This is a genomic window from Rhodococcoides kyotonense, from assembly GCF_001645385.1.
Lineage (GTDB): Bacteria > Actinomycetota > Actinomycetes > Mycobacteriales > Mycobacteriaceae > Rhodococcoides > Rhodococcoides kyotonensis_B.
Map to the genome: position 1 here is coordinate 543 of NZ_LVHI01000018.1, position 57671 is coordinate 58213.

Consider the following 57671-nt stretch of genomic DNA (forward strand, 5'->3'; position numbering starts at 1 on the left):
GACCCACACCCCGCGAAATCAAATATCTCGCAACACGATTCGCCCGAGCATCGAACTCCGCGTACGACAGCGACTCACCCTCGAACACCAACGCCACCGCATCCGGCGACGCCGCGACCTGCGCATCGAACAACGACACCAACGTCGCCGTCGAATCCACCACGCGTGCAGTGTCGTTCACCCCAGCCAACAACACCCGCTCGGCATCGTCGACAAGATCGATGTCACCGACCCGCACCGTCGCGTCGGATGCCACTGCAGCAAGTATCCGCACGAATCGGCGACCGATCAGTTCGACGGTCGACGCGTCGAAGATGTCGGTCGCGTACGTGATGCCGATCGACAGGCCGGTGCTCTGCTCGACCACGGTGCTGCGCTCGACAACGGAGAACTCGAGGTCGACTTTGGCTGTCGCGACGTCGGTTTCGAGCGCACGCGCGGTGAGACCGTCGAGCTGCAGGTCGATGTCACCGACGTCACCGAAGGTCAGCATCACCTGGTACAGCGGATGTCGTGACGTCTCCCGCGGCGGGTCCACCAGTTCCACGACGCGTTCGAACGGCACATCCGCGTGCGTGAACGCGGCGAGATCCACTTCGCGTGCATGCCCCACGAGTTCACCGAAGTGCGACACCCCGTCGACCTGGGTCCGTAGGACCAGTGTGTTGACGAACATCCCGATGACGTCGTCGAGAACGGCCTCGCCGCGACCGGCCACCGGCGTTCCGATCGCGATGTCGCCGGTGCCGGACAGCCGTGCCAGCAGGACTGCCAACGCCGCGTGCACCACCATGAACACGGTGACTCCGTGCTCGCGGGCGATCGACACGAGCCCGGCGTGAGTCGCCGCGTCGACCATCGTCGTGTGCCGCGCGCCGGCTCCGGAAGGAATCGGCGGATGACGCCGATCCGTCGGCAACTGCAGCTGGTCGGGTCGTTCGGCAAGCGTGTCGATCCAGTAGCGCTCCTGGACCGCAATCGGCGACGCGGGCTCCTCCGACAGCCCGAGTACCTCTCGTTGCCACAGCGTGTAGTCCGCGTACTGCACCGGCAGAGGCTGCCACCCGGGTGCGTGACCGGCGCTACGCGCGGCGTAGGCCTCCATGATGTCGCGTGTCAGCGGAATCATCGAGAACCCGTCCGCCGCAATGTGATGCACGGCCACGACGAGTACGTGCTCGCGTGCGTCGATCTGCAACAGTCGAACTCGCAACGGCGGGGCGGCGGTGATGTCGAAGGGTTCGGTCACCGCAGTCACGATGTGACGTCGGAGGTCGGCGACGTCGACCGACGATGCACGCCAATCGATGTCGATGTCCGAGGCCGCGTGGACAAGCTGGTATCCGATGCCGTCCTGCTCGGGATAGGTCGTCCGAAGTGACGCATGCCGTCTGATCACGTCACCGACCGCGTTCTCGAGTGCCCATTCGCGAAGGTCTCCGCTGAGCCGTAGAGCGACCGAGATGGTGTTCACGGACGACCCTGGATCGAGACGATTCAGAAACCACATGCGGTGCTGCGCCAACGACAGCGGTATCCGCTCCGGCCATGTGCGCGGAGAGAGAATCGAGTCGGGCGACCGACCTGCTGGTTCGGCGTCGTCGATCAGGCGAGCCCACTCGGCCACCGTCGACGCGTCGAAGAACTCTCGAACTCCGATCCGGACTCCGAACCGACTGTTCAGCCGCGCAACGACCCGCGTGGCACTGAGGGAATTGCCGCCGAGTGCGAAGTAGTCGTCGGTGCGTCCGACTCGACGCACGCCGAGAATCTCCGAGAACACCGCGGCGACAGCACTTTCGGTATCGCCGACGGGTTCTGCGAATTCTTCGCGTTGTTCCGACGGTTCCGGCAAGGCCGCGCGGTCGAGCTTTCCCGACGTCCCGACGGGCATCCGGTCCAGAACCACCAGCTGCGACGGCACCATGTACGCCGGCAGCGTGCGTCGCAGTTCCGCCCGTAGCGCGTCGACGTCGAAGTCCGATTCTGCTCGACGAGACGGCACCACGTACCCGACGAGTCGATCACCACGAACGACGGCAGCGCTGTCCGCGACGTAGTCGTGCGCCTGCAGGACGGCTTCGATCTCTCCGAGCTCGATACGGAGCCCTCGGAGCTTGACCTGAAAGTCGGTCCGACCGAGATAGATCAATTCGCCGCCCGCGGCTCGTCTGACGAGGTCGCCGGTGCGGTACATCCTCTCGCCCGGACGGAACGGATCGGCGACGAATCGCTCGGCGGTTCTCGCGGGCGCGGACAGATAGCCACGCGCGAGTTGCACTCCGGCGATGTACAACTCGCCGACGACGTCAGGCGGCACACGGCCGAGCCCGGCGTCGAGGACGTACAGTTCGGTGTCGTCGACTGCCGTGCCGATAGGCACGACCACGTCGTCGGCATCGGTCACCTCGTGGTGCGTGACGTCGACGGCTGCTTCCGTCGGGCCGTACAGATTGTGCAGTGCTGCAGCATGTTCGACGCGGAATCGAGCCGCAGTCGCGGCCGGTAGCTCCTCGCCCGACGCGAACACGTAGCGCAGCGTCGGCAATTCACTCGTCGTCGGCGCGTCGACGAAGGCCGCGAGCATGGACGGCACGAAATGCACGACCGTCACGCTCGATCGACGAACGATATCGGCGAGATGGTCCGGATCCCCGTGCGCCCCCGGGTCTGCGAGCACCAGACGGGCGCCCACCTGCAGCGGCCAGAAGAACTCCCACACCGACACGTCGAACGTGAACGGCGTCTTCTGCAGGACGACGTCGTCCTCGGTGAGTGCGTAGCGGCGTTGACGCCAGCCGATATTGGCCAGAATCGCCCGGTGTGACACGGCGACGCCCTTGGGGCGGCCGGTGGATCCGGACGTGAACAGCACGTAGGCCAAGTCGTCGGGACTAGCCTGCCCCGCCATGCCGTCGTCGTCTCGGTCGACGTCGATGTCGATGTCGATGTCGATGTCGATGTCGTCGATCGTCAGCGTCTCGGCCTGCAGTCCGGGGGCGATCCTGCTGTCGGTCAGCACGACGACCGGCGTGGCCACCGACAGCACGTACGCGAGTCGGTCGACCGGATGGTCGGGGTCGAGTGCAACGTAGGCCGCGCCGGTCTTCAGGATCGCGTACATGCCGACGACGAGATCGACGGATCGGTGGAGGGCCAGTCCGACGGTGGTGTCGGCCCGCGCACCGTGGGCACGGAGCGTCTGCGCGACAACGGTTGCCCGACGGTTCAGCTCGGCGTAGGTGAGTGCGTCTGCGCGATGCTCGACGGCAATACGGTCCGGAGTGAGTGCGACGCGCGCTTCGAATGCCTCGATCAGTGTCCGCGGCCTGTCGTTCGGTTGCGGCGCCGGATCGAGACCGAGAACGTCGGCCGCCGTCACGAGCAACGCATCCACTGCACGCTCGAGCGCGCCGCCATCGGTCGACGCACTGTCGGGAGCCAGCGCGGACAAGACCAGAGGTACGAGTGATTCGGGTCCGAGGACGCCGCCCATGGCCTCGTCGAGAGCACGCAACTCGGAGTCGACGCGGGCGAGCGTAGGACTGACGTCGCCCAATGTCACGGCCGTGCGATCGGGTGCGACCTGCGCCGCGCGCGCGATCAGTGACGGGACGTCGCTGATCGACAGCACACCGGCAGGTGGTCGATCGTCAGCCACGCGACAGTCCTCTCATCCCCATTCTCGACGGCAACGAACAGACGATGTGCCGAGACCGGTTCGGGCTGTACGTCGATGCTGAGCTATCGGATGGTGCGCCGTCGGGCGACGGCAAACTCCAGGCTACTGAAACAAATGCCTCCCTCCAGTTCGGAGGGAGGCATTTGTGAAAATTCTCGAGCGGTGTCCGTCAGATTCCGAGCGCGCGCGCGAGCACGGGCCACGAGTTCTTCAGGTCGTCATCCCAGTAACCCCACGAGTGCGTGCCACTGTCACGGAAGTTGTACGTGGCCGGGATACCGAGCTGGTTGAGCTTGTTCTGCAGATTGTGCGAGCAGTAGTTGGTCGCGGCCTCGATGACACCGCCGACGATGATCTGGTTGGCCAGGGTGGGCACTCGGCCGTTGATGTCCGGGCCGTTCAGGTTGTCGTACATGCCAGGCAAGCCGTTGCCGTTGGAGATGTACAGATCCAGCCCACGCAGCTTCTCTGCGTTGACGTACGGATCGTTCTCGGCCCACATCGGGTCGTTGTCCGGCCCGTACATGTTGAGGGTGCTGCCGCCGCCGTACAGCTCGACGACCTGCTTGACGAAGGTCTGGCCGATCGGGTCGGACGTCTGCGCGCAGCCACTGTACGCAGCGACGCCGCGGTAGAGGTCGGGCTTGGCGATCGCGAGCTGCAGGACGGAGGTGCCCGACGAGGACAGTCCGGCGATGGCATTGACGCCGTTGGTTCCGAGGGCCGCGTCGACCAACGGCGGGATCTCCTCGGTCAGGAACGTCTTCCACTTGTTGACACCGAGGACAGGGTCGGCCTGCTTCCAGTCGGTGTAGTAGCTCCACTTTCCACCGATCGGCGAGACGACGTTGATGTTCTTGTCGCCGAAGAACTCGTACGCGTCCGTGCGCGCTCGCCAGGTAGCGGAATCCTCGCCGCCACCAGCTCCGTTCAGCATGTAGAGCGTCGGCCGAGGAACGCTCGTGTCACCGGGACGCAGAACGTCGAGCGGGATCTCCTCGTCCATCGCGGCCGAGTAGACGTACATCGTCAGCTCTCGGTCGTTCTTGGTCTCGATGCGGGTGACCTTGGAACCGTCGGCAGACGTCGCGGCTGCCAGAGGCGCAGCGTTGTCGACGACGGGATCGGCGGACGCCGTCCCTGCAAGGCCCGCGAAGGGCACCACCAGTGCGACGGACACGACCGCCATCCGTGTGAACACGGAGGACAACGTGCGCGGCTTCGTTCGACGCATAAGTTCTACTTCCACCATTCTGTGAGGTTTCACTCGCTCGGCTTCGTGGCTTCCCACTCGCTCGAACGACTCGGGTGTCCATCCGGACGTACCGTACCTGCCGACCCCTAATCGACATACTTCCGTTATCCGTTACCGATCCGTGTTCGTGAGATGTACCGAACCCACAGCCTCTTCCATCGGCAAGTCTCCCACTGTCGACGTCGGATCGAATACCGCGGCCGTCAGTACCCGGCGAAGAGCATGACCGAGAGCGACGACGGTCGACTCGTCGAACAGTTCGGTCGCGTACGCGATCTCGATCGACATGCCGGCGCACGATCCATCGGGTTCGGTCGCCTCGACGAACACGAAGTACAGGTCCAGTTTTGCGGTGTCGACGTCCGTTCCCATCGCCTCCATCGTCACCCCGCCGAGTTCGGCCACCCGCTGCTCGTAGTTCTGGAACGCCATCATGACCTGGAAGAACGGCACCTGCGACACCGGCCGAGCTGGTAGCAGTTCGTTCAGCAGCCAGTCGAACGGAATGTCGGTGTTCTCGAACGCCGCTATGTCTCGGCTACGGACGTCGGAGAGCAGCTCCGCGAACGACATCGAGGTGTCGACGACGGTGCGAAGCACGACCGTGCTGACGAACATTCCGACCAACCCGTCGAGCAGTTCGTTACCGCGGCCTGCAGTGGGCGCTCCGACGGTGACGTCGGTGTTACCGGACCACCGAGCCAGTACCACAGCCATCGCCGCGTGCACGACCATGAAGCGTGTCGTTCCCGCCGCTCGCGCACACAGATCGATCGCGGCGTGTACATCCCGGTCCAGCGCAACACTCACCGAGCTTCCCGCCATCGTGCGTACCTCCGGACGAGGACGGTCCAGTTCGACGTTCAGCAGATCCGGCTGGTCTGCGAGGGTCTCACGCCAGAACTGCAACTGACGACTGGCGAGCGACGCCGGGTCGGACAGCTCGCCGAGTCTCTCCCGTTGCCACAGTGCGTAGTCCGCGTACTGAACCTTCAACGGTTCCCAACCGGGTACCTCCCCCGCAGCCCGAGCGGAATATGCCTGCGTGAGGTCGCGCGCGAACGGGCCGAAAGACGATCCGTCTGCCGCGATGTGGTGGAACACGACGACAACCACGTGCTCCGACGCCCCCAGCCGGAACAGCGTCATTCTGATCGGCGGCTCGCACCCGGTGTCGAATCCGACGGCGAGCAATCCGGCCATGCGGTCGGGCAGATCGTCCTCCGTCACGTCGATCGGTGACAGGTCGAGTGATACCGCCTCGGCGGGCAGAATGTCCTGCACGGGAACATCGTCGACTTTGGGATACACGGTCCGAAGTGATTCGTGACGCTCGACGACGTCGCGCGCGGCCACGGCCAACGCGTCCGCGTCGATCGCTCCGGTGATGCGAACCGCGACCGGAATATTGAAATACGGCGACTTCGGAATCCATTGCGCCAACGACCACGTCCTCTGCTGCTGCACCGACAGTGGGATCATGCCGGGCCTCGGCCTGCCGATCAACGGCAGTCGCCGACCGTCGCCCACGTATTCGTCCAAGGCCGAGGCCAGTTCGGCTACCGACGACGCATCGAACAGCAGTCGAAGAGGAACGGAGGCGTCGAGTGCGTCGCCGAGTCGAGACACCACTTTCGTCGCGAGCAGTGAATTGCCGCCGAGTTCGAAGAAGTCGTCGTCGAGTCCCACCTGCGGCAGGTTCATGACGTCCGCGAACACCGTCGCAACAGCCTCCTCGACACGCGTGGTCGGCGCACGGCGCTCCGCGACCGACGTGACCGGATCGGGCAAGGCCGCCCGGTCCAACTTGCCGGTCGCAGTCGTCGGAATGGCGTCGACCACGACCAGGACGGCGGGAACCATGTGCTTCGGCAGCGTCTCCTTCACCAGCGTTCGCACTGCGTCCCTGGCGACATCGGTCCCGGGTCCAGCTGGCGTCACGTATCCGACGAGCCGGTCGCCGCGGACATCGACCGCAGCGCCGCCCACAGAATCGTGCTGCAGCAGAACCGTTTCGATCTCCCCGAGTTCGACGCGCTGGCCGCGCAGCTTCACTTGGGAGTCGACACGCGCCACGTAGACCAGCTGTCCCGACCGAGTACGTCGAACGAGATCACCGGTCCGGTACAACCGTTCCCCTGTCGTACGGAACGGGTGCGCGACGAATCGTTCGGCCGTCAGGTCCGGTCGATTCTCGTAGCCGCGCGCCACTTGGACACCGGCCAGATACAACTCGCCGACGACACCGACGGGCGACGGCTGCAGACGTGAATTCAGCACGTAGGCACCGCAATTCCAGACAGGACTTCCGATCGGAACTCCCTCGCCTGGGCCCGTCGGAGACGACTCGCTCGGGTCGTAGCGGTACGCCGTCGCATGGACTGCACATTCGGTCGGACCGTACAGGTTGTGCAGCGTCGCCGACGGCAGAGACGCCGACGCCGTTCGCGCCGCGGCCCGTCCCAGCTCCTCACCGGCTGCCAGCACGTGTCGAAGAGAGTGCAGCCGGGCCGGATTCACCTGAGCTGCGAAGACGGACAGCATGGACGGAACGAAAGATACCGCCGTGACACCCTCCGACTCGATCGTCGACGCGAGATACTGCGGGTCACGGTGACCGTCGTGCGCGGCGATCACGAGACGGCCACCACCTGCGGTCGCCCCGAACAATTCCCACACCGACACGTCGAACGTGAACGGAGTTTTGTGCAGCACGACGTCGTCGGCATCGATTCCGTATTCGGCAGCGAGCCAGGACACTTGGTTGACCACTGCCGCATGCGATACCGCGACGCCCTTCGGTCGCCCCGTCGACCCGGATGTGAACATCACGTACGCGGTGTTGTCGGAACGCAGCGGTCGAATGCGATCGGAGTCGGTCACGGGGTCGGACGGGAAGGCAGCTGTAGTGTCGCCGTCGATTTCCGACAGCACCATGACCGGACGTGACGTCGCCACGACGTGTTCGGTTCTGAGCGATGGCTGATCGGGATCCATCGGCACGTAGGCACCGCCTGCGACGGTGATCGCATGCACGGCGACAACGAGATCCATGGACCTGTGCATCGCGACGGCCACCCGGTCCTCGGGTCCGACGCCGCACGAGATCAACCATCTCGCTGTGCGCGCCACCGTCGCGGCGAACTCACCGTAGGTCAGCAGTGCGTCCCCCTCGACCACCGCAACGGCGTCGGGAGCTCGGGTTGCCTGCCGATCCAACAACTCGGGCAGCGTGTGGACGAACGGAACCACGGTCGTCGTGTCGTTCCACTCGGAGATGGTGCGGCTGAGTTCCGTCGCGCTGACAAGACCGATGTCGCCCACCGCCACGGACGGATCCGACGTACCTTCCTCCAGTACCCGTATCCACTGTTCGCCGATCTCGCGCACGGTCGACTCGTCGAACAGGTCCGTTGCGTAGGTGATCGATCCGATCAGACCCGGCCGCCCCTCCGTGTCCGTCGCCTCCTGAACCACGAAATGCAAGTCGTACTTGGCCGATCCCGGGTCGAAGTCGACGGTGTCGACGCGCAACCCCGACAGCTCGAGCGTGCCCCATCCCAGGTTCTGGAAGCTCAACGCCACCGGCACTCGTGCACCGTTGATCCACCGACGCTCGGAGTCGATTTCCTCGAGAACGCGTTCGAACGGGACATCCGAGTGCGCAAATGCGTCGAGATCGATGTCACGGGTGTGCGCGAGCATCTCGGCGAACGTCGTCGACGACGTCGCTCGGGTCCGGAGAACCATCGAGTTGACGAACATTCCGATCAGGTCGTCCAACTCGGCGGCGCCTCGGCCTGCTGTAGGTGAACTGATCGCAACATCCTCGGTTGCGGCCAATCGTCCGAGCAGGACCGCGAGGGCAGCATGGAACACCATGAACAACGTTGCATTGTTCGCGCGTGCAAGAGCCTCGGCTCTCGCGCGGAGATTCGAGGACACGGCGAACGTCACGGTCGCTCCGGAATAGCTGGCAGGACCGGATTTCGGTCTGTCGAACGGGAGATCGATCCCCTCCGACAAACCGTCCAGCTGTTTCCGCCAGTAGTCCAGTTGTCGCGCCGCAAGCGACTGCGGATCTTCCGGAACGCCGAGGACGTCTCGCTGCCACAGTGTGTAGTCGGCGTACTGGACCGCGAGCGGTGGACGGTCGGGCGACCGACCTTCCGACCTCGCGGCGTACGACACCATGACATCTGCAGTGAGCGGGCGCATCGAGAATCCATCCGCCGCGATGTGATGCGCGACGAACACCAGCACGTGGTCGTCGTCGGCGATTCGGAGCAGTCCGGTCCGGAGCGGTACCTCGGACGAGACGTCGAAGCCGCGAGTTGCGATGTCCTCCACGGTAGCTCGAAGGTTCGCTTCGTCGACTACGGCCGGCGTGAGGTCGAGGACGACATCGTCCACGTCGCAAATCAACTGATACCCAACACCGTCCGCCTCGGGATACATGGTGCGCAAGGACTCGTGCCGCGCCAACAAGTCGCGAACGGACGCTCGGAGGGCGTCCTCGTTCAACGGTCCGGACAGCCGAACTGCCACCGGAATGTTACGGACTCCGGAGCCGGGATACAGACGGTTCAGGACCCACAGCCGCTGCTGGGCAAGGGACAACGGGATCCGATCCGGGCGACTCCGCGGAACTGGCGCCGATCGGCGGCAGGAATCCACCAACGTCTCGACCTTGGCCGCGAAACTGCCGACCGTCGACGCCTCGAACAGCAACCGAAGCGGGACCTGTCGGTCGAAGCGCTCCGACGCCCGGGCGACGACCTGCGTTGCGATCAGCGAGTTTCCGCCGAGCGCGAAGAAGTCGTCGTCCAGTCCGATCTTCTCCGAACCGATCACTGCGCCGAAGATGTCGGCCACGGCGAGTTCGGTGTCGGTGACCGGCGCCCTGTATTCGGTTGCAGCGAACTCCGGTTCGGGTAATGCCTTGCGGTCGATCTTCCCGGTCGCGCCCAGCGGCAGAACGTCCATCACGATGACCGCCGACGGCACCATGTACGACGGCACGGCCTCGGACACGAACGTCGTCACATCGGCCGGCGAGATGTCGGTGGACGACGCAACGTAGGCGACCAAACGGTCACCGAGTGTGGCGTCGCGATGCAGAACGACCGCGGCGGATTCGATGTCGGGGTGGCGCGTGAGCACCGCTTCGATCTCCCCCGGTTCTATCCGTTGGCCACGCAATTTGACCTGGAAGTCGGTGCGGCCCTTGTAGATCAGCTCGCCGTCGCGTGTCCACTGCACGAGGTCACCGGTACGATACATGCGCGATCCGGCACCGAACGGATCAGCGACGAATCGATCTGCCGTCAATCCGGGCCGACGTCGGTATCCGCGCGCCAACTGCATACCCGACACGTACAGCTCACCCGACACGCCGACGGGCACAGGCTGCAGACGAGCGTCGAGAACTCGCAGTTTCGTGTTCCACACCGGCGCACCGATGGACACGGGGCCATCTGTGTTGTCTGCTCGGGATGCCGTGACGACCTGAACCTCGGCGGGTCCGTACCAATTGTGCAGATCTGCATCGTTGTTCGCACGGAACAGCTCGATGGTCGACGGCGTCAGCGCCTCGCCCGCCACGAAAACACGTCGAATCGAAGACCCGAGCGCACCCGCGGCGTGGCTGTACGCGACCAGCATGGACGGAACGAAGTGGATCGTCGTGACGCCACACCGTTTAATCACCTCGCGTAGGTACTCGGGATCACGATGCCCACCAGGTTCGGCGACGACGATGCGTGCGCCGGTGTGCAACGTCCAGAACATCTCCCACACCGAGATGTCGAACGTCGTGGGTGTCTTGTGCAGCACCACATCGGTCTCGTCGAGGGGATAGTGCGCCTGAGCCCAGGACAACTGGTTCACCGTGGCGGCATGGGTGATTTCCATACCCTTCGGCAATCCGGTCGAACCTGACGTGAAGATCAAGTAGGCCGCGTCCGTCGCACGAAGAGGCCGAGCCCTGTCCATGTCCGTCACCGTCGAATTCGGCTGCGACGAGCAGTCCAAGTCTTCGAAGTAGGTCGCGCGAGGGCCGTCATCGGATGGAATGAAGTCGTCACACCGTCTGGTCAGGACGATCGCCGGGTCGGCAACGGAGATGATCCGCTCGTTGCGCTCCATCGGCTGTTCCGGATCCACCGGAACATACGCAGCGCCGGCCTTCATCACCGCGTACACGGCCACGAGCGCATCGAACGACCGCGCCATGGCCACGGCGACGGTCACCTCGGGCTGGGCGCCCATCGACATCAACTGCCGCGCAGTACTGTTGACGACAGCGTCGAATTCCGAGTAGGTCCAGGACCGGTCCCCCTCGACCACCGCAACTGCGTCCGGGGTGCGTCGAACCTGTCGGTCGAACAACTCGACCAGGTGGGTCGCAGGATCGATCCACTGGTCCGTCGCATTCCATCGGTCGACGATGTCGCAGCGTTCGACGGAATCCAGAACGTCGATGTCGCCGACCACCATGTTCGGAGTCGACACGGCCGCGGTCAGCATTCGTACGAACCGGCGTCCGACCGCGTCGATGGTGGTGTCGTCGAACAATGCAGTCGCGTACATGATCGATACGGCGACCCCGTCGACGGACCCCGCCGAGTCGAATTTTTCGACGAAGCTGAACTGAAGGTCGTATTTCGCTGTACGAGTGTCGGCGTCGACACCCGATACTGTCAGGCCGCCCAGTTCGAAGTGTTCCCGCGCGAAGTTCTGGAACACCAGAAGGACTTGGAACAGCGGCGAATGCGCCGTCGAACGCGCCGGCGACAGTTCGTCGACCAGCCACTCGAATGGCAGGTCTGCATGGCCGAAGGCCTCGATATCGGTGCGCCGCACCGATTCCACCAACTCGTCGAAGGAGCCCGCGGAGTCGACCTGTGTGCGCAGGACGAGCGTGTTGACGAACATACCGATCAGATCGTCGAGGGCCGCGTCCCCACGACCGGCAACGGGTGTGCCGATGCTGATGTCGGACGAACCTGCCCAACGCGCCAGCAGTGCAGCGAGGACAGCGTGCACAACCATGAAACGCGTTGCCCCACAACGCCGGGCAAGTGCATCGAGCGCCATATGTACCGAGCGGTCGATCTCGAATGTCTCGGACGCACCTGCCAAGGACTGAACGGCGGGACGCGGCCGGTCGGTCGGCAGATCGAGCACCTCGGGTAGATCGGCGAGTTGTCCGCGCCAATAGTCCAATTGCCGACGCGCGATCGAGGCGGGGTCATCGAGCTCGCCGAGAATGTCTCGCTGCCACAGGGCGTAATCCGCGTACTGAATCGGCAAGGGAACCCAGTCGGGTTCCTGGCCGATGCTGCGTGCGGCGTACGCCGTCATGACATCACGCGCCAACGGCGCGATCGACGATCCGTCTGCGGAAATGTGATGAACGACCACGACGAGAACCCGGTCGTTTCGCCCCACCTCGATCAGCGCCGCACGGAGTGGGACGGCCGACGCGACGTCGAATCCCCTACCGACTGTGTCCGAGACGACCTCGAGAAGACCCGTTTCGGACACCGCGATCGGATTCAGGTCCAACGCGACTTCGTCCACCGAGACGACGCGCTGGACAGGAGTTCCGTCGACCGTCGGATAGTACGTCCGCAGCGCCTCGTGCCGGCCCACGACATCGAGTACGGCACCCTTCAACGCATCGACGTTCATTTCACCGACGAGACGAACAGCCATGGGCACGTTGTAGACGGCCGATTGCGGATCGAGCCGGTTGAGGAACCACATGCGCTGCTGCGCGAGGGAGAGCAGCACGTGCTCTGGACGCTCACGTGCCACCAATTGCTGTCGCCCGCCGGCACCGACCGACGACTCGACCCGTGCAGCGAGGTCACCGACCGAGGAAGCGTCGAACAGCATTCGAACCGGAACCCTGGTGTCCAACGCCGCACCCAGGCGGGCAACGACCTGTGTCGCGATCAGCGAGTTGCCGCCGAGTTCGAAGAAGTCGTCGTCCACTCCGACGCGCGGGGCACCCAACAAGTCCGCGAAAACGTCAGCGACGATCTCCTCAACGGGCGTCTGCGGAGCTCGGAACTCACGCACCTCGAACACCGGCTCCGGCAACGCCCTCCGATCCAACTTGCCCGACGCACCCACCGGCAACTCGTCGAGCACCACGAACACCGACGGCACCATGTACGACGGCAACACCTCGGCCACAGACGCTTTCACCACATCGACGTCGATCGCCTCGCCGGCCGGGACGACGTACGCCACCAAACGATCCTGACGAACCTCCACCACCGCACGCGACACCGAACCACACTGCGCAACAGCCGCTTCGATCTCACCCAACTCGATCCGCTGACCGCGCAACTTCACCTGGAAGTCCGAGCGGCCCACGTACAGGAGCCGGCCTGACGCATCCCACCGCACGAGGTCTCCCGTGCGATACATACGCTCCCCAGCGCTGAACGGACTCGCCACGAACCGATCCGCCGTCAGATCCGCGCGACCGAAATAGCCCTGCGCCAACTGCATACCCGCGAGGTACAGCTCACCGACGACGCCGACCGGTGCGAGATGTAGTCGCGAATCCAAGACGTACGCAGCCGAATTCGACACAGCCGTACCGATCGGAACATCGGAAGCAGTGGCGTTTCCGTCGAGCGAGTAGGCGGTGGCGTGCACCGTGAACTCGGTAGGCCCGTACAAATTGTGCAGCTGCGCCGACGGCATCACCTGCCGAGCAGCGTTCGCGACCGACGATCCGAACGCCTCACCTGCCACCAACACGTGTCGCAGCGAGCGAACCGCCTCGGGCGACACCTGAGATGCGAACGCCGCGAGCATCGACGGAACGAACGACGTCGCCGACACGGGCCCTCTGCTGCGGACGNGCGTGCACCGTGAACTCGGTAGGCCCGTACAAATTGTGCAGCTGCGCCGACGGCATCACCTGCCGAGCAGCGTTCGCGACCGACGATCCGAACGCCTCACCTGCCACCAACACGTGTCGCAGCGAGCGAACCGCCTCGGGCGACACCTGAGATGCGAACGCCGCGAGCATCGACGGAACGAACGACGTCGCCGTTACACCCTCCGACTCGATCACCGACCCCAGATACTGCGGGTCCCGATGCCCGTCCGGCTCGGCGACGACCAACGTGCCGCCTGCAGCCAGTGTGCCGAACAACTCCCACACCGACACGTCGAACGTGAACGGGGTCTTCTGCAACACCACATCATCGACGCCGAGACCATACTCCGCGACCAACCACGACACCTGATTGACCACAGCCGCATGCGACACCGCCACACCCTTCGGCCGACCCGTCGACCCAGACGTGAACAGCACATACGCCGCATTCGACGCACGCAACGGCCGAACCCGATCCACATCCGTCACCGGCCCGGCCGAGAACCCGCCGAGCGGGAGTCGATCCACCGCAACATGTTCGAACGCCACCTCGTCCCGCGACGTCGACAACACCACCGACACACCGGCCGTATCGAGAATGTACTGGTTGCGCTCCGCAGGCTGGTCCGGATCCACCGGAACATACGCCGCACCCGACCGCAACACCGCATACAGCGCCACGAGCATCTCGATCGAGCGACGCATCGCCACCGCGACCGTCCGCTCCGGGCCCACTCCCTCCGAGATCAGGAAACGCGCAAGACTATTCACGCGCGCATCGAACTCGGCGAACGACAGAGCTGTCCCCTCGAACACCACCGCCGTCGCATCCGGACGTGCCGCCACCTGCGCATCGAACGCATCCAACATCGTTTCACCAGAGCCGAACTCATGCACCGACCCGACCGACGACCTCCGCAACAACTCACGCTCGGCATCACCCACCACATCGATGTCCCCCACGACCACAGCGGAATCGGCAACCACTGCTTCGAGAACACGAGCAAGGCGATCGCCGAACTCGGCCACTGTCGTGGCGTCGAACAAATCGGTGGCGTAGGTGAACTCGAGGAGGTAGCCCTGGTCGATGCCGTCGGACACCGTCACCTGCAGGTCCATCTTCGATGCCACTACATCGAAGTCGACGCCGGAAATCGACAACCCGGGAAGCTCGAATGTCCCAGCCTGCACATTCTGGAACGTCAACAGCACCTGCACCAGCGGGTGCCTCCCCTGCGAGCGAGGAGGGTCCAACACCTCGACGAGACGCTCGAACGGAACGTCCGCGTGCTCGAACGCATCGATGTCGACGCCACGCACTGTTTCCAGTACGTCGTCGAATTCGGCGTTCCGACTGATCGGGGTGCGCAGCACCAACGTGTTCACGAACATTCCGACGAGGTCGTCGAGTTGGGCTTCACCTCGCCCGGCGACCGGGGTCCCCACGGCGACATCTTCTGTCGCGGCCAGCCGCGACAACAGCACGGCCAGCGCAGCATGTACGACCATGAATGGTGTGGCGCGGCGCTCAGCCGCGTAGGCCTCGATCGACGCGCGAAGGTCGGCCGCCAGAGAAACCGTGCGCACTGCACCCAAACCCGAAGATACGAGTGGACGCGGACGGTCTGTCGGCAGCGCCAACTCCTCCGGCAGCGATTCGAGCTTCGATACCCAGTGACGCTCCTGCGTCGCCATCAGAGAACTCGGGTCATCCGACGACCCGAGTACCTCGCGTTGCCACAGCGTGTAATCGGCGTACTGCACCGGCAGCGGCGCCCAGCCCGGTGCAGCACCGTTCACTCGTGCCGAATACGCGATCATGAGGTCCCGGGTCAACGGACCGACCGAGAAACCGTCCGCCGCAATGTGATGCACGACGACAAGCAGCACGAAGTCGTCCGCAGCTTGCTGCAGCAGTCGCGTACGGAACGGTGCCGACAAGGTCACGTCGAACCCTGTGGCGAAGAAAGCGACTGTTGCCGAACGCACCTCGGACTCCGTGACAGGGATGGGCGTCAGATCGACGACGACGTCGGCGACCGGCCGAACATCCTGGTATCCGACTCCGTCGATTTCCGGATAGACCGTTCGAAGAATGTCGTGTCGCGCGACGACGTCGCGTACTGCATCCTCCAGCGCGACTGTGTCCAATCGGCCTTTCAGTCGAACCGCCACCGGGATGTTGTCTACCGCGGATTCGGGATCCAGTCGGTTCAAGAACCACATGCGTTGCTGAGCAAGAGACAACGGCACGTGCGTCGCACGTGGGCGCGTCGTCAATGGAATGCGATCGCCGTCAGCGGATCCCACCCGTGCCGCGATACCTTCGACTGTCGATGCGTCGAACAGCATTCGAACCGGAACCCTGGTGTCCAACGCCGCACCCAGGCGGGCAACGACCTGAGTCGCGATCAGCGAGTTACCACCCAACGCGAAGAAATCATCATCGAGCCCGACCCGATCGACACCGAGCACGTCACCGAACACCCGCGCCACGATCTCCTGAACGGGCGTCTGCGGACCGCGGAAATCACGCACCTCGAACACCGGATCCGGCAACGCTTTTCGATCCAACTTGCCCGACGCACCCACCGGCATGGCGTCCAGCACCACGAACGTCGCCGGCACCATGTACGACGGCAACACCTCGGCCACAGTCGCTTTCACCACATCGACATCGATCGTCTCGGCAGCCGGGACGACATACGCCACCAGACGATCCTGACGAACCTCCACCACCGCACGCGACACCGCACCACACTGCGCAACAGCCGCTTCGATCTCACCCAACTCGATCCGCTGACCACGCAACTTCACCTGAAAATCCGAGCGGCCCACGTACAGGAGCCGGCCTGACGCGTCCCACCGCACGAGGTCTCCCGTGCGATACATACGCTCCCCAGCGCTGAACGGACTCGCCACGAACCGATCCGCCGTCAGATCCGCGCGACCGAAATAGCCCTGCGCCAATTGCATACCCGCGAGGTACAGCTCACCGACGACGCCGACCGGTGCGAGATGTAGTCGCGAGTCCAAGACGTACGCGGCCGAATTCGACACAGCCGTACCGATCGGAACATCGGAGGCAGTGTCGTTCCCGTCGAGCGAGTACGCGGTGGCGTGCACCGTGAACTCGGTAGGCCCGTACAAATTGTGCAGCTGCGCCGACGGCATCACCTGCCGAGCAGCGTTCGCGACCGACGATCCGAACGCCTCACCTGCCACCAACACGTGTCGCAGCGAGCGAACCGCCTCGGGCGANCCAAGACGTACGCGGCCGAATTCGACACAGCCGTACCGATCGGAACATCGGAAGCAGTGGCGTTTCCGTCGAGCGAGTACGCGGTGGCGTGCACCGTGAACTCGGTAGGCCCGTACAAATTGTGCAGCTGCGCCGACGGCATCACCTGCCGAGCAGCGTTCGCGACCGACGATCCGAACGCCTCACCTGCCACCAACACGTGTCGCAGCGAGCGAACCGCCTCGGGCGACACCTGGGATGCGAATGCCGCGAGCATCGACGGAACGAACGACGTCGCCGTCACACCCTCCGACTCGATCACCGACCCCAGGTACTGCGGATCCCGATGCCCGTCCGGCTCGGCGACGACGAGCGTGCCGCCGGCAGCCAACGTGCCGAACAACTCCCACACCGACACATCGAACGTGAACGGAGTCTTCTGCAACACCACATCATCGACGCCGAGACCGTACTCAGCGACCAGCCACGACACCTGGTTGACCACAGCCGCATGCGACACCGTCACACCCTTCGGCCGACCCGTCGAGCCCGACGTGAAGATCACGTACGCTGCATCGTCGCGGTTCGGGAGCGGCAGCGCCGCACTGCCGGAGGCGAGGCTCCCCAGCACCTCTTCTGTCAACACCAGATTCGGGCGCACCAAATCGAGAATGTATTCCCTGCGCTCCACCGGATGATCCGGATCGATCGGCACGTAGGCCGCACCCGCACGAATCACGCCGTACAGTGCAGCCAGCATGTCGTTCGACCGCCGCATCGCCACGGCCACCGTGCTGCCGACCTCGACACCCGCAGCACGCAATCCCGACGCGATCGCCGTCACTCGCGCGTCGAATTCGGCATACGTCCACGACGAGTCACCGAACCGCACGGCCACCGCGTCCGGTCGCTCCGCCACCCGCCGAGCGAACGCATCGAGAACTGTTGCGTCCGAATCGATGTCGACCACCGCACCGACGGACGAAGCCAGCAACGTTCCGCGCTCGGCTTCGTCGACCAGGTCGATGTCACCGACGACGACGTCCGCATCCGTGGTGATTGCACCCAGCACCGACAGTAGACGCGTACCCAGGTCTTCGATCGCGGAGGCGTCGAACAGATCGGTGGCGTAGGTGACGTCGACGCGATACGCCGACGCGCCGCCGGCATTCACGCTGTCCGACACGGTCAGCTGCAGATCCATTTTGGCCACGGTGGCGTCGAATTCGACTCCGCTGATGGTCAATCCGGGCAGCTCGAACGTGCCTGCGCCGATGTTCTGGAACGCGAGAAGCACCTGCACCAGCGGATGCCGACCCTGCGAGCGAGGCGGATCGAGCACCTCGACGAGACGCTCGAACGGAATATCCGCGTGCTCGAATGCTTCGATGTCGCTGTTTCGCACTGCGGCGAGGATGTCGGTGAAACGCGATCCCGCGTCCACCCGTGAGCGCAGCACAAGCGTGTTGACGAACATTCCGATCAGGTCGTCGAGGGCCACGTCACCGCGTCCCGCGACCGGTGTACCGATCGCGACGTCGGACGTGCCTGCCAACCGGGACAGCACCACGGCCAACGCTGCGTGCACGACCATGAACGGCGTAGCTCTCTGGTCACCCGCGATCGTGTCGATGCCGGCGCGCAGATCGGCACCGATCGAGAACGTGTGCATCGCACCCAGTCCCGACGCGGCGCGCGGCCGCGGTCGGCTGGTGGGAATGTCGAGTTGTTCGGGCAGATCGGCCAGCTGGTCGACCCAGTACCTCTGCTGGCGCGACAGCAGTGAGCGTGCATCGTCCTCGGACCCCAGCACGTCCCGCTGCCACAGCGTGTAATCGGCGTACTGCACCGGTAGCGGAGTCCACGCAGGAACGCCTCCGTTCACCCGCGCCGAATAGGCGATCATGATGTCCCGGGTCAACGGCCCGACCGAGAAACCGTCCGCCGCAATGTGATGTACGACCACGAGTAGCACATGGTCGTCGTCTTCGACCCGTAGCAGCCGCGTACGCACGGGCGGCGCCGTCGTCACGTCGAATCCGCGCGTGAACAGCTCGAACGCCGAGCCGAGAACGTCGTCTTCGGTGACGCCACGCGGCTCGAGATCGACCTCCACGTCGGCGACGGCGAGCACGTGCTGATAGCCGACTCCGTCGACGTCGGGATACACGGTGCGCAGAATGTCGTGACGCGCAAGCACATCGGTCACCGCGACACGCAACGCAGCGACGTCGAGGTCACCGCGCAGGCGCACCGCCACCGGGATGTTGTCCGTCGCAGAGTCCGGGTCGAGACGGTTCAGGAACCACATACGTTGCTGGGCGAGCGACAACGGCACGCGCGCGGGCATCGGACGCGATACCAGCGGTGCACGCTCCTCCCCGGCCAGTGTTTCGGCACGCGCAGCCAGCGCCTCCACCGAGGACGCTTCGAACATGACACGGACGGGGATTCGTCGTCCCAGCGCAGCACCGATACGTGACAGTGCCTGCGTCGCGATCAGCGAGTTGCCGCCGAGTTCGAAGAAGTCGTCGTCCACTCCGACGCGCGGGGCGCCCAACAAGTCCGCGAAAACGTCAGCGACGATCTCCTCAACGGGCGTCTGCGGAGCTCGGAACTCACGCACCTCGAACACCGGCTCCGGCAACGCCTTCCGATCCAACTTGCCCGACGCACCCACCGGCAACTCGTCGAGCACCACGAACACCGACGGCACCATGTACGACGGCAACACCTCGGCCACAGACGCTTTCACCACATCGACGTCGATCGCCTCGCCGGCCGGGACAACGTAGGCAACCAAGCGATCCGAGCGCACCGCGACCGTCGCCCGAGCGACCGACGGCAGCCGGTCCAGAGCCGCGTCGATCTCACCCAACTCGATCCGCTGACCACGCAACTTCACCTGAAAATCGGAGCGACCGACGTATGCCAGTACCCCATCGGCGGTCCAGCGCACCAGATCACCCGTGCGATAGAGACGTTCCCCGTTCCCCACCGGACTCGCCACGAACCGATCCGCCGTCAGATCCGCACGACCGAAATACCCCCGAGCCAACTGAACACCGCTCAGGTACAACTCACCCACCACACCCACCGGCACCGGATGCAACCGCGAATCCAGAACGTACACAGCACAATTCCACACAGGTCGACCCATCGGAACACCCGAGGGCACCACATCGCCGGCGCGGAGCGTATAGGCCGTCGCATGCACGGCGAACTCCGTCGGACCGTACAAGTTGTGCACACCTGCAGCAGGCAACGCCATCCGCACCGCATCGGCGACAGCAGCAGGGAACGCCTCACCCGCCACCAACACATGCCGAAGCGACTGCAGCCGTGACGAATCGACCTGAGCAAGGAACACCGACAGCATCGACGGAACGAACGACGTCGCCGTCACACCCTCCGACTCGATCACCGACCCCAGATACTCCGGATCACGATGACCGTCCGGCTCGGCGACGACGAGCGTGCCGCCGGCAGCCAACGTGCCGAACAACTCCCACACCGACACATCGAACGTGAACGGAGTCTTCTGCAACACCACATCATCGGAACCCAGGCCGTACTCGGCGACCAACCACGACACCTGGTTGACCACAGCCGCATGCGACACCGCCACACCCTTCGGCCGACCCGTCGAGCCCGAGGTGAACAGCACATACGCCGCATTCGACGCACGCAACGGCCGAACCCGATCCACATCCGTCACCGGCCCAGCCGAGAACCCCTCGAGCGGGAGTCGATCCACCGCAACATGCTCGAACGCCACCTCGTCCCGCGACGTCGACAACACCACCGACACACCGGCCGTATCGAGAATGTACTTGTTGCGCTCCGCAGGCTGGTCCGGATCCACCGGAACATACGCCGCACCCGACCGCAACACCGCATACAGCGCCACCAGCATCGAGGTCGAGCGACGCATCGCCACCGCGACCGTCCGCTCCGGACCCACCCCCACCAAAATCAGGTAACGCGCAAGACGATTCACGCGCGCATCGAACTCGGCGAACGACAGAGCTGTCCCCTCGAACACCACCGCAGTCGCATCCGGACGTGCCGCCACCTGCGCATCGAACGCATCCAACACCGTCGCACCCGCATCCAGCACACGTGCGGTATCGTTCCAAGACAACAGGATTCGCTGCTGCTCACTCGAATCCAGCAGATCGATGTCCCCCACCGAGGCGTCCGAACCCGACGTCACGGCCTCGAGAACACGAACGAGCCCGGCAGCGAATCCGGCGACGGTACTCTCGTCGAACAGGTCCGTCGCGTACGTGAATGCGATGCTGTACCCGTTGTTCGAACCGTCGGCCGAAAATTGTTCGACGACGGTGACCTGCAGGTCCATCTTGGCGGTCGTCGTGCCGATGTCGACGGCGGACACGGTCAGACCGGGCAGTTCGAACGTCGTGCGCGGGGTGTTCTGGAACGCGAGAAGCACCTGGACGAGCGGGTGCCTGCCCTGCGATCGCGGCGGATCGACGACCTCCACCACTCGCTCGAAGGGCACGTCTGCGTGGCCGAAGGCAGCGAGGTCGATGCGCGCGACATCGGCGAGCACGGAATCGAACGATGCTGCGGGGTCGATGGGTGTCCGGAGGACCAGTGTATTGACGAACATGCCCACGAGATCGTCGAGTGCGGCGTCGCCACGTCCTGCGGTCGGCGTTCCGATTGCGATGTCGGCGGTCGCGGACAGCCTCGACAGCAGCACGGCCAGTGCGCCGTGAACGACCATGAACGGCGTCGCACGGTGCTCGCGCGCGAAGCGTCTTATGCGCGTGTGCAACTCGGACGCGACGTCCACGGTGACCGACGCGCCGAGACCCGACGCGGTGCGGGGACGTGGCCGGTCGGTCGGCAGTTCGAGCTGTTCCGGCAGCCCGTGCAGCTCGTCACGCCAGAACCGTTCCTGGACGGCACCGACGGATTCCGGGTCGTTCGAGTCGCCGAGTACGCGGTGTTGCCACAACGCGAAGTCGGCATACTGCACGGGCAGAGGCGGCCATGTCGGCGCGGCACCCTCGGCGCGCGCCGCGTAGGCAATCATGACGTCGCGGGCGAGAGGTGCCATCGACGAACCGTCCGCGGCGATGTGATGGGTGACGAGGACGAGAACGTGCTCGTCGTCGGCCACGCGGAGGACGCGGGTGCGCAGCGGGACCTGCGATTGCACGTCGAACGCTACTCCGACGACGGCTACGACCTCGGACGCCAGAGCATCCTCGGCGATCCGACGCGGCTCGAGGTCCACGTGGACCTCGTCGGCGCCGAGAACCGATTGGGTTCCGACTCCGTCGATCTCGGGGTAAACCGTGCGCAGTACTTCGTGCCGAGTGATGACGTCGTGCACCGCAGCGGCCAACGCCTCGAGATCGAGGGATCCGCTCAACCGGACCGCGACCGGGATGTTCTCCGTCGTCGACTCCGGGTTCAGGCGGTTCAGGAACCACATGCGCCGCTGAGCGAGCGACAGCGGAACGACGTCGGGACGATCCGCAGGCACCAGCGGGATCGCCGCCCCACTTCCTGCGTGTTCCTCGACCCGAGCGGCCAGAGCGGCCACCGTCGGGTCCTCGAAGATCGCCCGGACGGGCACCTGCGTGTCGAGAGCAGCACCGAGGCGGGCGACGACCTGAGTCGCGAGCAGAGAGTTGCCACCGAGCGCGAAGAAGTCGTCGTCCGCCCCCACCCGATCGGTACCGAGGACATCTCCGATGATGGCGGCGACAGTTTCCTCGACGGGCGTCGTCGGCGCACGATAAGCGGTGGTCTCGAAGACCGGGGCGGGAAGGGCCGCACGATCGACCTTGCCGTTGACCGTCAGCGGAATCGTGTCCAGCACCACGATCGACGAGGGGACCATGTACGACGGAAGTTCCTGCGACAGAGCCTTCTTCACCGATGCCGGTTCGACGTGTCCGACGACGTACCCGACGAGCGTGGTGCCCATGTGCCGATCGACGTGATCCACGACGACGACGTCGCCGATGCCGTCCACAGCACGCAGCGCGGCCTCGATGTCGCCCAGTTCGATACGGAAACCCCGAACTTTCACCTGATGGTCGACGCGGCCGACGTAGTCGAGTTCGCCTGCCACCCACCGCACGAGGTCGCCTGTGCGGTACATCCTGGACCCGTCGGCACTGTAGGGATTCGCGACGAACCGCTCCGCCGTCAGGTCACCGCGTCCTCGATAGCCACGCGCCAGTTGCACGCCCGCGAGGTACAGCTCGCCGACGACACCGTCGGGCACCGGCGACAACCGAGCGTCCAGTACGAATACCTGTGTGTTCCACTCGGGCAGACCGATAGGGATGGATCCGTTCTCCTCCGACGGTTCCGTGACGGTGTGCCGCGTGACCGATACGGCCGCTTCGGTCGGGCCGTACAGATTGTCGAGACGAAGATCGTGTCCCCGTGCGGCGGCCGACGCGGTCCGGGGCGGGAACGCCTCGCCGATCACCAAAGCGCGCTGCACAGTCGACGGCAACCCGTCTGCCTCGCCGGCGACCAGCGCCGCCAGCATCGACGGGACGACGTGAAGGGTGGTGACGGATTCGGCCGCCATCAGCGCATTCAGGTATTCGGGCTCGCGGTGGCGTTCCGGTTCGGCGACGACGAGGCGACCACCCACGGTGAGCATCGACCACAGCTCCCACACCGACAGGTCGAACGTCACCGGCGTCTTCAGTACAGCCGCATCCGACGCACTCAGCTGGTACTCGTGACGCAGCCACTCCAGCTGATTGACCACCGAACGATGCTCGACCGCGACGCCTTTCGGCGTGCCCGTGGAACCGGAGGTGAAGATGACGTACGCCGTGTTCGACGGCCGCAGCGGAGACAGGCGATCGACGTCGGTGATCGTCGTGTTCGCATAACGATCGAGGTCGAGCCCGTCCACCGCCACTACCGGGCAGTGCACCTCGGTGGTGAATTCGGTGGCCGACGACGTCAGCACTGCAGCTACGTCCGCGGTCCGCAGGATGTGATCGGTGCGTGACGCAGGTTGCGCAGGGTCCACCGGCACGTACGCCGCGCCTGCCTTGACGACGGCGTACATGGCGACGAGCAGATCGACGGACCGCGGGAAGGCAAGCGCGACCGAGGCTTCCGGGCCGATACCGAGCGAGATCAGGTGCCGTGCAAGTCGATTCACCTGCGCGTCGAACCTGCGGTACGTCCACCGCTCGTCGCCGAAGACGACGGCCGTCCTCTCGGGTCCGGCAGCGACGGCCGCGTCGAACAGCGAGACCAGAGTCGCCGACGAATCCACCTGCGAGGCCGTGTCGTTGCGTGCCTCCAACGCGAGACTGCGCTCGGCCGCGTCGAGAAGATCGATGTCTCCGATCACGATGCGCGGGTCGGCGACGATCGTTCGTAGAACGCGCACGTAGCGGTCGAGCGTCGCGGCCGCCGTCGAGCGGTCGAAGAGTGCCGACGCGTACGTGAGGACGACGGCCAGACCCGCTGGTGCGCCGTCGGGTTCGTAGGTGTCGGACACGACCAGATGCAGGTCGAACTTCGAGACTCCTCCGTCGGCATCGAGACCGGTGACGGTCAGGTCGGGAAGCTCCAGTGCGGTGCGAGCGATGTTCTGGAACGACAACCCGACCTGGAACAGCGGGTGGCGCGCGGTGCTGCGGACGGTCTCGAGAGCGTCGACGAGTGTTTCGAACGGAACGTCGGCGTGCGCGAACGCCTCGAGGTCGGTGTCGCGGACCGAGCGAAGAAAAGTCTCGAACTTGTCGCCCCAGCGGACGTGCGTTCTAAACACGATGGTGTTGGCGAACATTCCGATCAGGTCGTCCAGTTGCGCTTCGCCGCGTCCCGCGATCGGGGAACCGACGGCGATGTCACCGCGCTGAGACAGGCGTGACAGCGTCACCGCCCACGCCGCGTGCATGATCATGAACAACGACGCGTTCGATGCGCGCGCGGTCTCGGTCAAGGCTGCGTGCAGGTCGGCGTCCAACTCCAATGGAATCTCGCCGCCTGCGAGAGATTGGACGGGCGGGCGAGGCCGGTCGAACGATAGGTCGAGTTGGTCGGGTATGCCGGCCAACTCGGACTTCCAGAACTCGATCTGAGTGTAAGCCGTCGACGTCGAATCCTCGGCGTCGCCCAGCGTATCGCGCTGCCACAACGTGTAATCCACGTACTGGACGTCCAGTGGAGTCCACTGCGGTGCGGTCCCCTGCGTCCGCGCCGAGTACGCGATCATCACGTCACGCGTGAGCGGTACGACAGAGGAACCGTCGGCAGCGATGTGGTGGACGACGACGACGAGGACGTGTTCGGTCTCGGACAGCGCGAACAATGAGATACGCAGCGGCACCTCGGTTTCCACGTCGAACGCGGTGTCGATGCTCGCGAGCACGTCGGCGGTGACGTCGCTCTCGGTGGTACGACGGCGTTCCAGAGCGACCGACGCGTCCGTCGCGGTCAGCACGACCTGATGCGGCCCTTGCTCGTCGCTGGGATAGATGGTCCGGAGCGTTTCGTGGCGCTCGACGACGTCGGTCACGGCTGCAGTGAGCGCATCGGTGTCGAGTGCACCCGAAAGCCGCACGGCGACAGGGATGTTGTAGGCCGACGACGTCGGGTCGAAGCGATTGAGGAACCACATGCGCTGCTGCGCGAGCGACAGCGGAATGCGTTCGGGCCGCTCCCGCGCACCGAGTTCCACGCGTTGGCCCACGTCCGCCTGATTGTCGATCGCGGCAGCCAGTGCCGACACCGACGGCGCGTCGAACAGGAGGCGCGCCGGCACACGCTTGTGCAGACGCGCTCCGACGCGCGCGGCCACCTGCGTGCCGATGAGGGAGTTTCCTCCGAGCTCGAAGAAGTCGTCGTCGGCGCCGACGGTGTCGCGCGAGAGCAACTCGCCGAACACGGCGGCGACGGCATCCTCGGTCGGTGTCGACGGCGCGCGATACTCGCGTGATTCGAACGCGGGGGCGGGCAACTTCGAGCGGTCCACCTTGCCGGCACCGGTCAGCGGAACGTGGTCGATCAGCATCATCGCCGACGGCACCATGTGCTTCGGCAGCGACTCCCGCAGCCAGGCGAGCAGTGCCGCGCTGTCCGCCGAAGAGCCCTCTGCCACAAGCGCATACGACACCAGCGCGGTGCCCCCTGCCCCTGCGTCACTGCCCATCGTCAACGCGAATTCGACGTCGGGGTGCGTGGCAAGCGCTGCGTCGATCTCACCCAGCTCGATGCGGAAGCCGCGGATCTTGACCTGGAAGTCGTTGCGTCCCATGTATTCCAGGGCGCCCGACGCGTCCCGGCGCACCACGTCGCCGGTACGGTACATCCGGCCACCTGCGGGGTCGTGCGGATCTGCGACGAAACGCTCCGACGTCAGAGCCAGGCGCCCGTGATACCCACGCGCGACACCGCCGCCTGCCAGATACAGCTCGCCCGCGACACCCGGTGGAACGGGCGACAGACGGGTGTCGAGCACGTACGCACGCATGCCGTCGACGGGGTCGCCGAGAGGAATGCGCTCGCCGACGACCAAGGCCGACGACATGGTCGCGAAGATGGTGGCCTCGGTCGGTCCGTACCCGTTGAACACGGCCCGACCTGGCGCCCATCGGGCGACGAGGTCGGCACCGAACGCCTCACCGCCGACGACGAGGGCCTGGAGATCGGGCAATCCGTCACCGTCAATCGACGTCAGTGCGGCGGGAGTGCTGAAGCCGTGCGTGACGCGCTCTCGCTTCAGCAGGTCCTTCAGTTCGGCACCGCCGTAGTTGTCCGGGGGCGCGATCACCATCGTCGCCCCGGATCCGATCGCGATCAGGTAGTCGAAGATCGAGACGTCGAAGCTCGGCGACGTGAAGTGCAGGGTGCGAGATTCGGCGGTGACACCGAGCGTCCGCACGGAATGACCGCACAGATCGGCGAGTCCCGCGTGAGACACGACGACGCCCTTCGGTGTGCCCGTCGAGCCGGACGTGTAGATGACGTAGGCCGGATTCGTCGCGCGCAGCGTGCCGGTCCTGTCCGCCGTCGACACCGGGTCGCCCGAGTACTGCTCGAGACTACGCACGAAGGCGTCGTCGTCCAGGACCGACCACGTGCACGACGACGGCAGCACGTCGCGGTGGATACCGACCGTCACGCCCAGCGAGGCACCCGAGTCCGTCAGCAAGTGCCGGATCCGTTCAGCGGGATACGACGGGTCGACGGGGAGGAACGCCGCCCCTGACTTGATCACGGCCCAGATGGCGGTGATGGATTCGAGCGAGCGGGTGAGTGCAACGGCGACGATCGATTCGGGACCCGCGCCGTCGGCGATCAACGCCCGCGCGAGTGTCGACGAGCGTGTATCGAGTTCGGCGTAGGTCACCGTGCGATCGCCGTCGACCAGGGCGACAGCCGATGGATCGCGCTCGACTGCCGTGGCGAGCAGTGCAGGAAGAAGTGTCGCGCGCGTTCGACGGGACTTGCGTGTTCGTGGCGTCCGCTTCTCCCGGGTTCCGTCCGTCCGTGTAGAGGGCGATTCCTTGGACGACCGTGAACTCATACGTGCAAAACCCCTAGCGCGTCGACGAACCAGACGAGACCCCGCGTCTCATCTCGGCACCGTCGGCGATCACCACTACCAAGGCGATTACTTTGGGCGCTGCGCCCTATTACAGCACGGTCACGAATAATTCAGGGCACGCCGGGCGACCTGGACCTCCTCCCACATCGCGGCCCTTGACCTGCAGAGATGCCATACAACCCCTCGTCGATCCGACTCAGGCGACACATGAACAATTCCTTACGAACAAACCATGCAATATCCATAAGCGCTGATTATTCGGTGAAATGACCGATAACTCGGACATTGGCAGGGACCTGTTCACAGCTGCTCGCAAACGGTTCACCCGACGATTGCTTCGATCGTCTTTCCGGATAACACCGAGGCGAGCGGGATGCGACGATTCAGCACGGCGGTCAACACACCTGCGAGTGCGAGCGCGTCGAGCGAGCCGGCACCGAGGTCGAACAGATTGTCCTCCGCACGCACATCGGCGAGTCCCAACAGCTCGGACGTCGCCGCTACCGCTGCAGCCACGTCGGCGGTTCGATCACTTCGCGGTGACAGTTGCTCCACAGCCGTCGGGCTCGCCGGCCACGACCGAATGTCCAATGGACCGACTGCATGCGTCACCGAACGCAACGCCGTGTCCGGATCGGACCCGAACACCGACAGGACTCGTTCCAACGACTGCAGCAACTCATGCGCGACCTCGTCCGGAACCACTTCCCGCATGTATTCCAGCCGAATGTTCAACTCCTCGCCGAGGGTTACGCGCAACGTCACCGGGTAGTGGGTGGACTCGGCGAACGTCATGCCCAGAACGGTCAGCCCGTCGATCGACGCAGCCTGTTCGGCGATCCCCGCCCCGTCGACCGGGTAGGACTCGAACACAGTCAAGGTGTCGAACTTCGCACCCGCGCCGACGCGGCGCGTGATGTCCGCGAGTCCGACGTGGTGGTGTTCCAGCAACTCGACCTGTTCGCGCTGGAGACGCTCGAGGAAGGATGCGACTGTGGCGTCGGGTTCGAGATGCACGCGGACCGGAATGGTGTTGATGAACAACCCCACCATGCCTTCGACCCCGTTGATCTCGGCAGGTCGGCCGGAGACCGTCGCACCGAAGACCACGTCGGTGCGGTCGAGCGTGCGGGCAAGGAGTATCGCCCAGGCTGCTTGGACCAGAGTATTCATGGTGACCTGTAACCGGGCTGCCGTTGCCGTCAGCGCCGACGTTTCGTCCGGCCCGAGGGTCAGAGACTTCGGCTCGGCCCATTCCCCGACCACAACCCTTTCGCGACCTGCTACGAACGTCGGTTCCTGGACTTCGGCCATCGCGGCGGACCATACGTCCAACGACTCGGTGATGTCGCGCGCGCCGAGCCAGGATAGATAAGACCTGTACGACTTCGGGCGAGGCAGGAGTCCATCGTCACCGCGCAGCGCGTACAGCGCCAGAATTTCCTGAAGCAGGATCGGCATCGACCACCCGTCGAGCACGATGTGGTGGTCGGTGACGATGAGCCTGAATTCGTTGCGCGACAACCGTATTACGGTGAACCGCAGCAGCGGGCCACCGACGAGATCGAACCGAGTGGACCGGTCTTCCTCGATCGCGGCCTGCAATCGACGGTGTCTGTCGGCCTCGGTTTCAGCCGACAGATCCAGTTCGTTCCACCCGATGCTGGCACGTGACCGCACGAGTTGCGCCGACCGGCCGTCCTCGGCTTGAACGAACACGGTTCGGAGGCCGTCGTGACGAGCCACTGCCGCCTCCGCGGCGCTGCGTAAGCGCGAGGCATCGAGGTCTCCGCCGAGTGTCAGGACGATCTGCGGCATGTAGACGTCCGGAGACGAGCCTGCCGCGAGCGCATGGAACTGCAGTCCTTGCTGCAGCGGCGTGAGCGGCCAGATGTCTTCGACGTCGCCGTAAGCCGCTTCCCACCGGTCGATGTCGGCCTGGGACACGGACACGAGTGGGACGTCGGATGGTGTCAGCCCGCCGGCCCCTGCCGAGACCGAATAGGTTGCGACAGCGTCGAGCGCATCCACCCACAGCTGCGCGAGTTCGTCGACGTCTTCGCGTGCAATGGTCCTCGACGCGAAGGCGAAACTCGCTTCGAGCTGCTCGCCGCTCGGGGTGTTCGTCACCAGAGCATTCACGTCGACGAGTGCTACCGCCGCGAGATCGTCTGCGGGGGCGTCGATGTCGCCCATATCGCCTGCGGGTACCCACCCGATCTCCACGCCGGCGGGAATCTCGCCGGTACCTGCCCCGACTCGTCCGAGGTAGTTGAACCCGATCTGCGGCTGTGGTCGCCCCTGGAGAGCGGCAGCCGTAACGGTGTCCAGGTGACGTAACAAGCCGAACCCGATGCCTTTGTCGGGAATCCGGGCAAGGTTCTCCTTGACTATTTTGAGAGCTGCACCTGCACCGGCGCCCGCCCCGAACGCATCGACGAGGTCGATTCCGGAGAGGTCGAGCGCGACTGGGAACACCGTGGTGAACCAGCCGACGGTGCGCGACAGGTCTGCGCCCGGCACGACGTCCTCTTCACGGCCGTGTCCTTCGAGGCTCACGAGGGTGGCGGGCGCGTCGATTCCGCGTCGCCGCCGCAGCTCGGTCACCGCCATCGCGAGTGCGGTGAGCAGCACGTCGTTGACTCCACCCCGGACGATTGCCGGGGCCGTCGTCAGCAACGTGTCGGTCACCTCGGACGGCACCGATACGGAGACCGACTCCATCGTCGAACGCGTGTCGATCGTCGGGTCGAACGCTCGGCTGCCGAGCAGAGGATCGGGCGTGTCCACAACGGATTGCCAGAAGTCGAGTTCGGAGCGCCGCGGGGCCGACGCGGCCTCTTCACGGATCGCGTGAGCCCATGTTCGCATGGAGGTCCCGACCGGCGCCAAGGTCACTGGGCCACCGGCCGAGTGCTGCGCCCATGCCGTCACGAAATCAGGGACGAGAATGCGCCACGAAACTCCGTCCACGACGAGATGGTGAGCGACGACGAGGATTCGCCCCGCCCTGGTGGGGCCGAAGTCGATCCACACGAATCGAAGAACCGCGCCCGACGAGGGATCCAGTTGGCCGAGCGCACGGTCGAGCATCGTCGACCCTGCTTCGGCGACGGCCGACGGCGATGCGTCCGGCGCACAGTCGACTCGGAGCACGAGAGTGTCGACATCCACCGATCCGGGTGGCGCTACTTCGATCACGCGTTCGTCCAGGTCCAATCGCGATCGCAGCATGTCGTGGTGGTTCACGACGTGAGCTATCGTCGCGACGATTCCGTCCCGGTCGATCCCGGTCGGCAGCTCCAGTGCCACCGACTGGGTGAACCTGCCGTAATCGGTTCCGCGCTGGATCATGGCTTCCACGATCGGGGTCGTCGGCATCGTTCCGACACCACCACCCTCGATCTCGGAAAGCACTACGGCGTCCTGGGTGGACCACGAGGCCACCTGAGACAGTTGTCCGACGGTCTTCGCTTCGAAGACGTCACGTGGACGGAACGCGAGACCACGGGCTTGCGCCCTGGACACCAGCTGAATCGACATGATGCTGTCGCCGCCCATCGCGAAGAACGAATCGTCGAGACCGATCCGCTCGCGTCCGAGTACCTCCGCGAAGAGGGCAACGAGCACACGCTCGATGTCGGTTTCAGGCGCTCGATAGGACTGTGACGCAACGTAACTCGGAGCTGGAAGCGCACGCCGGTCCAGTTTTCCGCTGGCGTTGGAGGGCAATTTCTCCAGCACCATGAACCGGGTGGGGATCATGTATCCAGGCAAGTTCGTGCTCAGATGTTCGCGCAGTGCATCCTCGTCGACGATGTGTCCTTCGGCAGGCACGACATACCCGACGAGAACGCCTGACACGACCGACGCCGCCGCAGCGCTGACACTTGCATCGGCCCGCAATGCTGACTCGATCTCACCCAGCTCGACTCTGAGTCCGTTGACCTTCACCTGTGCGTCACTCCTGCCGACGTAGACCAGCGATCCGTCCCGACGACGGCGCACCAGGTCTCCGGTCCGGTACAGACGTGAACCGCCGCCGACGAACGGGTCGGCCACGAACCGCTCGGACGTGAGGTCGGGACGGGACATGTAACCGCGCGCCAGCTGGTCTCCCCCGACGTAGAGCTCCCCGACTACTGACACCGGCACCTCGTTCAAGCCACCGTCGAGGACATACAAGCGCGCTCCGAACACCGGTGTGCCGATAGGAACGACCGACACGTCGGACGGTCCGCTCGCCGCGTGGGTGACTTGGACCGTCGTCTCGGTCGGTCCGTACACGTTGTGTACGTCCGCGCCGCTGAGCGCCCGAATATCGGATGCCAAGGCTGCGTCGAGTTGCTCGCCACCCACCAGAACGGCTCGAAGCGTGCGCAGTTCGTCGGCAATCGCGACCTCTGCCATCAATGCCAACACCGACGGAACGAACTGCGCAATCGTGATGCGTTCGGCTGCAATCAGATTCGCCATGTACCGAGGATCGCGATGCCCCTCCGGGTCGGCGAGCACCAGACGAGCCCCGGTACTCAGCGGGAGCAACAGCTCCCACACCGACGCGTCGAATCCAGCCGCGGTCTTCTGCAGGACCGCATCGGTCGGACCGACCTCGAACTCCGAGGCCAACCACTGGAGTTGTCCGACGATCGCACGATGCGACACCGACACACCCTTCGGCCTACCCGTCGATCCCGAGGTGAATATGGTGTACGCGACGTTGTCCGGCCGCAGCCTCGCCGAATCCGGCCGGTTACCGTCTGCATCGGCAGCAAGGGCGTCGAGGCGAACCAGCGGAACTCCCGACGTCGGGAAGTCGTCGTCCGCGCCGAGGACGATGACCGGCTCCACGATGTCCAGGACGTAGGCAATTCGGTCGTGCGGCCACGACGGATCCAGCGGGACGTACGCTCCGCCCGCGCGCAACACAGCGTATATGCCTGTGAGCATGTCCAACGATCGCGTCGCGACCACTGCGACCGCAGTCTCGGGTCCCACACCCAAGCTCACCAGATGATGCGCAGCCGCGTCGACCCGGCGACCGAATTCTGCGTAGTTCAGCGTCGTGTCACCGAAGGTGACCGCTGGTGCATTCGGAGTCGTCTCCACGAATCGGTCGAATGCATCGAGAACGGTCTCGTCGGTCCGAGCGACGTCGGTGGCGTTCCACCGTGCAAGATCGGAGATCTCCCCGGAGCTACGTAGATCGAGATCGCGGACACGACGCTCGGGGTCGTCGACGACGAGTCGCAGCACGCCGACGAAACGCTCGGCAAGCGCGGCGACAGTTGTTTCGTCGAACAGATCGGTCGCGTACACGATTGTGCCGCCGATAGCGCCGCCGTCGGTTGACGGCGTCAACGTCAGTGCGAGATCGAACTTGGCCGAGGTCGAGTCGTAATCGACGGCGCCGACCCGTAATCCGGGCAGCTGGAGTTCCGAGCTCTCCAGGTTCTGCATGGTGAGCATGACCTGAAAGAGCGGGGTGTGTGCGGTCGAGCGCGGTGGATCGAGGATCTCGACCAATCGCTCGAACGGAACGTCTGCGTGTGCAAAGGCATCGAGCGCCGTAGTGCGAGCCTCGTCGATCAGCTCCGCCAGAGATCGTGCGTCGGCAACGTCGCTCCGTAGGACAAGGGTGTTGACGAACATTCCGACGAGTTCGTCGAGCGCCTCCTCACCCCGTCCGGCGACCGCCGTGCCGATCGCGATGTCCGAGGTCCCCGACGTCTTGGCCAGCACGATCGCCAGAGCCGCAGACGTGACCATGAACAGCGTCGCGTCTCGGCTGCGAGCAAGCTCGTGCAGTCGGGTTGCCAGTTCCGCCTCGACGACGAAGGTATGCGCGGCGCCCGCGTCGCTCGCTTCGGTCGGCCGCGGTCGATCCGTCGGCAGTTCGAGCACCTCGGGCAATCCCGCAAGTTGATTCGACCAGTAGGAAAGCTGCTGCGCGAGAACCGATGTCGGGTCGTCTTCGCTACCGAGAGCCTCTCGCTGCCAGAGCGCGAAGTCTGCGTACTGCACTTCCAACGAGGGAAGACCGTTTTCGTCACCGGACATGCGAGCCGCATACGCCGTCATCAGGTCGCGCGTCAGCGGGCCGATGGAAAAACCGTCGACTGCGATGTGGTGCGCGACGAGAACCAGAACAGCGTCATCCGTGCCGAGAGTGAAAAGCGAAGCCCGAAAGGGGATCTCGGCCGTGACATCGAACCCACGCGCGATGAAGTCGGTGATACGTGCAATCAGATCGCTTTCGCTCGCCGATTGGATGTCGAGTCCGTTGGGCACCTCGGACGGGGACAAGATCTTCTGATATCCCGTGCCGTCGTGCTCCGGATACACGGTGCGGAGAACTTCATGTCGGACGACGAGGTCTGCGATCGCCGCTTCGAGCGCCGGCCGATCGAGGTCGCCGGTGAGTCGAATCGCGATGGGAACGTTGTACGCGAGGGACGATTCGTCGAATCGGTTCAGGAACCACATCCTTTGCTGCGCGTACGACAGCGGAATACGGTCGGGCCTCGGCCGGGCAGTCAGTTCGACGCGGGCGCCCCCGTCCAGTCGATCCACGATGGCTGCCAGCCCACGTACGGTCGAATCCGCGAACACTTCCCGCGCCCCGACTTTCAGATCGAGCGCTGCCCCGATTCGTGCAGCCAATCGAGTTGCCGACAGCGAGTTCCCGCCGAGTTCGAAGAAGTCGTCGTCGAGTCCGACGCGGTCCGCTCCGAGTATCTCGGCGAACACCGTCGCGACGGCACGTTCGGTGTCCGTCTCGGGTGCCCGATACTGCCGTGTCAGGAACTCGGGGTCCGGCAGTTCGTCACGATCGAGTTTGCCCGATGGCGTGAGAGGCACGGCATCGATGATCATGATCGACGACGGAATCATGTGCTTGGGCAACGATTTTGCGGCGAAAGACGCCAGTTCTTCGGGCCTTGGCTCGGCGCCTGCAGCCGCCCGAACGTACGACACGAGAACGGTGTCTCCGGCGGGCCCGTCCTGGCCGACGGTGACGGCGAAAGCGACAGAGGGATGCGCGGTGAGCACGGTGTCGACTTCACCGAGTTCGATGCGGAATCCGCGCACCTTGACCTGCGAGTCGTTTCGCGCCACGTACTCCAACGAACCCGACGAATTTCGTCGCACCATATCCCCGGTGCGATACATCCGTGTGCCGCGCAGTTGGCTGTTGTCGGGGCTGTCCGCGAACGGGTTCGGAACGAACCTCGTGGACGTGAGCGCTTGCTTGCCGTGATAACCCCGGGCGACACCCGCGCCGCCGAGGTACAGCTCGCCTGCCACACCCGTCGGAACGGGTCTCAGACGCTGATCGAGTACGTATGCGTGACTCCCGGCTATCGCGTCACCGATCGTGATCGCGTCGCCAGGTGTGAGCGGCGACGACATCGTGCTGACGACCGTCGCCTCGGTGGGTCCATAGACGTCGAGGAATCGACGGTCAGCTCCCCACTTCGCGAGAAGCTCGGGCGGAACGCTTTCCCCACCGACGGAGACGGTCTCGAGCGAATCGAGGCCGGACGGATCCACGGAGGCCAGGGCGGCCGGCGTTACGAAAGCGTGCGTCACCTTGTTGTCGTGCAGGAATCGACCGAGCTCGTCGCCGCCGTAGAGATCGCTCGGTGCGATGACCATCGTCGAGCCGGCGGCGATCGCCAGCAGCAGTTCGAGGATGGACGCGTCGAAGCTCGGTGACGCGAAATGCAGCGTCCGAGCCGACGGCGTCAGTTCGTACCGGTCCATCTGTTCTGCGGCAAGGTCGGCGAGTCCCGAGTGCGTGACGGCCACTCCCTTGGGGATACCGGTCGAACCCGATGTGTAGATGAGGTACGCGAGGTTGTCGGTCCGTAGGGTCGCGACGCGGTCCGAGGCGAAGATCGTATCGTCGGCGACCGAGTCGAGCCGCTCCACGAAGTGGCTGTCGTCGATGACGGTCCACTGGACCGCGCCCGGGAGATCTGCGCGATGCGTGGACGTAGTCACGCCGATCTGCGCGCCGGAATCGGTCAACATGTGCAACACGCGGTCGGCCGGGTACGTAGGGTCGACGGGCACGAAAGCGGCTCCCGTCTTCGCGACCGACCACAGTGCGACGACGGACTCCACGGACCGCGTGATTGCGATGGCGACGATGTCCTCGGGACCGACACCCTCCGCGATCAGAACGCGGGCGATCTTGGACGACCGCCGGTCGAGCTCGCCGTAAGACACGGTGCGATCACCGGACACCAAAGCGTCGGCGGTCGGATCGATCTCCACTGCCCCGCGGAGGAGTTGGGGTAACAGCGCCGTCGCGTTCCGCCGCACCCGCGTGCGGCTGGGCCGTGGACGTCGAGAACGTGAACGTTCGGAGCGATCGGTCATGCGGTCGTGACACCTTGCCGAGCTGAGTAGTACATCTCGTCATTGTCCACGGCATTCCTGCGCACTTCGTTCATCGCCCCTCGAGATCGGTCTTCACCACCGTCGATCACGGCAGCCTGGCCGACTCGGCCCTGCTGCCGAGCCCGTACAGGGTATTCGAACCAATCGTCCCGCCGGACGGCACGACGAGAAGTCAGTTACCGATCACAGACGTTCGTTCGCAACCCGAAACAGTATCGGCTCCTGTTCGACGTCCGTTACCCGCGAGTAGCTCGTAAGCCTCGTTCAGTGGCGCAGCGCACGTCCGATCACGTCCATGGCAAGGGGCGACAACATGTCGGCGTGTGTGACAGGCGCAACGAGCTCCAGCACGGCATCCGACACGTAGGGACCCCAGGTCGCAACGGTGTCGTGGTCGTCCGAACGATCGATGCCTGCCCTGACGACCGTGACACGGCCCGAGAACACGCCGGGTTCGTAGGCGTTGATCGAATCGGGCGACGACGACGCGGCCGCGAACATGCGCGAGATCCGATCCTCGTCCAGTGCGATGACATCGTCGGGCAGGATCGACATGAGCGCACGAACGATTGCATTGTTCGGCGACGTCACCGCGACGTCGGGGTCGAGAGCGACGCCGGCCGCCGTCAGTAGCGCCCGCACCTCCGAGTCGAACGCGGACGCGTCGACACGTGTGAACGAGTCCAACAGTGTCAACGCCTCGACGGTACGACCTCGACGCTGTAGCTCCACGCCGACGGCGTGTGCGAGTACACCTCCCAGCGACCAGCCCAGTAGAGATACAGGACCGTTCGGTCTCGTCCTTTCGATCTCCGATGCATAACGTGCTGCCAGATCGACGATCGATCGAGCGTCGAAGTCCGGCTCCCGCAACGCCGGCGTCTGCACTCCGTACACCGGCACGTCGGCATCCATGATTCGAAGAAGAGGCACGTATCCCCATGCGAGACCCAGCATCGGGTGGATGCAGAATACCGGAGTTCCGCTACCCGATGCGCGCAGCGCGACGATGACGTCCAACGAACGATCGTGATCGACAACGTCGCCGGCACCGATTCTCGCCGCCAGTCCCTCCACGGTCCTCGACTCCAGAATCCACTGCACCATGACCTTTCGGCCGGTTCGTCGACGTAACGCCGAGACCACCTGCGTGGCCGCAAGAGAGTCGCCGCCCAGTTCCACGAAGTCCTCGCCGAGACCGACCCGCTCGACCGACAACGTTTCCGCGAACACTGTCGCGACGAGCCGTTCGAGATCGGTCGTCGGTTCGACGAAGACCCGAGTGCCGATCTCCGGCGCCGGTAGCGCGTCCACGTCGAGCTTGCCCGATCCGGTCAGCGGCATCTCGTCGAGCCGAACGATCGCGAGGGGAATCATGTGTGCGGGAAGCGTCTGCCTCAGCTGCGCGCGTAGTTCCCCGACCGTCGCCGTGCTCGACGGCGAGCACACGACGTAGGAAGCGAGGTACGGCCTGTCGTCGTCGTGACGCACAGTCGTCACCGCGTAGTCGACGCCCGGAATCGCCGTCAGTGCCGCATCGATCTCACCCGGCTCGATTCGGAACCCACGGATCTTGACCTGGGCGTCGCTTCTTCCGACGTAGCGCAGTGCACCGTCTCGCCACCGCGCACGGTCTCCGGTCCGGTACAAGCGACCACCTTCGCCGAACGGATCGGCAACGAACGCCGCCGCCGTTCGTCCGGGTAGCGCCGCGTAGCCACGCGCCAGCCCTCGACCGGCGAAGTAGACCTCGCCGACGACTCCATCCGGGACAGGCCGTAGACATGAGTCGAGGACGAACGCCTGCACACCGTGAATCGGGCCGCCGATGGTGATCGGTTCGCGTGCGGTCAACGGGTTACTGATGGTCGTGGCGACCGTCGCCTCGGTGGGTCCGTAGGCGTTGAGGAACCGCCGGCCCGGTGCCCATCTCTCGAGAAGCTCGGGCGGCCACGCCTCACCACCGACAGCGACGGTGCCAAGGTCGGGCAGCACGCCGGGATCCATCGTGGCGAGAGCGCCGGGCGTGACGAATGCATGCGTGACGCGGTGGGCCTGCACATACTCCGTGAGTTCGTCGCCGCCGACGATCGACGTCGGTACGACGACCATCGTCGCGCCGACCGGAGCCGCGAGCAACAGCTCGAGAACGGACGCGTCGAAACTCGGCGACGCGAAGTGGAGAGTCCGGCTGGTGGAGTCGGTGCCGAACTTCTCCCACTGTGCAGCAGCAAGATTCGACAGTCCTGCGTGGGTGACCACGACACCCTTCGGCACACCGGTCGACCCCGATGTGTAGATGACGTACGCGGCGTGCGACGTCCGAACAGCCGACAGGCGGTCGTCGTCTGTCACGGGAGCAGCACTTACACGGTCGGTCTCGCGAACCGTAGCCCGATCGTCGAGGACAATCCATTCGGTCGACGACGGCAGCGCTTCGGCATCCTGCGCGACCGTGAGTCCCAGAACCGCGCCCGAATCGTCGATCATGTGTGCGATACGTGCCTGCGGGTAGGACGGGTCCACCGGGAGGAACGCGGCACCGGACTTGGCGACGGCCCACACGGCGATCACCGACTCGAGGGAACGCCGGATTCCGACTGCGACGACGTCGTCGGGGCCGACACCCCTCCCGACGATGACACGAGCGAGGCGATTCGACCGCTCGTCGAGATCTCGGTAAGTGAGAATGCGATCCTCGCACTCCACAGCCACCGCGTCGGGAGAAACAGTCGCGCCGCGAACGAGCATGTCCGACAGCACCATCGGGCCGACGTCCGGCGGCCCGGTGCGCGCGATCCGCTCGTGGTCCCTCGTGACGTCGACGTCGCCGACGAGCGAATCGGGGCGACTGACGACTGCTTCCAACACGCGGACATACCGCGACGCGAGGTCACCGATCGAGACCTCGTCGAACATACTGTGCGCGTACTTGAAGTCGAGATGTAGCACGTCCCCGGCGACGGCGACGATCGACAACGGGTAGTGGGTCGCATCGACCGTGTCGATCCCGACGACGGACATCCCGTCGATCGAGCTGGCCTGCTCGATCGCCGTGCGGTCGACAGGATAGGACTCGAACACCACCAAGGTGTCGAACAGCGTCCCGACATCGGTGAGCTGGTGGAGTTCGGCGAGCCCGACGTGGTGGTGATCGAGCAGACCCGCGGACGTCGCCTGCAACTCCTGCAGTACTGCCCTTACCGAGGACGTGCGTGGGAGTCGAACGCGAACGGGAATCGTGTTGATGAACAGTCCGACCATCGACTCGACGCCGTCGAGATCCGCGGGCCGTCCGGAGACCGTCGTTCCGAACACCACGTCGTCCCGGTCGGTGAGCGACCCGAGCACGATCGCCCACGCAGCCTGAACGACGGTGTTCGGAGTGACACCGGCGGACGAGGCCACCTCGGTCAGCGCCATCGTGGTCTCGGCGGACAGGGCGAAGCGATGGTCCCCGAATCCTGTTCGACGCGTATCGGATTCGAACACCGTCGTCAGCAGGGTCGGTTCGTCGAAGTCGGCCAGCGCGGTTGCCCATGCGTCGCGGGACGTGTTCGCGTCCAGGCCGACCAGCCACCTGAGGTAGTCGGAGAACGGCCTCACAGCGGGCAACGCCGAGGTCGCACCCGACACCGCGTAGAGCACCAGCAGGTCCTGCAAGAGGATCGGCATCGACCACCCGTCGAGCAGGACGTGTTCGCACGTGACGCCCAGCGTCACTCGGTCCGAAGCGGTCCGGATGCAGACGAACCTGATCAGAGGAGGCGCGCCGAGGTCGAAGCCCGCCTCCTGATCGTCACGCAGTAACCTCTCGACCTCGTCGGAGCGGGCATCGATCGTGTACCACGGCAATGCGACGTCGTCGAGAACCACCTGAACCGGCGACCCCGTCGAGTCGGCAACGAATGCCGTGCGCAGGTTGGGGTGCCGCGACAGCAAAGCCTCGGCCGCGCCGCGTAAACGGTCGACATCGACGTGCCCTTCCAGGTGCAGCACCATCTGCGTGGTGTACACCCCACCGCCACCGCCGGCGAGCAGCGCGTGGAATGCCAGCCCCTGCTGCAGCGGCGTCAGCGGCCACACGTCGAGGACCGAGCCGTACGCGGCCTCCCACGCATCGATGTCCGACTGCGTCGTACGGACCAGTTCGACGTCCGACGGGGTGAGCCCGCCGTTCGACGAATGCGCATGTCGTGCAACAGCAGTCAGAGCGTCGACCCACGTGTCGGCGAGTTCCCGGACGTCGTCGCGGTCCATCAACGTCGACGGGAATCCGAAGCCCGCGCTGAGTTCGCCGCCGAGCACGATCGCGTTGATGTCCACCGTCGCCATCGCGGGCATGTCGGGATCGCCCCGGCCGTCCAGTTCACCGAGATCGGACGCGGGCAGCCACCCGATGCCCTGCATCGCCTCGGGAATGTCACCGTGCGACAGTCGTCCGAGGTAGTTGAAGCTCACCTGCCGAGGCCCGCCGGCAAGCCGCGCGGAGACGTCGGCGTTGCCGAGATAACGCAGGATGCCGTATCCGATCCCCTTGTCCGGCAACGCAAGCAACTGTTCCTTGACGCGCTTGACCACGGCCCCGGCCGACGGGCCGCCGCGGAACGCGTCGTCGAGGTCGATTCCGCTCAGGTCCACTCGCGCCGGGAACATCGACGTGAACCAGCCGACCGTCCGAGAGAGGTCGGCGCCGGGAACCACGGATTCCTCACGGCCGTGTCCTTCGAGACCGATCAGCGACGACATCTCGTCGACACCGCGATCTCGTCTCCAGCGCGCCACGGACATCGCGAGCGCCGCGATCAACGCATCGCCCGCACCCGTTCGGTACATCGTCGGGATCGTCGTCACGACGGCGACGGTCACGTCCTGCGACAGCCGTACCGTCACCTTCTCCACCGCCGATGCGAGATCGATCGACGGATCGAACGAGCGCGGTGACATCAGCGGGTCCGGTCCGTCCAGGACCGTCTCCCACAGTTCCACCTCGTCGGCGCGTGACGCGCGGTCCTGCAACGCGTGTGCCCACGTGCGGAACGACGTACCTGCCGCGTCCAGATGAGGCTTCTGTCCCGCCGACACCGCCAGCCAAGCCGAGACGAAATCGGGAATCAGAATTCGCCACGACACACCGTCGACGACCATGTGATGAGCCGCGACGATCAGTCGTCCCGTGCGACGCGACGACCCACCGTCGGCCGTCACCGGGTCGAGCCACGCGAACCGGATGACACGACCCGTCGACGGGTCGAGCCCGGCGAGTGCGTCTTCCAGCGCATCGTCTGCGAGCGCGACAAGGCCGTCCGCATCGACGTTCTCGTCGAACGCAGTGCGCTCGACGATCGCCTCGACGTCGACGGATCCTGGCTCCGAGGTCCGCAGGATCGGTACGTCGCCGTCCGCGACGAGCGTCGCACGCAGCATGTCGTGCCGATCGATCACGGCACGCACGACCGCGACGAGCTGCGCGCGCTCGATTCCGACAGGCAGCTCGAGCCCGAGCGTCTGCTCGAACCGATCGAACGACCCACCACGCGACGTCATGAACCGAACGGCCGGAGTCGACGGCATCTCGCCGACGCCCCCACCGGGGAGTTCCGCGAGGCCCGCCACGTCGGTGTCAGCGCTGAGCACCGCAACCCGCGCGAGCGCCTGGACCGTCTTGTGTTCGAACACCTGCCGCGGCGAGATGCGCAGTCCGCGGGCTTTCGCTCGGGATACCAACTGGATCGAGACGATGCTGTCGCCGCCGAGTGCGAAGAACGAATCCGTGGTGCCGACCGTGTCCAGTCCGAGCACGTCCGCGAACAGCTCGGCGAGCACCGTCTCGGTGGCGTCGACCGGTTCGGTTCGGTCCGCCGCGTGGAACACCGGCTCCGGCAGTGCCTTTCGATCCAGCTTGCCCACCGGCGTCAACGGCACCGAGTCGAGTACGACGATCGACGACGGAACCATGTGCGCCGGAAGCGAACCGGAAGCGAACCCCAGAAGCTCCCGCGGCTCGACCGTCCGCTCCGCGGCGGGAAGAACGTAGCCGACGATGGCAGCGCTTCCCGACGCCAGCTCGCGTACTGCAGTCGTGGCGAATTCGACGTCCGGATGCGACGCGAGCACCGCGTCGATCTCGCCGAGTTCGATACGGAACCCACGGATCTTCACCTGGAAATCCGAGCGGCCGACGTACTCGATCTCGCGGTCGGCCGTCCACCGCACGACGTCTCCGGTACGGTACATCCGCGTTCCGTGCGCACCGTACGGGTCGGCGACGAATCGTTCGGCGCTCAGGCCGGGCCTGCGGTGGTAGCCCTGTGCGAGCTGGATGCCTGCGATGTAGTGCTCACCGCTGACACCGACCGGAACCGGCCGCAGGCGGTCGTCGAGCACCAACGACGACATTCCTCTGATCGGTCCGCCGATCGTGATGCGGTCTCCGGCCTCGAGCGGCGCCGAGATGTTCGTCATGATCGTGGTCTCGGTGGGTCCGTACCCGTTGAAGAATTCGCGGCCACTTCGCGAATCCGTCCACCTCGCAACGAGTTCCGGTGGGCATGCCTCGCCGCCTGCGACGAGCACTCGCAGATCGTCGAGCCCGTCGGGGTCGACAGTCGCCAGCGCGGCAGGCGTGATGAAGGCGTGTGTGACGCGTTCGCCGCGCAACAGCGACGTCAGTTCCTCGCCTCCGTAGATATCTGTCGGTGCCACGACCAGCGTCGACGACGATGCCAGTGCCAGCAGCAGTTCCAGGATCGACGCGTCGAAGCTCGGCGACGCGAAGTGCAACGCACGGTCGTCACGGCCCAACCGGTATCGATCTCGTTGCTCCGCAGCGAAATTGGCGAGACCCGAGTGGGTCACCACCACACCCTTGGGCCGTCCGGTGGAACCCGACGTGTAGATGACGTACGCGGGATGCGTCACGTGCAGCGGCCGTCGCAGTTCCTCTCCTGCAACCGGCTCGGCGGAGTGCGAGGCCAGCAATTCCTGGAACTCGTCGTCGTCCAGCACCTGCCATGCGATCGCTTCCGGGAGAGCGTCCTTCGCCCTCGTCACGGTCAGGCCCAAGGCGGGCTGTGCGTCGTCGATCATGTGCGCGACGCGGTCCGCCGGATAGTTCGGGTCGACACTCACGAACGCGGCGCCCGATTTCGCGACGCCCCACAGCGCGACGATCGAGTCGAAGGACCGCGGAATCGCGATCGCGACGAGGTCGCCCGGCCCCACGCCCGCGTCGAGAAGTACCCGCGCGAGACGCGACGAACGCCGGTCCAGTTCGGTGTACGTCATCGAGGAACCGCCGTACGATACGGCGTCGCCGTCGGGTGCGGCGGCCACCGCTGCGGCGAGGAGGTCGGCCAGCACGACGGGCGTTTCCGGAGTCGAGGGTGCCCGGACGAGCGTCTCCAGTTCGAAGTCGTCGAGGATGTCGAGGTCGCCGATCGGCGTCGCCGGTCCGTGGACGACTGCACCGAGGATGGCTTCGAACCGTCTCGCCAGCGTGCGGGCGGTGTACGCGTCGAACAGGTCGGTGGCGTACGTCAACGCACCCGCGAGGCCGGCGGATTCGCCGTTCACCCCGATCGTTTCGGACACGGTGAACTGCAGGTCGAACTTGGACGTGTTCGATTCCAGTTCGAGTCGAGAGACCTGCAGCCCCGGCAGATCGAGCGTTTCCTCACCGAGGTTCTGAAACACGAGCGCTACCTGGAACAGCGGAGTGCGATCGGTCGTGCGCTCCGGCGCGAGAATGTCGACGAGCTGTTCGAACGGCAGATCCGCGTGGCCGAACGCCGCGAGGTCCGCGGATCGCACCCGATCCAGAAGTTCGACGAACGGCTCGTCCGCGCGATGCAGTTCGGTGCGCAGTACCAACGTGTTGACGAACATTCCGATGAGGTCGTCCAGGGCTTGCTCACCTCGACCCGCGACAGGTGTACCGATGGCGATGTCGGACGCGGTCGACAGTCGCCCGAGCAGCACCGCGAGCGCCGCATGCAACACCATGAACAGAGTGCCGTTGCGTTCGCGCGCAAGCTGATTGAGCCCGGCATGTACCGAACCCGCGACCGAGAATTCGAGCGTCGCACCACGGTGGGACGCGACCCGCGGACGCGGGTGATCGGTCGGCAGTTCGAGGCGGTCCGGCAGACCGGCGAGTGCAGCGGTCCAGTACTCGGCCTGGGTGCTCAGGACGGAGTTCGGGTCGTTCTGATCGCCCAGCACTGCGCGTTGCCACAGCGCGAAATCGGCGTACTGCACGTCGAGCGGTGACCACGACGGCGGTTGCCCGGCCGTCCGTGCGACGTACGCCGTCATCAGGTCGCGTGCGAGAGGACGCATCGAGAACCCGTCGCCCGCGATGTGATGCAGCACGACGGCCAGCACGTAGTCGTCCTCACCGATCGCGTACAGCCGGACTCGGAGCGGAACTCGTTCTGCGACATCGAAACCCCTCGACACGAAGGTCGCGAGATCGGCCGTCACATCGGAGAAGTTCAGAAACCGCGGTTCGAGATCGAGATCGACACGATCGGCGGGGAGTACGAGCTGGCGTGGCACCCCGTCGTGCTCCGGGTACCGGGTGCGCAGCGGCTCGTGACGCCACACCACGTCGGTGACGGCCGCCGCGAGCGCGTCCGTGTCCAGGTCACCGACCAGCTTCATCGCGATCGGCAGGTTGTCCGCGAACGACGTGGTGTCGAATCGGTTGAGGAACCACATGCGCTGCTGGGCGAGCGACAGTGGCACCACCGACGGACGCACACGGGCGACGAGCGGAGTGCGTCCGTCGTCCGACGCAGAGTCGAGGCGCAGCGCCAACGCGGCGACGGTCGGTGCTTCGAACAACGCTCGGACCGGCACCCTGGTATCGAGCGCGGCGCCGATACGTGCCACGACTTGCGTTGCCACCAACGAGTTTCCGCCGAGGTCGAAGAAGTTGTCGTCGGTTCCGACGCGAGGAAGCCCCAGTACCTGCGAGTAGACCTCCGCGACGACCTCCTCCGCTGCAGTCGTCGGCGGAAGATATTCGTTGACCCGGAACTCCGGTGACGGCAACGCTTTTCGGTCCAGCTTGCCGCTCGTTCCCAACGGCAGTGCGTCGAGAACGACGATCGCGGTCGGCACCATGTACGACGGCAGGATGTCACGTACGAACGTGGTCAGTTCCGAGCTGTCGGCGTCGGCTCCCGGCGCGAGCACGACGTACCCGGCCAGCTGATCACCGGTCGACGTCTCCGCGACGCGCACGACGGCCTGACTGACCGACGGATGTGACAACAATGCCGATTCGATGTCACCCAATTCGATGCGCTGGCCACGGAACTTGACCTGGAAGTCGGTGCGACCGATGTACTCCAGCGCACCCTGTCCACCCGGGATCCACCGAACGAGGTCGCCGGTGCGATACATGAGTTCCCCGACGAAGCCGTTGGGGTCCGCGACGAACCGGTCAGCCGTCAGATCGGGTCGACCCACGTAACCCCGCGCGAGCTGCACTCCCGACAGGTAGAGTTCGCCGGCCACCCCCGGCGCGACGGGTCGCAACCGTGCATCGAGCACGTGCACGCGAACGTTCCACTGCGGCACTCCGATCGGTACCGTCTGTCGCTGCAGCGACCTGACCGAAGTCGCTTCCCACTGGGTCACCGACACCGCTGCTTCGGTCGGACCGTACAGATTGTGCAGACGCGCGGACGACACCGCCGCGAACGCGTCGACAGTCTCGGGAGGCAGCGCCTCCCCGATGACGAACACGTGACGCAGAGACGTCAGCCGATCGGCAGCCGCGTGCGCCGCGAACACACCGAGCATCGACGGGACGAAATCGGTGACCGTCACCTGTTCGCGATCGACGACCTCGGCCACCAGCAACGGATCGCGGTGCCCGTCGGGTGACATCAGGACCATCGACGCGCCGGTGCGCAACGGCAGAAAGAAGCCCCAGAGCGACACGTCGAACGTCGTCGCGGTCTTCTGCAGGTAGACGTCGTCGCTGTCCAGGTCGTAATAGGCTGTCATCCAGGACATCTGGTTCTCGATCGCGCGATGCGACACCGCGACGCCCTTGGGGCGCCCGGTCGAGCCCGACGTGAAGATGACGTACGCCAAGTTGTCCCGGCGAACGTGTGCGCGGAGAACCCGTGTGGTAGCGGTGACGTCCCCGTCGGCCAGGATGGTGTCCATCTCGACGGTATCGACGCCGACGCCACCGGCCTCGGTGGGAAGCGCGGGGCGGTCGGTGGAGGTGGTCAACACGCAGAGCGGTCGCGCCGTATCGAGAATGTGGGTCAACCGATCGGAGGGATGCGCGGGGTCCAGCGGAACGAACGCGCCGCCTGCCGCGAGCACCGCGTACATACCGACGACCAACTGGGCGGAGCGGCGCACCGCGAGCCCGACGAGCACGTCGGGACCCACCCCACGGTCGACGAGAACCCGGGCCAGGCGTTGCACACGGTCGTCGAACTCGGCGTAGGTCAGGCTCTCTCGATCGGACACGATCGCGACTGCGTCGGGGGTGCGCCGAACGCGTGCGTCGTAGAGATCGAGCAGTGTTCGCTCCGGGATCGCATGCGCGGTGTCGTTCCACGCCAGCATCACGTCGGTCCGTTCGCCGTCGGTCAGCACGTCGATGTCACCGACGACGACGTGTGGATCCGCGACGGCCGCGCTCAGCACGGCACCGAGCCGATCGGCCAACGTGCGCACCGTAGACCGCTCGAACAGGTCGGTCGCGTAGGTGAACGTGGCGGACATCCCTGCAGGCTCGCCGGCCTCGTCGATCCGAGGCGTGATGGTCAGCTGCAGATCGAATTTCGCCACGGCCACGTCGAGATCCAGCAACGTCACGGACGTGCCGGGAAGCTCGACTCTGCTCTGTTGCAGATTCTGGAAGAAGAGGGCGACCTGGAACAACGGGTGATGGCCGGCGGAGCGAACCGGATCGAGCACCTCGACCAGTCGCTCGAACGGCAGTTCGGCGTGCGCGAACGCGCCGAGGTCTGTCTCGCGGACGCGCCCCAGCATTTCGACGAACGTCATCGACGGATCGACCTGGGTGCGCAGCGCCAAGGTGTTGACGAACATTCCGACGAGCGCGTCGAGGTCGTGTTCGCCGCGACCCGCGACGGGAGTTCCGACGACGACGTCGTTCGTCGCTGCGATCTTCGACAGCATGATCGCGAAGGCGGTGTGCATCGCCATGAACGGCGTCGCGTCGCACCGTCGAGCCAGTTCGGTCAGCGCTGCATGGACGACCGCGCTCACCTCGAACTCGACCGTGTCGCCGACACCGGATGCCTCCGCAGGTCGTGCTCTGTCCGTCGGCAACTCGATGCGATCGGGGATGTCGGCAAGTGCCGTCGTCCAGTAGTCGAGCTGCCGCGACGCAAGCGACGCCGGATCGGACTCGGAACCGAGCAATTTCCGTTGCCACAGGCTGTAATCGGCGTACTGGACACGCAGCGGCGCCCACCCGGGCTCGCGGCCTTCGGTGCGGGCGAGGTACGCCGTCACCAGATCCGTGACGAGCGGCGCCACCGATGCACCGTCGGCGCAGATGTGGTGCAGGACGACCACCAGCACATGCCTGTCACCGCCGAGAGAGATCAGTTCGACGCGTAGTGGTACCGACGTGGACAGATCGAACGGTTGCAGTGCGACGTCGGTGAGGTGCGCCGCGACGGCGCCGTCGGTCATCGACAGATACTTCAACTCGACGCCGGTGCGTTCGACCGGAACGACGACCTGGAAGCCGACACCGTCGCGATCGGGATAGACGGTTCGCAGCGACTCGTGTCGTCGCTGGAGATCGACGACGGCGTCACGAAGCGCGTCGACGTCGACAGGCCCTTCGAGGCTCAGAGCTGCCGGGACGTTGCTGGCAGGCGACGTCGGATCGAATTTCTGAAGGAACCACATACGCTGCTGCGCCAACGACAGCGGGATGACGTCGGGGCGCACCTCGGGTCCGAGCGGCAGCGCATCTCCGCCGCCCAGTTCCCCTTCCACCCGCGAGGCCAGACCGGCGACTGTCGACGCCTCGAACACCACGCGTGCGGAGACTCGGGCGTTCAACCGGGCCCCGAGCCGCGACGCGACCTGCGTCGCACTGAGAGAGTTTCCGCCGATCTCGAAGAAGTGATCGTCCAGGCCGACCCTCGGTACGCCAAGCACCTCGGCGAACGTCTCGGCCACGGCTCGTTCCATGTCGGTGACCGGCTCACGGAACTCGGCAGTGTCGAACACGGGTGCCGGAAGGGCTTTCCGGTCGAGCTTGCCGACCGGGGTGAGCGGAATTCGGTCCAGGACCACGATGGCCGTAGGAACCATGTGGCGTGCCAGCGACTGCCCGAGGAAGTCGAGTAGTGCTCGCGGCTCGACGGTGTGCCCCTCGGCGGGAAGTACGTACCCGACCAGCGCGTCGACGCCGTCCGCCCCCGCATGTACCGCGGAGGCTGCGAAGTCGACGGCGTCGTGTGCCGCCAGCGCAGCGTCGATCTCCCCGAGTTCGATGCGGAAACCCCGGACCTTGACCTGGGAGTCGTTGCGTCCCACGTAATCGATCGAGCCGTCGGGACGTACACGCACGGTGTCACCGGTGCGATACATCCTCCCTGCGCCACCGTCGGGGGCCCACGGATCGGCCACGAAGCGCGACGCCGACAATCCACCGCGCCGGTGATACGCGCGGGCCACGGCGGGCCCGGCGAGATACAGCTCGCCGACCACGCCGACGGGGACAGCCCGAAGACGGGAGTCGACGACGTAGGCGCGCACGCCGGTCAGCGGCGTACCGATCGGCATCGGCCCGGACGGGTCGAGGGGCGCGCTGCTGGTGGTGATGCACGTCGCTTCCGTCGGCCCGTACACGTTGTGAAAGCGTCGGCCGACAGCCCATCGCGCCACCAGTTCCGACGTGTACGCCTCACCGCCGACCATCACGGCTTCCAGATCGGGCAGGTCGTTGTTCGGAGCGGACGCCAGTGCCGCCGGCGTCACGAACGCGTGGGTGACGCGGTGCCGTCTCAGTACGTCGGCGAATTCGTCGCCCCCGACGATTCCGGTCGGTACGACGACCATCGTGGCTGCCGCGCCGACGGCGAGCAACAGCTCGAGCACCGCGGCGTCGAAGCTCGGCGACGCGAAGTGAAGGGTACGGGACTCGGCCGAGATGCCGAATGTCACGCGCTGCGAGTCGGCGAGATTCTGCAGGCCCGTGTGGGTGACGGCGACGCCCTTGGGTGTACCGGTCGACCCCGACGTGTAGATGAGGTAGGCGAGGTTCGACGCGCGCAGAACCGACGTGCGTTCCACCGCCGCAACGGGTTCCGACGACATCGCCGATGCATCACGCTCGATGTCCTCGAGCACGATCCACGGCACTGTGCCGGGCAGGACGTCGACGGTGCGCCGGGTCGTCAGACCGGTCTTCGCACCCGAATCGTCGAGCATGTAGCGCACACGCTCGGCCGGGTAGTCCGGATCGATCGGAACGAAGGCCGCGCCCGACTTGGCGACTGCCCATACGAACAGGACGGACTCCAACGAGCGGGTGACGGCGATGGCGACGAGATCCTCTGGGCCGAGACCACGCTGGATCAGAACGCGCGCAAGCCTCGACGATCGACGATCGAGGTCCGCGTACGTGGTCGAACCATCGTCGGTGCGGACGGCGATCCCGTGCGGTCGCGCGTCCACTGCCGCGGCAAGGAGCTGCGGGAGCGTCGCGAAGCGCGCCGCCCGGTGCCGCGTCGCCCGGGTCGGCCGTTCCCTGCTGCTTCGAGATGTCCGCCTACGTGTGGATTCGGGTCCCGCCGAGTCGAGGCTCACGCGCTTCGACTTTCCGCATTATCGGACAGGACCCATACGAAAGAAACGCACACTGAAGACACCGGTACCACAGCCATTCACCCCGAACTCGACTGATCCAGCGCACGCGCGTCCACCTGCCGACACCGTGCTGCTGGATGACAACGCCGATCACTGTAAACCATTCGGTTGGTTAAAACCGCAAATTTCAAGCTATTTGCAGTTTTTACACCGTTCGAATGGTGTCGTTCCTGGCACTGCCCGGTATGCGTCGAACTACTGCATTCGGCCGAACGGCTTCTCCCCGACGAACAGCGTCACGCCGTCCGGTTCGTCGGCCGAGCCGCCGTCGGTGACCACGACGGCGTCGAGATCCTCGAAGTCGTCACCGCCGAGTTCGCCCGTGTCGGCCGCCGGTACGAACGCGTGCGTCACCCACTCGTCGAGGACGAGGTCCGCGAGCTCGCCGTCCCCGCTCGGCACGACCCACGCCGCTCCGACGACACCTGCGGCCAACAGGGTCGAGAGTTGCCATGCATCGCCGGCGTCGGACGCAGCGAGAAGCCGTGACTCGAATGTCACTCCGTATCGCCCGTTCGCTTCGGTCAGCGCAGCCACGAGCGTGCTCTGTCCGATCTCGTCGACGGTTCCGTCACCCGTCACGACGACGACCGCGGGGTCCGACGGATCGAGCAAACGTGTGCGCTCGGAGTACGCGATCGGCCGGGGCGATGCATCGGCGACGGCACCGACGACGGACGCGTCGTCGACCTCGAGCACCTCCGGCCCCTCGGGCACGTCGGATCCGTCTCGTCCGAGGACCAGCCGAACACCCACGGCCTCGACGAGTGTCTGTGCGTCGCAGTCGCTTTCGCCCACGACGACGGCCGCCCCGGTGAACGTCGTCGCCAGCACGGCGACAGCCCAGTCCACCGACACGGGCACCGTCACGACGACCTTGTCTCCCGGTCCGACCCCCCGACCGATGAGCACTCGTGCCAATCGGGCAGCGCGACCCTCGACGGTGAGGTACGACAGTTCCTCTCCGTCGACCGCGATGGCAGGAGCATCGGGATCCAGCTCGACGACAGAGCCGATCACCTGCGGCAGGGACCTGTCCAGCGACACCGACGAGGCAGGCGCGGTGTCGGCCTCCGGCGCGGCATGCGCCTGGGTGAGGGTCCGTTCCTGTTCGCTCATGATGTCGATGTCGCCGACGATGACGAACGGGTCTGCAGCCACCGAACGCAGAATGCGCGTGAACCGCTCACCGAACGTCCGAGCGGTCGAGAAGTCGAACAGATCCGTTGCGTAGAGCAGGGATCCGAACAATCCCGCGGGGTTGCCGTCGGCGTCCGTCCGTGGTTCGACGGTGAACTGCAGGTCGAACTTGGCGCCCAACTCCCCCGCATCCAGACCCTCGACCGTCAGGCCCGGCAGATCCAGTCGCACGCGTTCGAGGTTCTGGAACGACAGCGCTACCTGGAAGATCGGGTGACGCGCCTGCGAACGCGCGGGCACCACAGCGTCGACGACGTTCTCGAACGGTACGTCGGCATTACCGAAGGCACCGAGATCGGCCGTCCGTGCCTCGTCGACGAGCCCGGAGAAGGTTCCACCCAGATCGATCTCGGTGCGCAACGGAAGCGTGTTGACGAACATGCCGACGAGCTCGTCCAGTTCGGCTGCTCCTCGACCCGCCACCGGCGTGCCGACGACGACGTCGCTGCTGCCGCTCAGACGTCCGAGCAGGACCGCCAGTGCGGCGTGCACGACCATGAACAGCGATGCGCCGCGGTCACGCGCGAATGCGGCCAGCTGCGCATGAGATTCGGCGTCGAGGTCGAAGTCGACGGATCGACCCTGCATCGACTGCATGGCCGGACGTGGCCGATCGGTCGGCAGATCGAGTGCGTCCGGAATGCCTGCGAGCGTCTTCGTCCAATACTTCAGCTGTTCCGCCGCAACCGAATCGGCGTCGTCGACGGCTCCGAGGACGGCCCGCTGCCACAACGCGAAGTCCGCGTACTGGATCGGCAGTTCCGTCCACTCCGGCGCCTGACCGGCGACCCTCGCCGAGTACGCGACCATGACGTCGCGTGCCAGCGGAGCGATCGACGCACCGTCGGCCGAGATGTGATGCACGACGAGCGCGAGAACGTGCTCCCGCGGCGACAGTCGAACGAGACCGACGCGAACCGGTACTGCACCTGCGACGTCGAACCCGCCGAGAACGAGCTCGGCCACGACGCGGGTCGCGTCGGCTTCGCTGTCGACCACGCGCGGCGTCAGATCGAACGCAACGTCGGCCGGAGCCAGAATTCGCTGCTGCGGGCCGTCGGCGTCGGACGGGTAGATCGTGCGCAGCGACTCGTGCCGAGCGACGACGTCTGCCACCGCATGTCCGAGCGCGTCGGTGTCCAGATCACCGGTGAGCTTCACTGCCAGCGGAATGTTGTATGCGCCGGACTCGGGGTCGAGGTGGTTCAGCACCCACATACGTTGCTGCGCAAGCGACAGCGGGATACGGTCCGGCCGCGGCCCCGCGGTGAGGGCCGGGCGAACACCCGTGCCCGCCAGACCGGAGACCGTTGCCGCGAACGCCGCGACGGTGGTCGCGTCGAACATGGTCCGCACCGGGATCTCGGCATCGAGAGCCGCACCGACGCGCGAGACCACCTGCGTCGCGATCAACGAGTTACCGCCGAGCGCGAAGAAGTCGTCGTCGAGTCCCACCTGCGGAACACCGAGAACCTCCGCGAAGACCTCGGCCACGATGCGCTCGACATCGGTGGTCGGGGCGCGGAATTCCGCAGCCTCGAAGACAGGCTCCGGCAACGCCTTTCGATCCAACTTGCCCGACGGCCCCAGCGGAAGCGCGTCGAGTACCAGCAGCACCGACGGCACCATGTACTCCGGCAGCACCTCGGCCGCCGACGTCAGCACCGCGCCCACGTCGATGGACGCCCCGGCAGCGGGCACCACGTAACCGACCAGACGCTCACCACGCACCAGGACGACCGCCTGCGCCACCGACTCGTCCGCCAGCACGGCGGCTTCGATCTCCCCGAGCTCGATACGGAGACCGCGCAGCTTGACCTGGAAGTCGGAACGCCCGATGTACTCGAGCTCGCTTTCGCGATTCCAGCGCACCAAGTCGCCTGTGCGGTAGAGCCTTTCGCCTGCGTCGCCGAACGGATCGGCGACGAATCTATCGGCCGTCAGGTCAGGACGCGACGCGTAACCACGAGCCAGCTGGACACCGCCGAGGTAGAGCTCGCCCACTGCGCCGACTGCCACGGGACGCAGCCTGGCGTCGAGCACGTAGACCTGCGTGTTGAACACGGGTCGGCCGATGGGAACGCCTGCGGTGTCCGTATCGGTGACCTCGTGATACGTCACGTCGACGGCTGCTTCGGTCGGGCCGTACAGGTTCACCAGAGTCGTCGACGGCAGCACGTCGGACAAGGCTTTCGCGGTCGAGTACGGCAACGCCTCACCGGACGCGAACACCCAGCGCAACGACCCGGCCGCCGACGCCGCCGGCTCCGACGCGAACACACCGAGCATCGACGGCACGAAGTGCGCCACGGTCACGCCTTCGGCCTCGATCAAGCGTGCCATGTACACCGGGTCGCGGTGGCCGTCGGGGCGGGCGATCACGAGACGCGCACCGATCTGCAACGGCCAGAACAACTCCCACACCGACACGTCGAACGTGGTGGGCGTCTTCTGAACGACATGATCGGCAGGCGTCAGTGCGTACTCGGCCTGCATCCACACCAGTCGGTTGACGATCGCGCGATGCTCGATCGTCACGCCCTTCGGCTTGCCCGTCGATCCGGACGTGAAGAGCACGTACGCCGCATCCGACGCGCTGACCGGCCTCCTGCGTTCCGCGTCCGTCACCGGCGCGTCCGAGAACTCGGCGACATCGAGGTCGTCGATCACGATCGGCAGTTCGGAGCCGACATCGCCGCGATCGCGCGTCGTGGTGAGCGTCAGCGCGACGCGTGCGGTGTCCAGGATGTAGGCGATGCGCTCCGTCGGCTGCGACGGATCGACCGGCACGTAGGCAGCGCCGGCCTTCAGTACCGCGTAGATGCCGACCATCAGCTCGAAGGATCGCCCGATGGCAACGGCGACCGTCGACTCGGGACCGACCCCGCGACCGATCAGGTACCGGGCGAGCCGGTTCGCGCGGGCGTCGAACTGTGCGTACGTGATCGTCCGGCCGTCGAACGTCAACGCGGGGGCATCCGGTGTGCGCGCCACTTGCGCGTCGAACATCGACACCAACGTCGCCGACGGGTCGACGGCGTGATCGGTCGCGTTGACCCCACGCACCAACAAGTGAAGTTCGCCTGCGTCGACCAACTCGATGTCGCCGACGGCGATCTCGACGTCGGCCGTGACGGCATGTAGAACCGCGACGAACTGGCGACCCAGCTCCGTGATCGTGTCCGCGTCGAACAGATCTGTGGCGTACACCATTTCGACGGACCGACCACGCGTACCGTCCGACTGCTCGTGCGGCTCGGAGACCGTCACCTGCAGATCCATCTTCGCGACGGCCGAATCGAAATCGACCGCGGCTGCCGTCAACCCGGGCAGTTCGAAGGACGACGACGAGAAGTTCTGGAACGTCAGCAGGACCTGCACGAGAGGGTGGCGTCCCTGCACACGCGGTGGATCGAGGACCTCGACGACCCGCTCGAACGGCAGATCCGCATGTGCGAACGCGGACAGATCGACCTCGCGTGCCTGAGCCAGAACGTCACCGAAGCTCTGCGAGCCGTCGATCTGCGTCCGCAGCACCAGGGTGTTCACGAACATGCCGATGACGTCGTCGAGTGCGGCCTCACCGCGACCGGCGACCGGCGTACCGACGGCGACGTCCTCGCTGCCGGACACGCGCGACAGCAAGACGGCCAGCGCTGCGTGCACGACCATGAACGGGGTCACGCCCCGTTCGGCAGCCACCCGGTCGATTGCTGCGGTCGTGGTCTCGTCGAGCGTCAGCGAGTGCGCCGCACCTCTACCGCTCGACGCCGACGGCCGTGCCCGGTCCGTCGGAAGTTCGATCTCGTCGTCGAGCCCGGCCAGCGCGGTGGTCCAGTACGTCTCCTGCTTACTGATCAGCGACGTCTTCTCGTCCGGCGATCCGAGGACCTCGCGCTGCCACAGCGTGTAATCGGCGTACTGCACCGGCAGTGGCGTCCAGCCGGGTTCCTCACCGCGGGCACGCGACACGTACGCGGTGATCACGTCACGCATCAGCGGAATCATCGAGAACCCGTCTGCGGCAATGTGATACGCGACGACGACGAGCACATGCTCGTTCTCGCCGACCTCGAGAAGCCGGATACGCAGCGGGACCCGTCGCGTGACGTCGAAGCCCTCCGTCACGAGCGTCGTCACGACGTCGAACAGATCGGCCTCGGCGACGGTCTCCACACGGAAATCGGTGCGTCCCGACGCCACCGGCATGACGACCTGGATGCCGGTGCCGTCCGACTCCGGATACACGGTGCGCAGGATCTCGTGCCGTGCGACGACGTCGTCGATCGCCGCGGTGAGCGCGTCGACGTCGAGCGTTCCCGTCAACCGCACCGCTGCCGGAATGTTGTTGACGGCCGAGCCGGGATCGAGCCGATTGAGGAACCACATGCGCTGCTGTGCGAGCGACAGCGGGATCCGGTCCGGTCGCGGCATCGCCGTCAGTGCGACGCGTCCGCCGGTGTGCGATTCGACGCCTGCCGCCAGCGCCTCGACGGTCGGCGCCTCGAACAGCGTCCGGACCGGAACCGACGAGTCCAGTGCCGCACCGAGTCTCGATACCACCTGCGTCGCGACGAGCGAGTTACCGCCGAGCGCGAAGAAGTCGTCGTCCAGACCGACGCGTTCGACACCGAGTACCTCGGCGAAGATTCCCGCGACGATCTCCTCGACCGGCGTGGACGGTGCACGGAATTGTCGGGCGGCGAATTCCGGTGCCGGAAGCGCTTTTCGGTCGAGCTTGCCCGACGTGTTGAGCGGGAACTCGGCGAGTACCACGATTGCGCCGGGGACCATGTACGTCGGCAGCGTCTGCCCCAGTGCCGCGCGCAGTGCGTCCGTGTCCACGGTGTCGGTACCCGCAGGAACGACATAACCGACGAGTTGATCACCGGCATCGGTGGCGACGACAGCAGCCGCGGACAGACCGACGGACGGATGCGCGGCCAAGGCAGCCTCGATCTCGCCGAGCTCGATGCGCTGTCCGCGGAACTTCACCTGGAAGTCGGTCCGACCGATGTAGTCGATCGTGCCGTCGGCACGCCACTCCACGAGGTCACCGGTGCGGTACATGCGAGCGCCGTGCTCGGAGAACGGGTTCGCGACGAACCGATCCGACGTCAGGTCGACGCGCCCGTGGTAGCCACGAGCAAGCTGAACGCCTGCCAGATACAGCTCACCGGGAACACCGACGGGTACCGGGCGCAGTCGCGAGTCGAGAACGTAGACCGCCGAATTCCATTCGGGGACACCGATGGTCACGGCTGCACCAGCTGCGGTGTCGGTCACGTCGGCGTACGTGATCGACACTGCCGCTTCGGTCGGGCCGTACAGGTTGTGGACGCGCGCCGAGGAGACGCGGGCGAAGTCTCGGACGGCCTCGCCGGGCAGTGCCTCGCCGATGACGAAGATCTGGCGCAGGCTCGCGATCGATGCCCGTGTCACCGCTGCTGCGAATACGGACAGCATGGTCGGCACGAAGTCCGTGACGGTCACCGCATGTCGTGCGATGACGCCGGCGAGGTAGGCGGGGTCACGATGTCCGTCCGGCGTCGCGAGGACGAGAGTGGCCCCGACGCGTAGAGGCAGGAAGAATCCCCACAGGGACACGTCGAACGTCGTCGCGGTCTTCTGCAGATAGACGTCCGCTGCGCCCAGTCGATATTCGGACTGCATCCACTGCATCTGATTGACGATCGCCCGGTGGCTGACGGCAACGCCCTTCGGCCTGCCCGTCGATCCGGACGTGAAGATGACGTACGCGACGGAGTCCGGCGAGAGAATCGGCGGGGTGAATGTCGCGCCGGATTCCGGCCGAGCGTGCACGTCGACGACCGGAACGTCCACCGGCGGCGTGAACTCGTCCTCGGACCTGGTCAGCACACAGACAGGTGCCGCGGCGTCGAGGATGTAGCCGATGCGCTCGGCCGGGTGGTCGGGGTCGATCGGAACATAGGCGGCACCGGAACGCAGCACCGCGTACATCGCCACGACCAGATCGACGGACCGTCGAACGGCAAGAGCGACACGTGTTTCCGGTCCTGCCCCCGACGCCCTCAGCACTGTCGCCAGCGAGTCGACTCGCTCGGACAACTCGCCGTACGTGAGCGACACGCCCTCGTACACGAGGGCCGTTGCGTCGGGACGTTCGACGGCGACGGCGTCGAACCCATCGAGAAGCAACGCAGCCGGCAGCTCGTGGTCCGTCGCATTCCATGCGCGCAGCAGGGCGTCGCGTTCCGGTTCGGTCGTGACGTCGATGTCGCCGACGACCGATGCCGGGTTCGTCGTCACCGCCTCGAGGACGGCGAGGAATCGCGATTGCAGCAGCTCGATGCCCGACGGGTCGAACAGATCTGTCGCATAGGTGAATTCGACCGACCAGCCGTCACCTTCAGTCGGCTCCGACACTGCGACCTGCAGATCGAACTTGGCGGTGCCCGCATCGAAGTCGACTGCGGAGACGCTGAGGTTCGGAAGGTCGAGTTCGGAGCGACCGAGGTTCTGGAAGAA

At 65.6% G+C, this 57671-nt stretch carries 6 protein-coding genes and 3 pseudogenes (1 of these 9 only partly in view); all 9 read right to left on the reverse strand.

Annotated elements, in window-relative coordinates:
• Positions 1 to 3661: non-ribosomal peptide synthetase (locus A3K89_RS14540; protein WP_167674304.1), on the reverse strand; the 3661-nt coding region annotated here is incomplete at its 3' end.
• Positions 3662 to 3851: 190 nt separating this feature from the next.
• Positions 3852 to 4871 carry an alpha/beta hydrolase gene (locus tag A3K89_RS14550; RefSeq protein WP_068427225.1) on the reverse strand — a complete coding sequence of 340 codons (1020 nt, stop codon included), beginning with the start codon at positions 4869 to 4871 and terminating at the stop codon, positions 3852 to 3854.
• Between the two features lie 177 nt (positions 4872 to 5048).
• Entirely contained in the window at positions 5049 to 13802 is an 8754-nt protein-coding gene (locus tag A3K89_RS14555) for an amino acid adenylation domain-containing protein (protein ID WP_068427227.1), read from the reverse strand.
• 22 nt (positions 13803 to 13824) lie between these two features.
• Positions 13825 to 16923: pseudogene (locus A3K89_RS14560) on the reverse strand (condensation domain-containing protein); the annotation flags it as partial.
• 182 nt (positions 16924 to 17105) lie between these two features.
• A pseudogene (locus A3K89_RS26840) lies at positions 17106 to 18053 on the reverse strand (AMP-binding protein); the annotation flags it as partial.
• 33 nt (positions 18054 to 18086) lie between these two features.
• Positions 18087 to 27638 (reverse strand): annotated as a pseudogene (locus tag A3K89_RS14565) (amino acid adenylation domain-containing protein); the annotation flags it as partial.
• A gap of 342 nt (positions 27639 to 27980) precedes the next feature.
• Complete coding sequence (locus A3K89_RS14570; protein ID WP_084423807.1) at positions 27981 to 36047, reverse strand: non-ribosomal peptide synthetase; 8067 nt, start codon at positions 36045 to 36047, stop codon at positions 27981 to 27983.
• A gap of 285 nt (positions 36048 to 36332) precedes the next feature.
• Positions 36333 to 49901, reverse strand: coding sequence for a non-ribosomal peptide synthetase (locus A3K89_RS14575; protein ID WP_084423808.1), 13569 nt, complete (start codon positions 49899 to 49901; stop codon positions 36333 to 36335).
• 255 nt (positions 49902 to 50156) lie between these two features.
• On the reverse strand, positions 50157 to 57671 hold the 3' portion of the coding sequence (locus A3K89_RS14580; RefSeq protein ID WP_068427235.1) for a non-ribosomal peptide synthetase. 6348 nt of this gene lie beyond the right edge of the window; the window shows 7515 of its 13863 coding nt (coding positions 6349-13863); the start codon falls outside the window, past its right edge; its stop codon occupies positions 50157 to 50159.

Excerpts from the sequence above, each read along its gene's own strand:
- A3K89_RS14570 (WP_084423807.1), bottom strand. The coding sequence starts at position 36,047 with ATGACCGATCGCTCCGAACGTTCACGTTCTCGACGTCCACGGCCCAGC.
- A3K89_RS14550 (WP_068427225.1), bottom strand. The coding sequence starts at position 4,871 with ATGGCGGTCGTGTCCGTCGCACTGGTGGTGCCCTTCGCGGGCCTTGCA.